We start from the raw sequence: 56,929 nt of genomic DNA on the forward strand, positions 1-56,929 counted from the left end.
GTGGGCGCTGTCGTCCAGGCGCTTGGCCCGGGCCGCAGTCTTGTCCAGTTCGGTGGCGAGGCGCGCCCGCTCATGCACCAGCCTCTGGGCATCGACATCGATGCGCTGCTGGCGCTGCAGGCGCTGGGCCATGTCGCGGTTTGCGGTTTCCAGCCGGGCCAGGGCGCGGTCGAACCGGGCGGTCGCGGAAGTCAGTCCGTCTTCATCCGCCGTGTCACTCATCGCCACTACCGCTTTCACGCTGCTTCGATTCCGCCGTTGGCCAGCCTGCCCCACCCGGCGCGCCTTTGCAACCATGTGACCGCGCAAAACCCCCGGAAAACCGGCGCGGGACCGAACGGCTTTTGGCCCTGCCGACATTGACAGGAAAACCGAACCTGTTATGCCTCAACCCGCCTTTGGGAGGAGGCCGAGCGGCGTTTCTCCCCTTGATTTCCAGCCTTCCTGAAAGAGCGGTCCGCCCATGACGAACACAGCCCAGCAGAACGAACTGGCCAATGCCATCCGGTCCTTGTCGATGGATGCCGTCGAGAAGGCCAATTCGGGCCATCCGGGCCTGCCCATGGGCTGCGCCGACATTGCGACGGTCCTGTTCACCAAGATCATGAAGTTCGATCCCGCCGACCACCAGTGGGCCGATCGCGACCGCTTCATCCTCTCGGCCGGTCACGGCTCGATGCTGCTCTATTCTTCGCTCTACCTTCTCGGCTACCAGGACATGACCATCGACCAGGTCAAGAACTTCCGCCAGCTGGGCAGCAAGACCGCCGGGCACCCCGAATTCGGCCATGCCACCGGCATCGAAACCACGACCGGCCCGCTCGGCCAGGGCCTTGCCAATTCGGTCGGCTTTGCCGTCGCCGAGGCCAAGCTCGCCGCCGAGTTCGGTGCGGACCTCGTCGATCACCACACCTATGTGCTGGCCGGTGACGGGTGCCTGATGGAAGGCATTTCCCAGGAGGCCATTTCGCTGGCCGGTCACCTCAAGCTCAACAAGCTGATCGTCATCTGGGACAACAACAACATCACCATCGACGGCAAGGTCTCCAATGCCGACTCGACCGACCAGATCGCCCGCTTCAAGGCGGTTGGCTGGAACACGATCGAGATCGACGGCCACGACCAGGCGGCCATCGAAAAGGCCCTCAACGACGCCAAGGCCTCGACCGACAAGCCGACCCTGATCGCCGCCAAGACCACGATCGGCTTCGGCGCGCCCAAGAAGGCCGGCACGGAAAAGGTGCATGGCGCCCCGCTCGGCGCCGAGGAACTGGCCGGCGCCAAGGCGGCGCTCGGCATCGACTATCCCGCTTTTGAAGTGCCCGCGCATATCGTGGAAGCCTGGCGCGCCGCCGGCACCCGCAGCCAGAACATTCGCGGCGAATGGGAAGCCCGGCTGGCCAAGTCCGACAAGCGCGACGAGTTCACCCGCCGCATGTCCGGCAAGCTGCCCTCCGACTTTGCCAGGGCCATGGGCGACTACAAGCAGAAGCTTGCCGAGGACAAGCCCAAGGTGGCAAGCCGCAAGGCTTCGCAGATGGCGCTCGAGATCATCAACAAGACCGTGCCGGAAACCCTGGCCGGCTCGGCCGACCTCACCCATTCCAACCTCACCAACACGCCAGAGACCGTGCCCTTCCAGGCCGACAATCGCCTGGGCCGCTACATGATGTACGGCATTCGGGAGCACGAAATGGGCGCGGCCATGAATGGCGTGGCGCTGCATGGCGGGCTCATTCCCTATGGCGGCACCTTCATGGTCTTTACCGACTATGCCCGCCCGGCCATCCGCCTCTCGGCTTTGATGGAACAGCGCGTCATCTATGTGATGACCCACGATTCCATCGGCCTGGGCGAAGACGGCCCGACCCATCAGCCGGTGGAGCACCTGACCGCCCTGCGCGCCATCCCGAACCTTTTGGTCTTCCGCCCGGCCGATGCCATGGAAACCGCCGAATGCTGGGAGCTGGCCATGGAAGCCCAGCACCCCTCGATCCTGGCTCTCAGCCGCCAGAACCTGCCGGCCCTGCGCACCGAATATTCCGCCGAGAACCGCAGCGCCAAGGGTGCCTACAGCCTTGTGGGCCCCGCCGATGCCGATGCCGTCATCTTCGCCACGGGCTCGGAAGTCGCCATTGCCGTGGAGGCCCAGAAGGAGCTGACCGAAAAGGGCATTTCCGCCCGCGTCGTCTCGGTGCCGTCCATGGAGCTTTTTGCCAAGCAGTCCGATGCCTACAAGGCCGAAATCCTGGGCAAGGCCAAGGCGCGCGTCGCCGTCGAAGCCGGTATCGAAATGAGCTGGAACAAGCTGCTCGGTGACAAGGGCCGGTTTGTCGGCATGTCCTCCTTCGGCGCTTCCGGCCCGATCGACGCGCTCTACACCCACTTTGGCATTACGCCGAAGGCCGTTGTTGAAGCCGTTACCGCCCAAGTGTAAGAGAGCCCCGCCCTCCCCCTCCTAAAAACCCTCCCAAGGAGCGTCTTTCCATGGCAGTCAAGGTCGCCATCAATGGCTTCGGCCGCATCGGTCGCAACATTCTGCGTGCCATCATCGAATCCGGCCGCACCGACATCGAGGTCGTGGCCATCAACGACCTCGGCCCGGTCGAGACCAATGCCCACCTGCTGCGCTTCGACAGCGTGCATGGCCGTTTCCCGCACAAGGTGACCGTCTCCGGCGACACCATCGATGTCGGCCGCGGCCCCATCAAGGTCACGGCGATCCGCAATCCTGAAGAGCTGCCGCATGGCGAGATGGGCGTCGATATCGCGCTCGAATGCACCGGCATCTTCACCTCCAAGGAAAAGGCCTCTGCCCACCTCAAGGCCGGCGCCAAGAAGGTGATCATTTCCGCGCCCGGCGATGGCGCCGACAAGACCGTGGTCTATGGCATCAACCACCAGTCCCTCACCAAGGACGACGTGGTGATCTCCAACGCCTCGTGCACGACCAATTGCCTGGCCCCGCTTGCCTATGTGCTCCACAAGGAGTTCGGCATCGAAAAGGGCATGATGACCACGATCCATTCCTATACCGGTGACCAGCCCACGCTGGACACCATGCACAAGGATATGTATCGCGCCCGCGCTGCAGCCCTCAGCCAGATCCCGACTTCGACCGGCGCCGCCAAGGCCATTGGCCTGGTGCTGCCCGAGCTCAAGGGCAAGCTCGACGGCGTCTCGATCCGCGTGCCGACCCCGAACGTCTCCTGCGTCGATTTCAAGTTCATCGCCAAGCGCGCAGTGACGGCCGAGGAAATCAATGCCGCGGTGAAGAAGTATGCCGATGGCGAACTCAAGGGCGTTCTCGGCTATACCGAGTTCCCCAATGTCTCGATCGACTTCAACCACGACCCTCATTCCTCCACCCTGGCGCTCGACCAGACCAAGGTGATGGACGGCAATTTCGTGTCGGTCCTCAGCTGGTACGACAATGAATGGGGCTTTTCCAACCGCATGGCCGACACGGCCGTGGCCCTGGGCAAGACGCTCTGAGGCCAGACGGGTGCAACGATCGGAGGGCGTCCTGCGGGGCGCCCTTTTTTTTTTGGGCGCGCCCAAATCGCCTCCCCGCTTGTGCGTCATTCCCGCGAAAGCGGGAACCTCTGTTTCAACGGCCCGGATCACGATAAACAGGGGTTCCCGCTTTCGCGGGAATGACCCGGTGGTGACCGCCAGTTATGGACAGGCCAATGCCCCTCAACCGATCCATTCGCTGGCGCGGCCTGGACCTCGACACCATCGAGCATGCCCACATCATTGCCACAACGCGCGACACCCGGATTCGCGGCGCCATTGTCGGGCCGGATTTCGGGCTCTTCTATCGGCTGAAACTCGACGAGAACGGCCATACGCGGACGGTGAGAATCGAGCGCGCCGACGGCAGGACACTCGAACTTTTCGCTGATGGCGCCGGCGGCTGGTCGGACGACCGGGCCGAACCCATCGCGGCGCTGAGGGGATGCATCGACGTCGATATCTGGCCGACGCCATTGACCAATTCCCTGCCTATCTGGCGCAGCGCCTGGACCGGGCAGCCCCTGCGCTTCGCCATGGCCTGGATCGATGCCACCGACATGAGCGTCAGCCGCGCCGAGCAGGTCTATACCAGGCTCGATGATACCCGCTTCCGCTTCCAGTCGGCCGATTTCGAACGCGACATCACGCTCGATGGAGACGGACTGGTGGTGGATTATCCGGGGCTGTTCACGCAGGCCTAGTCTCGCCCCGCCCGCGCCCCGGCAGGGCCGTTGCCGCCATGGCAACGGCGCCAGCCAGTGCGAGCAGGCCAAAGCCCTGTGGCGTGATCTGGCTGGCCCTGAGGTAGAACACAAAGATCGGCCAGCCCAGAGCCATGCCCGAAAGCGCACCGATCGCCAGGGCCGCAGCAACCGTGCGACTGCCCTGCACGCGCGGGCCGACAAAATGCCAGGCGATCGCCGAGACGATGGCGGGAGGCAGGCCGGCCAGCCAGCCGAATGCGGAAACGAGCAGCAGGCCCACCCCAAGGACATAGCCAAGGTCCGAAGCCGGAAGCGGCGTGCCGCTCATGCCGCTCATCGCCAGGGTGAGGGCGAGAATGGTCCAGGTTCCGACCAGCGGGCCGAACACCACGATGAGAAAACTGCGCGATACAGGTCGGGGTTCACTCATGCCAGCCCAATCTACATAACGACGCATCTCCCGGATCGGAGGACGCAGCCCGCCGGGATCAATGCGTTGTGGGGCGCAAAGGCGACAAGAACAAGTCCGTAAGTGGGGCCGCAGACAGAAGCGGGCCTTTGCGGACCCTAGATCATTTCACGACAAGACTGAAACGACGGAGCCTTTCCCTTCTCCCCTGAGGGGAGAAGAGCCTGCCCCGGACTTGATCCGGGGTGGCGCGAAGCGCCGGATGAGGGGTTCACACTCACGGTTTTGCCGAGAGGCCTTCACCCCTCACCCCTCCCTCTCCCCTGAGGGGAGAGGGGGCGAAGGGGGCGATGGTTCAGTTTGAGGGTGAAACGCTCCAGTGACGCCGCGGTCGGGCGGCCCAAGAGATTTTTTTCTCCCCCGCTTTCCCCTGTCGTGCCACTCTGCTACCCCAGCCCGCAGACATCTGACCCGGGAGCCAACCCATGAGCGCCAGCTTCAAGACCCTCGACGAACTCGATCTCAACGGCAAGCGCGTCCTGCTTCGGGCCGATCTCAACGTGCCGTTGGCCGATGGCAAGGTGACCGACGCGACCCGCATCGAGCGGCTGGTGCCCACGATCCGCGAGATCGTCAAGCACGACGCCAAGGTGGTGCTGTTGAGCCATTTCGGCCGTCCCAAGGGCAAGGTCGATGCGCAGTTTTCGCTGGAGCAGGTCTGCGAAGCCATTGCCAATGAAACCGGCCATCCGGTCGGCTTCGTCGCCACCGACTGGCTAGATGTCTCCGCCGCCCAAAAGGCCATCGACGACGCCCCGGCCGGCGCCGTTCTGGTCCTGGAAAATACCCGCTTCCACCCCGGCGAGGAAGAAAACGACATCGAGCTGGCCAAGCGCATGGCGAGCCTGGGCGATTGCTATGTCAACGACGCCTTTTCCGCGGCCCACCGCGCCCATGCCTCGACCGAAGCGCTGGCGCACCTGCTGCCGGCGGCTGCGGGCCTGGCCATGCAGGCCGAACTCGAAGCGCTGGAATCCGGGCTCGGCAAGCCCAAGAAGCCGGTGGTCGCCATCGTCGGCGGCGCGAAAGTCTCCTCCAAGATCGACCTGCTCGAAAATCTCGTGACCAAGGTGGATGGCCTCGTCATCGGCGGCGGCATGGCCAATACGTTTCTGTTTGCCCAGGGCCACGGCGTCGGCAAATCGCTGTGCGAAAAGGATCTCGCAGACACGGCGCGCCGCATCATGGACAAGGCCGAAAAGGCCAATTGCGCCATCATCCTGCCGATCGATGCGGTGGTCTCCTGGCACTTCAAGGCCCATTCGCCCACGCGCCTCTATGGCGTCGACGCCATCGACCCGGACGGCATGATCCTCGACATGGGTCCGATCTCGATCGATCGCGTCAACGCCGCCATCGATGACGCCCATACCCTGGTCTGGAACGGCCCGGTCGGCGCCTTCGAGATGGAGCCCTTCGACGCGGGCACGGTGGCCATTGCCAAGCATGTGGCCAAGCGCACCCATGACGGGCACCTGGTCTCGGTCGCCGGTGGCGGCGACACGGTCGGGGCGCTCGCCCATGCCGGGGTCAAGGATAAGCTGAGCTACGTCTCGACCGCGGGCGGCGCCTTCCTCGAATGGATGGAAGGCAAGCCCCTGCCGGGCGTCGTGGCGCTGAAGAAGTGACGTGAAGGCGGAGCTTCAAACGTAAGCCTGACGTCAGCCGAGCCTTCCCACCCGCCATTCTGCCCTCGGGCTCGACCCGAGGGCCGTAATTCCCGCGCAAAAGTCCCAGATTCCGGGCTTTCTCCCTGGCCCTCGGATCGGGCCCGAGGGCAGCGCTGGGGGCGTGGGCGCCGCCATTGCCAAGACCTCGTCCTTCGACAAGCTCAGGATGAGGTCTCGACTGGCTCAGGATAAGACCTTCGACAGGCAGCGCGATGTCTGCTGATGCCTGAGGCCTGACAGGCGTCAGAACTGTGCCGTCACCGGGTCGGACCCGAGGCGGCCGTCGGTAGCGTCGAGGCCGGTGATGACGGCCATATCTTCGGCGCTGAGAACGAAATCGAAGACGTCGAAATTTTCGACGATCCGGCTGGGCGTCACCGATTTGGGAATGACGATGAGGCCGCTGTCGAGATGCCAGCGAATGATGACCTGGGCCGGGCTCTTGCCGTGGCGGCGGGCAATGTCGGCGATGCGGGGATCGTCCAAAAGCTTGCCCTGACCCAGGGGGCTCCAGCTCTCGGTCTTGACGCCAAGGTTTTCGTGCTTGGCGCGCATCGTTTTCTGCTGAAAGCGGGGATGCAGCTGGATTTGGTTGAGCGCCGGGGTAACGCCGGTTTCGGCGATGATCTGTTCGAGATAGTCGCCCTCGAAATTCGACACGCCGATAGACTTTGCCTTGCCCTCTTCGCGCAGGCGGATCAGTGCCTTCCAGGTGTCGACAAACTTGCCGCGATAGGCCGACGGCCAGTGGATCAGGTAGAGATCGACATAGTCGGTGCCGAGCCGCCTGAGGCTCTCGTCCATGGCCTTCAGGGTCTCGTCAAACCCCTGGTCGTCATTCCAGACCTTGGTTGTGAGAAAAATGTCCTGCCGATCGATGCCGGAGGCGGCCATGCCCTCTCCAACACCCTCTTCGTTCTGGTAGATGGCCGCGGTGTCGATGTGGCGGTAGCCCGCCTTGAGGGCAGTCTGCACTGCGCTGACGGCAACATCATTGGGTGTTTGCCACACCCCCAGCCCGATCTGCGGAATCGTGCGCCCGTCATTGAAGGTCACGTGCGGTTGCGTGCTCATCTCGTCGTCCTGTCAGTTGTGGGAAGGGTGCCGAAGCACGGAAAGACGTGATCGGCACTTTACGATAGATAGGACGCGAAACCAACCCGGCCGGGGGCTTGCCGGAAATCTTCCATACAAGATCAGCCTTTGGTCTAATAACCCTAGGTCTAATCGCGGACGGCGTGACGAAAGTCTAATCTCGCGGCCAATCCCACGCCCACGAGGACTGCCATGACCAAGTCGCTGAACGCGATTGCCCAGAAGCTGATGACGCCCGGAATGGGCATTCTTGCCGCCGACGAATCCGAAGGCACGATCGGCAAGCGCTTCTCCAAGATCAACCTGCCCAACACGCTCGACCTGCGTCGCGACTATCGCGAGATGCTGTTCGGCGCCAGCGACGCCATGAAGAACTACATTTCCGGCGTCATTCTCACCGAAGAGACGCTCAAGCAGGAAGCCGCCGACGGCACCCCCTTCCGCGCCACGCTGGCAGACAGCGACGTCATTCCCGGCATCAAGGTCGACCGTGGTGCCTTCCCCATGCCCGGCGAGTCGGGTGAAAAGATCACCGAGGGCCTTGATGGCCTGCGCCAGCGTCTCGAGCAATATGCCCAGCTTGGTGCCGGTTTTGCCAAGTGGCGGGCGGTCATCACCATCAATGACATTGCCCCCACCCGCAATAATATCCGCGCCAATGCCCACGTTCTGGCGCGCTACGCCATGCTGTGCCAGGAAGCCGGCATCGTGCCGATCGTCGAGCCGGAAGTGGTCGGCGACGGGGAGCCGGGCAATCACTCCATGGAACGCTGTGCCCAGGTCACCGGCGATGTTCTCGAGAATGTGTTCAAGGAACTGCGCCTGGCCGGCGTCGACCTGGCCGGCATGCTGCTGAAGCCGAACATGATCCTGCCCGGCATCAATTCCCGCGATCGGCCCAGCGTCGATGACGTGGCGCGCCGCACGGTCGAGGTGCTGCGCGAGCATGTGCCGGCCGCCGTTCCGGGCATTGCCTTCCTGTCCGGCGGCCAGACCGACGAGGAAGCCACCGCGCACCTGTCGGCGATGAACCGGATTGCCGGCAAGCCCTGGCCGCTGACCTTCTCCTATGGCCGCGCCCTGCAGAACGCGGCGCTGCGGACCTGGGCCGGCCGGCGCGAGAACTTCACCACCGCCCGCCAGGCCTTTGCCCACCGCGCCCAGATGAATTCGCTGGCCGCCCTGGGCGAATGGTCCAACGATCGGGACCGGGCGGCCTGATCCACCCCGACGACTCCCAACGTCGGCCGGCGCGCATCCTTCATGCGGGATGCGCGCCGCTTTTGTCTTTGCGGGGCGCATGGCCGCACCGATTGCCACCCCGCCGGCCATGCCCTATTGGAGGCAGGTCCCTTTGTTGCCAAAATGCCGGCCTAGGGACGCGCGTTGCGTCATCTCCGGAAGCTAAATGGCACCCCAACTCTATCTCATTACTCCCGGCAATCCGGACCAGGCCGAGTTTCCGCGCCGCCTGATGGGCGTGCTCAGCGGACCTGAGGTAGCGGCCCTGCTGGTGCGCCGTGGCCAGATGGACGAAGCTGCCTATCGCGACTTTGCCGGACGTCTCGTGCAGATCGGACAGGCCGCCGGAGCCGCCGTGCTGGTCGAGGACGATACCAGCCTGGCCCAGGCCATCGGCGCCGACGGCGTGCATGTGACCGAGGGCGGCATCAAGGCGATCCGGGCTGCCATTGCCGCGCTCAAGCCCGACGGCATTGTCGGTGTCGGCAATGTCCGCAGCCGCCACGACGCCATGAGCTTTGGCGAACTCGATGTCGACTATGTGATGTTCGGCCCGCTCTCCGGCGAGAATGACGCGCAGGCTACGGACCTGGCACAATGGTGGGCGGAAACCTTTGAAGTCCCGGCGGTCCTGTCAGTTCCGCAGGCCGAGCCGGACCTGCTCGCGAGCGCCACCACCGAGTTCATCGGCCTTTCGGACTGCATCTGGGCGGCACAGGACCCGGCCGGGGCTCTGGCCGGCTTTGCCCGGCCCGAACTGGCGCAGACGCGATGAACCGGCCCGGGCTCATCCTGGCGCTGCTCGTCGCCATGAGCGCGCCTTTGGCAGCGCAGCAGGACAATGCCGATGCGGTCAGCACCGACGTATTCGGCCCGCGCGCGCCCGTGGACTATGCCTTTGGCGCCTTTCAGCGCGGCTATTTCCTCACCGCCCTCGAACTGGCCCTGCCGCGTGCGGAACAGGGTGATGCCGCCGCCCAGACGCTGATTGCCGAAATCTATTCCAAGGGCCTCGGCGTCGGGCAGAGCGCCGAGCGCGCCGCCAGCTGGTACCAGCTCGCCTCCAATAATGGCGACCGCCTCGCCACGTTCGAACTGGGCATGCTGTACCAGGACGGTGTCGGGGTGACCAAGGACCGCAAGAAGGCGGCCGACCTGTTCGTCGCCGCCGCCAATGCCGGCTACCCGCCCGCCAAGTACAACCTGGCGCTCCTGCATGTCGAAGGCATCTATGCCGAGCCAAGCCTGACCGAGGCGGCCGACCTGATGAAACAGGCGGCCGATGCCGAACTGGCCGAGGCCCAATACGACTATGGCTCGATGCTGCTGGAGGGCGCCGGGGTGTTTCCGGACGAGGCCGCTGGCGCACGCTATATCGGCCTTGCCGCCGAACAGGGCCTGGCGGCGGCGCAGGTTGACTATGCCACCCTGCTCTATCTCGGCCAGGGCATTGCGCGAAATGTCGAAGAGGCCGTGACCTGGTATGGCAAGGCCGCGCAACTGGGTAATCCGGTGGCGCAGAACCGCTATGCCAAACTGCTCGCGGTGGGCGAAGGCGTCGCAATCGACCTTGAAAGCGCCGCCATGTGGCGGTCGCTGTCGCGCCGCCAGGGCCTGACCGATGCGAGCCTGGACCGCCTGCTGGTCTCGCTGGCGCCCGAGGCACTGGCCCGCGCCGAAGAGCGCGCCCGCTACTGGCCATCCCTGCCGCCCGGCGCGACGCCGCCACCTTCGGCAGATGCGGTCGAGGCGGTCGATGGGCCGGACCTGCCCAATCCGCTCGACCCCGAAAATGCCCCGAGCCAGGTGGTCGACCCCAACCCGGCAGAAGACACGAGCGCGGCGCCAGAGGCCTCCGGCGCCGATACGCAGCCGGAAAGCGCCGAAGGCGAGACGGATGCTGACCAGCAAAGCCCTTGAACCCAAGCCGGTTCTGGGGCAATAAGCCCGCCACACTTGAAACCAGCGGCAGGACCTTGTTGTCCTCGGGCCGGCCGGGGCGGAAGCAACCGGTGCCGGGCTTGGCCGCATGAGCCTTGCGAGCAGTTCCTATGGCGCGTTCCGCCCTCCTCAATGTCATGGTCAACGCCGCCATCAAGGCCGGCAAATCACTGAGCCGCGACTTCAACGAGGTCGAGAACCTGCAGGTGTCGCGAAAGGGCCCGGCCGATTTCGTGTCAAAGGCCGACCTGCGGGCCGAGCAGATCGTCTTTGACGAGTTGCGCAAGGCCCGCCCGACCTATGCCTTCCTGATGGAAGAGGGTGGCGAGGTTGCCGGCTCGGATGGCCAGCATACCTGGATCGTCGACCCGCTCGACGGCACCACCAATTTTCTGCACTCCATCCCGCTTTTCGCCGTCGCCATCGCGCTGCAGCGGGGCGAGGAAATCGTTGCTTCGGTGATCTACAATCCGGCCATGGACGAGCTGTTCACCGCCGAAAAAGGTGGCGGCGCCTGGCTGGCCGACCGCAAGCGCCTGCGTGTCGCCGCACGGCGCCATCTCTCGGAAGCAGTGGTGTGCACCGGCATCAAGACCCAGGGCACCTCCAATGACGCCCTGCAATTGCGCCAGCTGGCGGCCATCAATCCCGCCGTGGCCGGCATCCGCCGCTCCGGCTCGGTCTGCCTCGACATGGCCTGGCTCGCTGCCGGGCGCTACGATGCGCTCTGGGAAGCCGGCCTCAAGCCCTGGGACGTCGCCCCCGGCCTGTTGATGGTCAAGGAAGCCGGTGGTCTCGTCTCCGACTATGCCGGCCAGCCCGGCTCGGTCTGGAACGGCCAGATCGTTGCCGGCAACGAAACGCTCCAGGGCGCCCTGCTCAAGAGCCTCAAGCCCGTTCAGTAATAATTTGACTATTTAAGTCATCAAAAATAGAAACCACCGAAATCCAATTGGTTTCGGGGTTTGTCCTTGTCCATTCGCACTGCACTTGCCGGACTTGTCCTGGCCGCACTCACGCTCTCCCCGGCTTTGGCACAGGACAGCTTTCCGCTGACCGTCGAGCACGCCATGGGAGAAGTCTCGCTCGACGGCGCGCCATCGCGCATCGTCGTGCTCAGCAATCGGGACGCCGACACCCTTCTCGCCCTGGGCATCCAGCCGGTGGGCATTCGCTCGATATATGATTTCGCCAAGGGCGTTGGGCCCTGGGCGGAAGACTTGCTGACCAGCGAGCCAACCGTTTGGATCGGTCGCGAGCTCGACTATGAGGCCATTGCGTCCGCCGATCCCGACCTGATCGTCTTCGCCAATTCCGGCGGTGTTCAGGAAGAATACGATCGGCTGAGCCTGATTGCCCCAACCCTCTACCTGCCCAAGGGCGCCGCTGGCTGGGGCGCCACCACGCAAGAGACGACATTGCTGATTGCCAAGGCCCTGGGCCGGGAGGCCGACGGTCACAAACTGCTGGCAGAGCTTGATGCCTATCTGGCAGCGCAAAAGGCGGCGCATCCTGAGTTCGCCGGAAAAACCGGAAACTATCTCGATATCTATAGCGGCGGCATTTCGAGCTATGCGGAGAGCCATATCGTCAATGGCGCTCTCTATGCCATCGGCCTTGAGCCGGTTCCGGGCACCGATTCGATCCCGTCCGGTCAGTCGTCCATCTCCGTTTCTGCGGAACTGGTGGGCGACTATGTCGGCGACGTTACCCTCATCTATCCCTTCGGCCGCACATTGGATGAACTGATTGCGGAGACGCCGACGCTGGGCCTCGTTCCTCAGGCGGAAACGGGCGGCCTGATGGTCCTCGACAACCTGGCCTTCTCGAATGCGTCGGTTCTGTCCATTCCCTATGCACTCGATCGCCTCATTCCCGTGTTCAGTACGGTTCTGGGCCAGTAAGAACGGCGGTAGCTGCACCGGCCCCGATCTCGCCACAGCGCGCCGTTAACCTTTTTAATTGTCACGCCTTTCGACCGCCTCTAGACTCGGGGCGGTTGATTTGCGGCGAGGGGCAAGGTTCGGCACGAGATGACGCAAGGTTACGATCCCTACCACCTTTCCAGCCCGGCGGTTTATCTCGTCAAGATTGTCATTTTCCTGGTTCTGGTGGCGCTGGTCGCAGCCATCCTGTTCTCGACGATCATCACGTTTTTCTGGGCCAATCCCTTCATCAATGCGCTGATCCTGTTCACGCTGGCGATCGGCATTTTCCTCAGTTTCCGGCAGATCATCCGCCTGTTTCCCGAGGTCAAATGGGTCAATTCGCTGCAGGACGGCAATGGCGCCACCAATACGCGCCCGCCGGTTCTATTGGCGCCTGTCGCCGGCATCCTGCGCGAGCGGATCGGGGAAGCGATCATCACGCCGGCCAATATGCGCTCCATCCTCGATTCGGTGGGCAATCGCCTCGACGAAGCCAAGGACACCTCGCGCTACCTGACGGGGCTCCTCGTCTTCCTGGGCCTGATGGGGACCTTTTACGGCCTGCTCGAAACCGTGAGTTCGGTGGGCAATGTCATCAATGCGCTCGACGTGACCGCCGGCGATACCGCAACGCTGTTCGGCAATCTCAAGGAGGGCCTCGTCGCGCCCCTGGGCGGCATGGGCACGGCGTTCTCGTCCTCGCTGTTTGGCCTTTCCGGCTCGCTGATCCTGGGTTTTCTCGACTTACAGACCAGCCAGGCACAGAACGCCTTCTACACCGATCTCGAGGACTGGATGACCTCGATGACCGAACTCGACCATCCGGTCACCGCCATGCAGGCCAATGCCGGCGGGCCCGACGTGCAGGCCCTGATCGAACGGCTCGGCGCCAATAACCAGAATGTCAATTCGAGCCAGAACGCCATCCGCGCCATGGCCGAACTGGCGCGCGGCATCGATGGACTGGTCAAGCATATCCGCACCGAACAGGACGATTTGCGGCGCTATATCGTCGAACAGGGCGAGACCAACAAGAAGCTGCGCGACCTGATCGAGGCCATGCTGAACGAAGCCGACAACGAGCGACGGGACTAGGCCATGGCCTTTGCCCGCAGCCGCCGCCGTCAGGAAGCCAACTACTGGCCCGGCTTCGTCGATGCCCTGTCGAGCCTCTTGCTCGTCATCATCTTCATGCTCAGCCTGTTCATGCTGACCCAGTTCTTCCTCGGCCAGGAAATCCAGGGCCGCGACACGGCGCTGGCCCGGCTCAACAGCCAGATCGCCGAACTCACCGAATTGCTGCAACTGGAACGGGCCAATTCCGACGACCTGACCTCGCAGCTGGCCACCCTGACCGCGACCCTGGCCGGGGCGCGCAGCGAGAACGAGCGGCTGACCGGACAGCTATCCGGAATTGGCGCAGGCATCGGCGACCGCGACTCGACCATTGCCGGTCTCGAATCGGACCTGCTCGAAACCCAGCAATTGTCCGATGAGGCCAATGCCCAGGTGGCGTTGCTCAACCAGCAACTGGCGGCCCTCAGGACCCAGATCGCGGCGCTCGAAGGCGCGCTCGAAGCCTCGGAAAGCCGTGATGCGGAATCGCGCACCCAGATCGCCGATCTGGGCCGCCGCCTCAACCTGGCGCTGGCCCAGCGCGTGCAGGACCTCTCCCGCTACCGCTCCGATTTCTTCGGCCGGCTGCGGGAAATTCTCGAAACCCGCGCCGATGTGCGGGTGGTGGGTGACCGCTTCGTGTTCCAGTCGGAAGTGCTGTTCGATCCGGGTCAGGCCGATATCGCCTCCGACGGCCTGCCTGAGCTCGATGCCCTGGCCGACGCCATCCTGCAGCTGGAAAACGAAATCCCGGACGACATCAACTGGGTGCTGCGCATCGACGGCCATACCGATAGCCGGCCGATCTCCAATGCCCGCTTCCCGTCCAACTGGGAATTGTCCGCCGCGCGCGCCATTTCGGTCGCCCAGTATCTGGTCTCGCGCGGGGTCGCACCGGCCCGGCTGGTGGCCGCTGGTTTCGGTGAGTTCGCTCCGCTGGACACTGGCACCACCGAGGAAGCCTACCGCCGCAACCGCCGCATCGAGTTCAAGCTGACCGAAGGCTAGCCGGGCGAGACGCTGGGCCCGGCGGCCTTAACCTTAATGTGATCAGCCCCAAATCCTGTTGCGCCGCGGCAACGCCACAAAAAAGCCAGGATTCCTGCCACATCCGCGCCCCAATAGGCAAAGATTAACCACGCTGGCACACCGGCTTTTAAGATTAAGCGCGGTAAATGCTGCGCTTAACATTGTCGCTTTTTCCGAGGAGCCTCCCGTGGTCCTTCCTGCCCCCATCACTACCGCTTTGCGCGCCGCCGCGATGCTGTTTCTCGTCGTTACCATCGCAGCCTGTTCGCGCAGCGCCGACAATGTCGGCATGACCGGCGTCGGCAATACCGGCCCCGGCGGCGGTGCCCCCGGCAGCCAGCAGGAATTCATCGTGACTGTGGGCGACCGCGTGTTCTTCACCACCGATTCGAGCTCGCTGACCAGCGAAGCCATGGCCACGCTCGACAAGCAGGCCCAGTGGCTCAATCAATATGCCAATTACCGCATCATGATCGAAGGCCATGCCGACGAGCGCGGCACCCGCGAATATAATATCGCGCTGGGCGCCCGCCGCGCCTCGGTCGTGGTCAACTATCTGGTGTCCCGCGGCGTCAACGCCCAGCGCATCCAGAGCCAGTCCTTCGGCAAGGAACGCCCGGTCGCGATCTGTAACGACATTTCGTGCTGGAGCCAGAACCGCCGCGCCGTCACAGTCGTGCAGTAAACCATGGCTCTCCGCTGACGCGGACAGCCCACAATCCAGTGAAAACTGGAGGCAAGAACGCCCGGAGCCAACTAAATGGCCCGGGCGTTTTCTTTTGACCAAATTTGGCCTTTATCAACGGGCCCATAGCACCCATCTTTGCCGCATCGATGCAACGGAGGCCGGCTTGACGCTCAAGAAACTGAAAATTTGGGGACGCGCGGCCCTTTGCGCCCTGGGTGTAGGGTTCAGCGCCCCGGCAGCGCAGGCCCAGACCGTGCTGCCGCCGGGCGAACTCAGCGGCCTGTCCTTCAACAATGATGGGGGGCGCATTCTGGTCGCCCAGTCGGACAATGCGCAGCTCATGGTGCGTATCCAGCAGCTCGAAGAACAGATCCGGACGCTCAACGGGCAGGTCGACGGCCTGACATTCCAGCTGACCCAGCTTCAGGAAATCCTCAACCGCCTGCAGGAAGACAGCGAATTCCGCTTTCAGGCGCTGGAAGGCGGTGCTGGGGGAAAAACTGATGCGGCAACCCAACCGGGCGGCGTGACGCAGCCCGAGGCGTTGCCGCAGAACCCCGGCGAGAATACAGGCACCGAAGCCCCCTTGACCGATATCCCCGAGCAGGGCGTGCAGCCCCTGCCCGGCGAGCAGGAATTCGACCCCACCTTCGACGATGGCTCGGCTGAATCCGCCGACCCCCTGGTCGGCACTGGCCAGACCGGCGGCATCGACCTGGCCACCGGCCAGCCGCTCGATCTCTCCTTTGACCCGGCCCTGGCGCAGACCGGCAATGCCGACGCAGATGCCCAGTTTCAGGCCGGCTATGATGCGCTGGTTCAGGGCGACTACGCCTTTGCGGACGAACAGCTGAGCCAGTTTGCCGATCTCTATCCGGATGATCCGCGCATTCCCGATGCCGCCAGCTGGCGTGGCGATGCTCTGATGGGCCAGGGCGCCTATGCCGAAGCCGCCGATGTTCTGGTGGACGCCTTCCAGAAATATCCCGACCATGAGCGGGCTCCCGAGCTCCTGCTCAAGCTTGGCATGTCCCTGTCCGGCGCCGGTGAAGCCGAAACTGCCTGCCGCACCTTTGCCGAGATAGACCGCCGCTTTGCTGTCCCGACGCCCGAATTCCAGACCCAACTGGCGGCAGAAAAGGCGCGCGCCCAATGCCCGGCGGGCTGACGCCGGATCTCGGCGATCCGGCGGCGCTTGAGGCCCTGTTCAGGCCGGCTGCATCTCACAAGGCAATCGGGCTGGCCGTCTCGGGCGGGCCGGATAGTCTTGCGCTGATGCTTCTGGCGCAGCGCTGGGCCGAAAGCCTCGGCGCCTCCGCGCCGCGGTTCATCGTCTATGCCGTCGATCACCAGTTGCGACCCGAGGCGGCCGACGAAGTGGCGATGGTCGCGCGCCATGCCGCGGAACTGGGCCTCAGCTTTCGGGGCCTGACCTGGACCGGCGATAAGCCCAGCTCCGGCCTCCAGGAAGCGGCACGACAGGCCCGCTACGGGCTCATTCGCGACGCCATGGCGGCCGAGGGCGTCGACCTGCTGCTCACTGCGCATCATCGCGCCGACCAGGCCGAGACGGTGCTCATGCGCCTGGCCCATGGCAGTGGCATGGAGGGGCTCAAGGGCATGTCGGCGCGGTCAATGGTTGATGGGCTCGACCTGTTCCGGCCGCTGCTCGACGTCGAGCCTGCCGCCCTTGCGCGCATTGTCGAGGCCGCCGGCTGGCAGGCTGCCCAGGACCCCTCGAACACCGACACCGACTATGAACGGGTGCGCTGGCGCAAGCTGCTGCCGGCCCTCGCAGCCGAAGGCCTCGACGCGGCAACCCTGTCGCGCTTTGCCCAACGCATGGGCGAGGCCGACCGGGCTTTGGCTGATCTCACCGATGCCGCCTTTGCCGAAATGGTGCAACTGGATGGCTTTGGCGCCGCCAGCCTGCCCGGCAAGGACCTGCTGGCCCTGAGCCCCGCCATCGGCCGGCGGCTCCTGGCGCGCATCGTCAACATCGTGGGCGGCCGCCAGAAACCCCATGCCCTGGGTCAGGTCGAACGGCTCTACGAGCAATTGGAAACCGAAGGGCTGGCGCGCGGCGTCACCCTGCTTGGAGCCATTGTCCGCAAGCGGGGCGATGCCCTCACCATTTCGCGTGAACCCGGCCGCGCCTTGCCACCGGATCGGGGCCTGGCGCCGGGTCAGCACCTGGTCTGGGACGAGCGGTTTCTCATTCGGAACGTGTCGTCGAGCGCCGGGCTGGTCGCCGGGGCGGCCGACTTCATGCCGCGCCACCGGATCGAGGAAGTGCTCGGATTCCGCGTCACCTCGCCATCGGAAGCCATCCGCACCGCGCCGCTGGTGCGGGACGCCGAAGGCGGCGTGCTGGCACTTGGCGGCTGGTCGTTTGACGAACGCATCACTGTTCAGCTGCTGATCGACTAGATTATTCTGGCGTTCAAATTGGTCGGTGGCTCCGGCGGCTGCCGGGTGGGAGACCTCATGGTGAGCTTGTCGAACCACGAGGTCGAGCACGTGGAGGATCTGATGGCACGACCTCGTCCTTCGACAAGCTCAGGATGAGGTCTACTTTTGGCCCTGCCGGCTAGGCGCGAGGTGCGGTAAAACACGCTGGACCACTTCACGATAGGACTGAAACGACGGAGCCTTCCCTTCCCCCTGAGGGGAGAAGGTGGCGCGAAGCGCCGGATGAGGGGTTCACACTCACGGTACTTGCCGAGAGGCTTTCACCCCTCACCCCATCCCTCTCCCCTGAGGGGAGAGGGGGCAATGGAGGCGATGGTTCAGTTTAACAGTGAACGCTCTAAATCTGATGCACCGCGCCCTGGGCAACCACCGGGCCGGTCGGCACGCCTTCGGGCGCCCCGCCCTTGGGTTCGAGCGTGATGGCAAGGACCGAGCCTTCGCCCCAGCCGGAGCGAACCTGTTCGCTCAGTTCCACCGTGGAGCGGGCATTGACCGGGATGACGCCCATGGAAATGGGTGCATCGCCCCCCTGGATGGCCCAGAGCTCGAGGTCGCGGTCGGGAACATCGGTTCCGGACAGGGCCGTCAGGCGCACCGCGCCGGTGCCGTCATAAAGAGCCAGGAACCGCACATCGCTGCCCTCAGCCTCAAGGGCCGCCACCAATTGCGTGGTGAGCGCCGTCACATCCGGCGCCGGCTGCACCAGATTGAACCCGATGGCGGCAATGGCAACCGCCATGGCCCCGGCGGTGATGCCGCGCCACAAGGCCAGGCTATCCCAGAAGGAGCGGCGCTCGACCTCGCCGAACAGGCGCGATTCGATGCTGGAAAGCACATGGCCCGGCGGCTGGGCCTCGGCGAACTCGCCATCGAGCGCGGCAAAGCGGCTGGACCAGAAGTCGCGCTCTGCCGCCAGTTTTGGGTCCGCGGCGATCAGCCGCTCGACCCGGTCATGCTCGGCCGGCGGAAGCAGGCCGAGGACATACTCGGCCACCATCACTGGCTGGCCGCCCTGTCCTGCAATGTCCTGTTTCTCGCTCATGCTGTCATGCACTCTCGTAGTTTGATCAGGCTGCGCCGCAGCCATGTTCGCATCGTATTGATCGGCACGGAATGGTGTTGTGCCAACTCTTCATAACTATAGCCATCAAGATAGGCCCCGCGCACCGCTTCGGCCCGGTCTGCCTCCAGGGTTGCCAGGCATTCCTCGATCCGCCGCCCGTCTTCGCTGGCCTGGGCCATGCGTTCGGGATCGGGCGCATCGTCCGCAATGTCCAAGGCCTCGTCGATATCCTTTGACACCGGGCGCCGGGCCCGCAGGATATCCAGACAATGGTTGCGGGCCACAGCCACCAGCCATGAAATCGGACTGGTATTGCCCCTGATATAGCGATCGGCACGTTGCCAGATCTTGACGTAAATCTCCTGAATGGCTTCTTCGGCTTCCGCCTTGTCCCTCAAGATACGCAGGGCAACCCCAAACAGTTTCGCGCTCGTCCGCTCATAGAGCGTGCGAAAGGCTTTCCGGTCGCGCAGTGCGCAGCGGGCGATCAGATCGGCGACTTCCGCCGACTGTGTCGTCATGGACATGGATTACCTGCCTCCCAGGCCCGGGACCGATCCGAACCATTTGAACCATAACGCGTTTGGGACGCAATTGGATCACTGCCATGTTTTTCGGCAAAGGCGATTTTATCTGCGGCGAAAATCGACTAGACCCTTTGCCTGACCCCAGTCCTTACCAGGGAGCCAGAACGCCATGTCCAACGACGCCCCCTCCACCGACCGTTTCAGCCACGATGCCGGCATCCTCGCCCAGGCGCTCCCCTATATGCAGCGCTACGAAGGCAAGACGGTGGTGGTGAAATATGGCGGCCACGCCATGGGCGACGCTGCACTCGGCCAGGCTTTCGCGCGCGATATCGCCTTGCTCAAGCAGTCCAAGGTCAACCCGATCGTGGTGCATGGCGGGGGCCCGCAGATCGCCTCCATGCTGAAAAACCTGGGGATCGAATCCAAGTTCGAGGGCGGCCTTCGCGTCACCGACCAGCGCACCATGGAAGTGGTCGAAATGGTCCTGGCCGGCTCGATCAACAAGGAAATCGTCGCGCTGATCAATGCCGAGGGCGAATGGGCCATTGGCCTCTGCGGCAAGGACGGCAACATGGTCTTCGCCAAGAAGGCGGAAAAGACCATCAAGGATCCCGGCTCCAATATCGAGCGCGTGCTCGATCTCGGTTTTGTCGGCGAGCCGGTCGAGGTGGATCGCACCTTGCTCGACCTGCTGGCCCGCTCCGAGCTCATCCCGGTGATTGCCCCGGTGGCGCCGGGCCGCGACGGCAATACCTACAATATCAACGCCGACACCTTTGCCGGCGCCATTGCCGGCTCGCTGGGCGCCAAGCGCCTCCTGTTCCTCACCGACGTGCCGGGCGTTCTGGGCAAGGACGGCAAGCTCATTCCCGAACTCACGGTGCGCGATGCCAAGGCCCTGATCGCCGACGGCACCATTTCGGGCGGCATGATCCCCAAGGTCGAAACCTGTCTCGAGGCGCTGGATAATGGCGTCGAGGGCGTCGTCATTCTCAATGGCAAGACCCCTCATGTCGTGCTGGTCGAGCTGTTCACCGAACACGGCGCCGGCACGCTGATCGTGCGCTGACCATGGCAGGCCGGGCAAAATTTTCGTCTCGCACGGCCGCTGACGCAATGAACGACGCGTGAAATGCCTACCCGGCAAGTCGGGTAGCGGCTATGTTCCCCCATCCTGACCGGGAGGCGGAATGGGTTCGGATTTTTTCATCTTCGCGGCGGTGGGCTTTCTCGCGCAGATCGTCGACGGCGCCCTGGGCATGGCCTATGGCGTGGTCAGTTCCACCATGTTGCTGAGTTTCGGCGTCCCGCCCGCGGCCGCGTCCGCCAGCGTCCATGCCGCCGAAATGTTCACCACGGCCGCTTCCGCCACCAGCCATGTCAGCCACCGCAACGTCAATTGGCGTCTGTTCTGGCGCCTGGCCCCGGCCGGCATCCTGGGGGGCATCCTGGGCACCTATGTATTGACGGCCATTGACGGCGCCGTCCTGCGCCCGTTCGTCACCATTTATCTCGGCCTGTTGGGCGTTTACATCCTCTACCGCGCCTTCCGCGTCCGTGCGGCCTATTCCGAACCCAAGACCGGCGTCGTGCTGCCCCTGGGCGTGGCAGGCGGGTTCGTGGATGCGGCGGGCGGTGGTGGCTGGGGCCCTATCGTGACGTCCAGCCTGATCGGCTCGGGCGGGGCGCCGCGCTATGTCGTGGGCACCGTCAACACGGTGGAATTTTTCGTCACGACAGCAGTATCGGTCGCCTTCATCACGGCCCTGGTCACCGGTCACTGGGAAGAGGCCGATGGCATTGGCCAGCATCTGTGGTCCGTTGCCGGTCTGGTCGTGGGCGGCTTGCTGGCGGCACCGCTTGCCGGCTTCGTGGTGCGCATCATTCCCGCCCGGAGGCTCATGATCCTGGTTGGCGGCCTGGTCATGGCCATGGCCATCTACCAGACCTGGCAATTGTTGAGCTAAGGCTTGCCGCTGTCCGGTGCCGGAAGGGCCTCAAGCCTCTTGCGCATGTCCTCCTGAATGTCGATCGACTGGCCCAACAGCCTCGAAAAGGTCTTGAGGTCGTCCTCGGACAGGCCGGACAGCATGGTATTGCCGGCTTGCTGCAGGGGCGTGTAGGCGGTCCGGATCAAGTCTTCGGCCGCCTTGGCAAGACCAACGAGCACCCGCCGCCGGTCCGCAGGATCGGGTCCGCGGCTGACAAAGCCTCGCGCTTCAAGCCGATCCACCAGAGCCGTAACCGCTGCCGGCGTCAGCTGCGTCGCGTGGGCGATGGCGCTGGCCGACTGCGGGCCACGCGCCAGAAAGCTCAGGCATAGCCTTTCCGATGCCGCCAATTTCCATCGCCGTCCCACCGCTTCATCGAACCGCTGCGCGGCTTCCTGCCAGCGCATGATGCGCTCGCCGACCTCGTTGACGAGCGCGGACGTCCGCAGCTTGACATTTAGTTCATCCATCTTATTATTCGATCATCTAATTATTAGGATATCTAAGTGTCGCAGATCATCAAATCATCATCAAGCCAATCCACGAAAATTGCCATTCTTGGCGGTGGTATCGGCGGCCTGAGCCTCGCGCTTGCCCTTCATGCCAGGGGTTTCCGGCCGACCGTGTTCGAGCAACGGCCCCAGGCCCGCAGCATTGCCGACGGGCTGTTTCTCACGCTGGCGCCGAATGGCGTCAACGCCCTCCGCGCACTCGGACTGTCCGACATTGTGGCGGCCGAGGGCATTGTCATGGCCGGCCTCGCCATCCACAACGAGCGGGGCCGACGCCTGATCGCTGTGGACTATTCCACGCACGCCACCCGCTTTGGCGCCCCATCGGTGACCATGCGGCGCGGCGCCTTGCAGGCGATCCTTCTCGATGCAGCCAATCGCGCGGGGCTTGACCTGCGGCAGGACATGGCCATCGACAGGGTTGCCGAAACCGGAAGCGGCGTTACCCTTCACGACGCTGCTGGCCGCGGTGAAGCCTTTGACCTGCTCGTTGCCGCCGACGGCATCTGGTCGCGCGCCCGCAGGGATATTTTCCCCGCCTTGCCGTCGCCGTCCTATACGGGCCTAGTCGGCACGGGTGGCTTCGTGGACATGCCCGATGCCCCCGATACCGGCGGCGTCATGAATATGTGTTTCGGGCACCGGGCCTTTTTCGGCTTCATGAAGGCGGCAGGCGGGCCGCTCTATTGGTTCGGCTCGCACGCCGCCAGCGAAGCCGAAGCCCGCACCCAGGCGACACCGGAGGCCGCAGCGGCACACCTGCGCACGCTCTACAGCCGCGATCCGCTCGGCATTCCGGACATAGTCGGCAGGGTCACCAGCCTTCCCAGCCAATACCCGATCTACGACATGCCTGAACTGTCCAGGTGGCACACCGACCGGGTGTGCCTATTGGGCGATGCAGCCCATGCGGTGGCACCCCATTCCGGGCAGGGCGCCTCGATGGCGATGGAAGATGCATTGGTTCTGGCAGCGGCTATCGAAAGCGAAGAACAGCCCCGGGCCGCCTTTGCGCGGTTTCAGGCGCTGCGGCAGCAGCGGGCCGGCAAGGCGATCAAGCTGGGCCGGTTCTCCGGCGAACAGAAGCGAGCGCAGGGCTGGCTCGCCCTGCGCTTCAGGGACCTGGTCCTCCCCATCGTCATGCCGATGGGCGTGCGAGCCCAGGAAAGCCTGTTCGCCTATCGTGCCGACCGCGATCCGCTGGCGCCGCCGGTCTGAGCAAATCAGGCTTCGGCGGGGACCGGAACGGGCGGATGGGCCGGTTGCTGTTTTCCAGGGCCCTTGAAGAAGAAGGCCAGGACCAGCACCAGTCCGAAGGAAATGACCTGATACCAGAGGGCCAGCGCCGCAGACTCCGCGAATGCGGATTGCGGGGTGGCGCCGGTGGCAAAGGCACCGCTCAGATGGGTGAAGAAGATTTCACCGATCAGCGCCACGCCCAGCGCCCCGCCGACCTGCTGGAATGCCTGCAAGGCACCCGACCCCGCCCCGGCGTCACGCGGCGGCACGCTGCGCAGCACCAGTTGGAAGAGCGAGGAAAAGCCGAGACCCAGCCCGATGCCGGCAATCAGCAGGGGCAACAGGAAAGACATGCCGTCAATGCTCTGCCCAACCCCGGCAATAATGAAGTGCAGCCAGCCAATGCCAAAAGTCAGCAGCCCGCCAGCGGCCGCAAGGCGCCCGCGCAGGTAACGCGCGCCGAACCGGCCGGCGATGAAGGAGGCAATGAGGACCCCGACGGAGAACGGCGTATTGGTCAGACCCGACTGCAACGGGCTGAATCCGAAGCCCGATTGCAGCAGCAGCGAAATGACCATGAACATGCCCGGAATGCCGGAGGCAAACACGGTGACCACAAAGGCTCCGAACATGAACTCCCGGCTGCGCAGGAGGTCATAGTTCAGCAATTGCGGCTCACCGGCACGGGCCCGCCGGCCCTGCCAGGCGAAGAACGCGATCAGCAGCGCGAGCCCGGCGCCGATCATGCCGAAGGCCCAGAGCGGCCAGCCATAGGCACGGCCCTCGACGATCGGAAACACCACGGCCACGATGCCGAGGCCGAACAGGCCGATGCCCACAAAGTCGTTCTTCAGTTCGGGATGGCCGGGCAGATTGGGAATGAGGAACCAGCCCGCGATCACCGCCGCGATGCCAATCGGCACATTGACGAGGAAGATCGGCTGCCAATCCAGCCCGAACAGATTGGCGTCGATGAGCAGGCCACCCAGAATGGGGCCGCAGACCGACGCCAGGCCGGCGGACAGGCCGAACAGCGAAAAGGCCTGTCCGCGCTCGTGCGGCGGAAAGGTCACCGTTGCGATGGCCAGCACCTGTGGCGTCATCATCGCACCTGCGAGCCCCTGCAGCACGCGCGCGCCGATCAGCATTTCGATGGACGACGACATGCCACACAGGGCCGAGGCCACGGTAAAGGCGCTGACCCCGAGCAGGAACATGCGCGTGCGTCCGACAATGTCGCCCAGCCGGCCGAAGGGCAGGAGCCCCAGGGCAAACGCCAGGACATAGGCCGCGACAACCCATTCGATCTGATTGTCGGTCGCACCCAGGCTATCCCGCATGGAAGGCAGCGCCACATTGACGATGGTCACATCGATCAGGTTCATGAAATTGGCGATCAGCAGGATGGCCAGCGACAGCCAGCGGCGCTGATCTGGAGACGCTTCGGAAGCGGTTGCGGACATGGTTCAGTTCCGTTCGGTAGCGGGCGTGGCAAAGGCCCGTTCGATTTCGTTCAGCACCGCGACTGCCGCGTCGCGGGGCGAATGTGAAAGGCGCAGTCCGGAAACCGCGCCGATGAAGACAAGGGCCGCGCCGGCCGGATCGATATCGGCCCTTAGCGTTCCGTCACTGATCCCCCGCTCGAAAATGGCCTCAAGGGCAGATCGCCAATGGCCGGTCATGGGCTCGATGATCGCGGCAACCGCCGGATCGCGCCGCGACCGTTCCACCAGTTCGGACATGATCTGCAGCCGGTCCGGGGCCTCGGCGAGCGTTTCGAGCACGTCCTCCATTTCGAGGCGCAATTGCGCAAGACCGGACAGGTCCGCGCGCGGCCGGCGCAGGCCCTGTTCGCGGAACTCGTCGCGCAGGCTCTCGGCAACCAGTCTCACCAGGGCCTCTTTGGTGGGCACATGGTAGTGCAGGGTCGCGATATTGATGCCGACACGGGCGGCGATGTCGCGTGTGCGCAGCCCCTCAAGGCCGCGCTCGACGATGATCGCCCGGGCCGCCCGCGCGATGGCGAGGCGGCGATCATCGCCGCTTTCCCGATTTCGGTTTTCGCTCTGCATGACGCTGGCATAGCGGCTCCCAATTGCTAAATCAATCAGTTGATTGAGACAGGTCAGCTATGCGTCGCCCGCATCGCGTCCGGAGCTGAGCCAACCAGCATACGTTGACAAGCTGCGTCAGCAGGCGGCATCACCCATGCCAGGAGCCCGACCATGACCGACTATGTGCGCAAGATACTGACCTCGTCCGTTTATGAAGTTGCCGAGCAGACCCCGCTGGAGCGGATGGAACTGCTGTCCGAGCGGCTGAGGCGCGATATTCTGGTCAAGCGGGAGGACCTGCAGCCGGTTTTCTCCTTCAAGATCCGCGGCGCGCATAACCGCATCGCCCATCTCACCCCCGATGAACGCCGGCGCGGCGTGATCTGCGCCTCGGCCGGCAACCACGCGCAGGGCGTAGCGCTGTCGGCCACGCGGGCCGCCATCCGGGCCGTCATCGTCATGCCCACGACGACGCCGGTGATCAAGGTCAATGCAGTGCGGCGGCTGGGCGGGGAAGTGGTGCTGTTCGGCGACGGCTTCGACGCCGCCCGCGCCCATGCCGCAACGCTGGCCGAACGGCATGGCTATGTCTTCGTGCATCCATTTGACGATCCCGACGTCATTGCCGGACAGGGTACGGTGGGCCTCGAACTCATGCGCCAGCATCCGGGCCCGATCGGCGCCATCTATGTGCCGGTCGGTGGTGGCGGGCTGGCCGCCGGCATTGCCAGTTTCGTCAAATTCCTGCGCCCCGAGATCAAGGTCATCGGCGTCGAGCCTGAAGAAGCGGCGAGCATGAAGGCGGCCATTGCCGCCGGAAAGCCGGTGCCGCTCGACCAGGTGGGCCTGTTTGCCGACGGCGTGGCCGTTCGGCAGGTGGGCGAGGAAACCTTCCGCCTGTGCCGGGACCTGCTCGACGATATCGTGACGGTCAGCGCCGACGAAATCTGCGCTGCGATCAAGGATATCTTCGATGACCACCGCGCCATTACCGAACCCGCGGGCGCCCTGGCGCTGGCCGGTCTGCGCCGGCACGTGGAACTGGGCCAGGCGGTCGAGGGGCCGCTGATCGCCATCAATTCCGGCGCCAATGTCAATTTTGACCGGCTGCGCTACGTTGCCGAGCGCGCCGAGATCGGCGAACGGGCGGAGGCCCTGTTGGGGGTCACCATCCCTGAAATCCCGGGCAGCTACCGCGCCTTCATCCGCCTCATCGGCAGCCGGGCGATCACCGAGTTCAACTATCGCTACGCCTCCGGCGCCAATGCCAATATCTTCGTGGGGGTCAAGCTGACGCGCGGCGACGCCGAAAAGGCCGAGATCATCGACCTTTTGACCGCACACGGCCTGACCGTCACCGACATGACTGACAATGAGGTGGCAAAACTGCACGCCCGGCACATGGTCGGCGGCCGCGCCAAGGGCCTCACCGATGAACGAGTGTTTCGCTTCCAGTTTCCCGAGCGGCCGGGAGCGCTCCTCAAATTCCTCGAAGGCCTCAACGACGCCTGGAACATCTCCCTGTTCCACTATCGCAATCACGGCGCCGACTATGGCCGCGTGCTGGTCGGCGTGCAGGTGCCGGCCGACACCGACAAGGACTTCATTGACCATATTGACGCGATTGGCTTTCCCTATTGGGACGAAACGGAAAATCCGGCCTACAGACAATTCCTGCATGCGCCGTGACCATCCCCCGAAACGGGGTTGGACATCTCAGTGAAATATGGCCCATGTACTGCCAATTGTCGCATTTCTGCCGCTTAGCCATTGAAACAGTGCCCGCAAGGGGCGATCTGCTCATCCACAGGGCCATTACCGGGGTGCACCGGCACCGGGCCTTTTCATTCTCAAGAGGGACAAACTCACCATGTTGAAGACCAAGACGACCAGCCTGATGCTTGCCACCGGGCTTGCGGGCTTCGCCTTCGTTCAGCCGGCCCTGGCACTGGATGCCGAGGCTTTCGTCAAGCGGATCGAAACCGTTTATGCCACCATGGGCTACACCCTGGACTTCGGCGCGGCCACCGCCAGCGGCGACACCGTCACGGTCGACGGCGTCACCGTTTCGCTTGAAGGCACCCCGGAATCATTCAGCTTCGACACCGAACTCACCTTCTCGGGCGTCACCGAATTCGAAGACGGCAGCTACACCGCCGACAGCCTGACCGTGCCGGATGTCGATACCGAATTTGCCACCGACCCGGTCGGCCACGTGACCTTTACCGACATCCTGGTCAGCGACATCTGGCTGCCGCCGGAAGGCGACGTCACCATCGTGGACGCGCTGCAGGCCTTTGCCAGCATCACCACCGGCCCGCTGTCGGTGACCCGCGACGGCGAAGAGGTGATCGCGATCGAATCCATGTCGCTGGTCTCCGACTTCACCTATGACGCCAATGATGCGCTCGAGCAGGCCAATTCCGATCTCCAGATCTCCGGCATCTGGGCCGATCTCAGCACGGTTAGCGAGGAAGAGCCCGAAGCCGGTGCCGTCATCGAGGCCCTTGGCCTGACCGAAATCAACGGTAGCATTTCTCAGATTTCGTCCTGGAATGTCGCGACCGGCGATATCGTCATGGATGAGTTCCTGTTCGACTTTGCCGATATCGGCGCGCTCGACATCACCATGGACCTGGGCGGGTTCACCCCCGCAGTCATGGACAAGATCTACGATCTGTCCGCAGCCAGCGCCGAAGCCACCAGCGAAGAGGCCCAGGCCCAGCAGATGATGGTGGGCATGGAACTGCTGCAGGCCCTGAGCCTCACCAGCGTGTCGGTCCGCTATGACGATGCCTCGCTCGCCGGCAAGCTGCTCGACATGTTCGCTGCCCAGTCCGGCGTGGAACGCGCCGAGTTCGTCGAAATGCTCAAGGGCATGGTGCCGGACATGGTCAACGAGGCCGGTATCCCGCCCCTGACTGATCTTGTCGTGCCGGCGGTCAACGCCTTCCTCGACGACCCGCAGAACTTTGAAGTGGCGGTGCGTCCCTCGAGCCCGACCAGCCTTCTGGTGCTGAGCGCCGCCGCCGCCAATCCGGCCGGCCTCATTTCCGCGCTCGGCCTCACCGTGACGGCAAACCAGCCGGCCGAATAAACCGAACTGGACGGGGGCCGCCACCGGCCCTCGTCCGCCGCTTCTGATCACCGTCTTGCGAGATGAAGCCTTCATCATTATTTGCCATGATGAAGCCATGACCTCTCCAGCCGCATTCAGCCACATCACCGACTGGGTCTTTGACCTCGACAACACGCTCTATGCGCGTGAGTGCAACCTGTTCGCCCAGATCGACACCCGCATCACCCACTATGTCATGGGCGTGACCCAGCTCGAATTCGCCGCAGCCAGGCTCCTCCAGAAGGACTATTACCGCGATTTCGGCACCACGCTGAACGGGCTGATGCAACGCCATGCCATCGACCCGGACCATTTCCTCAACACCGTCCACGCCATCGACTATTCTCCCGTCGCGCCGCATCCGGAGCTGGTCGAGGCGATCCGTGCCCTGCCCGGCCGCAAGTTCATCCTGACCAATGGCGACACCGGCCATGCCCGCTCGGTTCTCGACCGGCTGGGTGGAGGCGACCTCTTCGACGACGTGCACGACATTCGCGCCATGACCTATGTGCCCAAGCCGCACGAGGCCGCCTATGACGGTTTCCTGTCGCGGCACGGCATCGACCCGATGCGGGCGATCATGTTCGATGATCTGGAAAAGAACCTGCTTGTGCCCCACAACAAGGGCATGGCCACGGTGCAGGTCGTGGCCGGTGACGATTTCACCCACGATCAGGTCGATGCATGGGAGCTCAGCCGGACCACCGGAAATCACGTGCATCACGTGACCGCCGACCTTGCCGGGTTCCTGCGGGCAATCAACTGAACCACCTGAATTTTCCAGCTGCCGTCCCCTTCCCGGCATCACCGCGGCGCACTACATTGCCGGCATGACCGACCTGCCCGGGCGGCGCCCGCCGCCCCTTCCCGAAGAAAATCCCAGCCTCAGGCAACGCCTCGAAAACCTGGCCCATCTCGGCCGGCTCGTCGCGCAGATCTGGCGCACCAGCCCCGCCCTGATGCTGGCCAGCATCGGCCTGCGCCTGATCGCCGCCCTGCAGCCCATCGCCGTGCTCTATGTCGGCAAACTGATCGTCGACGAAGTGGTCCGGTTGAGCGGTCTGGGTGTCGAGAGCCACGACCTGGCGACGTGGTGGAATGATGGGCTGCTCAATACGGTCGCCGTGCTGCTCGTCATCGAACTGGCCCTGGTGCTGGTCAACGACATCATCGGCCGCGCCACCAGCCTCGTCGACTCGACCCTGTCGGAGCTGCATTCCAACCAGGTCAGCATGGAATTGATGGCCCATGCCGCCCGTCTCGATCTCTGGCATTTCGAGAGCGCCGAATATCAGGACCGGCTCGAGCGGGCCCGCCGCCAGGCCGCCGGCCGCAATGCCCTTCTGAGCCAGATGTTCGGCCAGGGGCAGGACATCATCACCGTCATAACCCTGGCCGCCGGCCTCTTCGTCTATGCGCCCTGGCTGATCCTGCTGCTGCCGCTGAGCTTCATCCCGGCCATCTGGGGCGAAACCCGGTTCAACACCCTGGCCTATATGGTCAGCCGCTGGCGCACGCCGGAACGCCGCGAGATCGAATATCTTCGCCATATCGGCGCCAGCGCCGAGACGGCCAAGGAGGTCAAGCTCTTCGGCCTCGGCTCCTACCTGATCGAGCGTTTCCGCGTGCTGGCCGCACAGATTTTCATCGAGAACCGCCGGGTGGCAACGCTGAGGGCGTTCTGGGGCACGATTTTCGCCGCCATTGCCAGCCTCGCCTACTACGCTGCCTATGCATTCATCGTCTGGCGCACCATTGCCGGCGAGTTCACCCTGGGCGACCTGGCCTTTCTCTCAGGCTCGTTCCTGAGGCTCAATGGCCTCTTCCAGAAAATCCTGCTCGGCTTCACCCAGATTGCCGGACAGTCGATGTATCTGGACGACCTCTTCTCGTTTTTCGAGATCGAGCCCACGATCCTGGCGCCAGAACAGCCCAAGCCATTCCCGGTGCCCATCGCCCACCAGATCGCTTTCGAAAAAGTGGGCTTCCGCTATCCGGAAAGCGACCATTGGGTCGTGCGCAACCTGTCCTTCACCCTGCCCGCTGGAGAAACGCTGGCGCTGGTGGGCGAGAATGGCGCCGGCAAGACCACGATCGCCAAGCTTCTGACCCGGCTCTACGATCCCACCGAAGGGCGCATCACCATCGATGGCATTGACCTGCGCGACATGGCGCCGGCTGATATCCACGCGCATGTGGGCGTCATCTTCCAGGATTTCATCCGCTACAGCTTCACGGCCCGCGACAATATCGGCGTCGGCCGGATCGAGGCGCGCGCGGACCAGTCGCGCATCGACCAGGCCGCCGAGCAGAGCCTTGCGGACGGGGTCATCGCCAAATTACCCAAGGGCTACGACCAGCAATTGGGGCGCCTGTTCAAGCAAGGCCGGGACCTTTCGGGCGGCGAATGGCAGAAGGTCGCCATTGCCCGCGCCTATATGCGCGACGCTGAACTGATCATTCTGGACGAGCCGACAGCAGCGCTGGACGCCAAGGCGGAGGCCGAAGTGTTCGCCCGGTTCAAGGGTTTGGCGCAGGGCAAGAGCGCCGTCATCATCTCGCATCGCTTTTCCACGGTGCGCATGGCCGACCGCATCCTGGTGCTCGACAATGGCGCCATTCTCGAACAGGGCAGCCACGCCGAGCTGGTGGCCATGGGCGGCCGCTATGCCGAGCTATTCGAGCTGCAGGCCGCCGGCTATCGCTGAGCATCGACTGGCCAAGCCGTCCGAACCGCCTTACCAAAGGCGAGCAGCAAGCCTGAGGAACGCGCGTGCCTCTACCCGAAGACAATTACATCACCGTCATCGCCGAGACCTATCGCCTGTTGGGTGATCCCACCCGGCTCAAGGTGGTGCTGACCTGCCTTGAAGGGCCAATTGCCGTGGGCGACATCGCCCGGGTCACCGGGGCCAGCCCGTCCCTGGTCAGCCATCACCTGCGCCTGCTGCGCGCGGCCCGGCTGGTCCGCGGCACCAGGCGCAACAAGCAGGTTCTCTACCAGGCAGCAGACGATCACATCGCGCGGATGCTCACCGACATGCTGGCCCACGCCATGGAAGATCACGAAGCCGGGGACGACGACGAGAGCTGACTGGGCGGGTGGATCGGACCTAGAACGCTTCACCCTAAACTGAACCATGGCCTTCATCGCCCCCTCTCCCCTCAGGGGAGAGGGATGGGGTGAGGGGTGAAAGCCTCTCGGCAAAAACGCGAGTGTGAACCCCTCATCCGGCGCTTCGCGCCACCCCGGATCAAGTCCGGGGCAGGCTCTTCTCCCCTCAGGGGAGAAGGGAAAGGCTCCGTCGTCTCAGCCCTATCGTGAAGTGGTCGAAGCGACAATTCCTGTTGACATGTACATATGAACGATTATTCATATGTACATTCAAACCAAGGATTGCCGATGCCTGCCGCCAGTCACAATGGGGACCATTCCGAGCCGCATGCCCATTCAACGCATGACCACGACCATGCAGACCACGGGCACAGCCACGCGGGGCATGACCACGACCATGCGGGGCATGACCATAACCATGACCACGCTGGGCATGACCACAACCATGACCATGCCGGGCACAGTCATGCGCCCAAGGTCAGCGCCGGCAATGAGAGGGCCGTGCTTCTGGGCCTGGTGCTGACCTCGGCCTTCATGGTCGCCGAAGTGGTGGGCGGCGTATTGTCGGGCTCGCTGGCGCTCATCGCCGATGCCGGCCACATGCTCACCGACAGCGTGGCGCTGCTGCTCGCCTGGCTGGGCTTCCGTATCGGCAGCCGACCCGCCGATGCCCGTCGCAGCTTTGGCTATTCGCGCCTCGAAGTACTGGCGGGTCTCGTCAACGCCATGAGCCTGTTTGCCCTGGTCGGCTGGATCGCCTGGGAAGCCGTGCAGCGATTCTTCAATCCCCATGAGGTTCTGGCCGGCCCGATGCTGGCGGTGGCCGTCATCGGCCTTGTCGTCAATCTTGTGGTGTTCCGCATCCTTTCCGGCGCGGATTCGGACCATGTGAACATCAAGGGCGCCATGCTGCACGTGCTGGGCGACCTCCTGGGTTCGGTTGCCGCGATCCTCGCTGCCATAGTCATCTGGCTGACCGGCTGGATGCCGATTGATCCGATCCTGTCGGTTCTGGTGAGCCTGCTCATCCTGCGCAGCGCCTGGGCGCTGCTGACGCGCACCTTCAACATCCTGATGGAAGGCGCGCCGGACGGGTTCGACGCAACGCAACTCGAACAGGAACTGACCAAAAAAATCGAAGGCCTCGACGGCGTGGGGCATCTTCATGTCTGGTCCCTGTCTTCGGGCCAGGTCATGGCGACGCTCGAAATCCGCATTGCCTCCGGCGCCGATCCTCGGGCGGTCACGCAAGCGGTGCGGGAGCTGTTGCGCCAAGACCATGCCATCACCCACGCAACCATTGAGGTCGACTGGACCGGAACGGGATCAGTCTGCCATCAGCAGGCCGCCCTGCCTCAATAGGTGGCGCGGCCGCCGGACAGATCGAACACGCTGGCCGTGGTGAAGCTGTTTTCCTTGCTGACCAGCCAGGCCACCATGCTCGCCACCTCCTCGACCTCGACAAAGCGGCCGCGCGGGATGCGCGAGAGCATGTAGGCGATGAACTCTTCCGACAGAGTATCGAGAATGCCGGTCTTGGCGGTGGCGGGGGTGATCGTATTGACGGCGATGTCGAACGTGGCCAGTTCCTTGCCCAGCGACTTGGTCATGCCGATGACCCCGGCCTTGGCGGCCGAATAGGCCGAAGCGGTGGGGTTGCCTTCCTTGCCGGCAATGGACGCAATATTGACGATGCGGCCGTAGTTCCGGGCCTTCATGGCGGGCACCACCGTCCGGTTGACGTAGAATGTACCGGTGAGGTTGATCTCGATCACCCGCCGCCACTCGTCCGGATCGTAGGCATCGAGCGTGGCATTGGTTCCGGCGATACCGGCCGAGTGCACGAGGATCGAGACCGCACCCACCGCCGCTTCGGTCGCGCGGTGCGCGACGCCGAGCCCGTCGAGATCGGTCACATCCACCGCTTCTATGGCGACGCCATCCCCCAACAGGGCGGCTGCGCGCTCGAGCACGTCACGATTATGATCCCAGAGGCTGACCTTCGCCCCCGAAGCCAGAAGCCGCCGGGCAATGGCCAGGCCCAGCCCCTGAGCGCCACCGGTTATGACGGCCACCTGGCCGGACAGATCAATGGCGTTCATCTCACCCCTCCCCGTGTTCCGCCCGGCGCGCCGCGGCCAGGCCGGCCGTCCGGCCGGTGGCAAGGCATGCCGTCAACAGGTAGCCGCCGGTCGGCGCCTCCCAGTCGAGCATTTCTCCGGCAACGAAGATATCGGGATGTGCGGTCAACGCAAATTGCGCGCCCAGGCTCGACCAGGCGACGCCTCCGGCACTCGAAATAGCCTCGGCGATGGGACGGGCCGAAACGACCGGCAGCGGCAGAGCCTTGAGCGCGGCGGCCAGGTCCTCGGGCGACATGGCCGCCGCATCAGGCGCCAGTTCACGAACGAGACCAGCCCGCGCGCCATCGAGCCCGCAGGCCTTGCGCAGCCGGTTGGAGAAACTGACCTTTCGATCCTGCCGGGCAAGGTCACCGGCAATGCGCTCGCGGCTCCGCGACGGCAGGAGATCGAGCGTCAGCACCGCCGCCCCGTCGCGCTCCAGCGCATCGCGCAGGGCGGCGGCATGATGATAGATCAGGCTTCCCTCGACGCCCCAGCCGGTCACGACGAACTCGCCCGACAGGGGACCGATAGCGCTGGTCGCCACCACCGGCTTGATCGGCTGGCCAGCAAAACGCTCGGCAAAGATCGGGCTCCAGCGGACCTCGAACCCACAATTGGCCGGGCGGAACGGCGCGACGGACACCCCCCAGGACCGGAGCAGTTCGACCCAGGCCGCATCCGAGCCCAGCCGCGGCCAGCTTGCACCACCAAGAGCCAGAACGACAGAATCATACGGCACGCGCACCGCGCCGTCCGGCCCCTCAAAGATCAGCTTGCCCGCTTCGAGACCCGTCCAGCGATGGCGCGGACGAAACCTGACGCCGGTCTCGGCAAGCCGCGCCAGCCAGTTGCGCAGGAGCGGCGAGGCTTTCATTGCCACCGGAAAAACCCGGCCGGACGAGCCGGTGAATGTCTCGATTCCAAGGCCCGCGCACCAGTCTGTCACCGCCCGATTATCGAACTGCTCCAGGGCCGAGGCCAGTTGCGGCGCCGCCGCGCCGAAGCGGCCGACAAAGCGGTCCATATCTTCGGAATGGGTGATGTTGAGGCCGGACTTGCCGGCCATGAGAAACTTTCGCCCCATGGTCGGCATGGCGTCGAATACAGTAACCGCAGCCCCTGCCCCGGCTGCCGCCTCTGCGGCCATCAGTCCCGCCGGACCGCCCCCGATGACAATGACCCGCTTCACGCCACATACCCGCCTGTTCCAGGTCCGTCATGGAACATTGGCCGCACCATGGCAATGGCAGAGTGCTCAGCCGTCCAGCATCTCGAGAAGCGCCCGGACAGCATGGGCATATCCCCTGGGACCAAGCCCGGCCATGACCGCATCGGCCCGCATCGACACATACGAGCGGTGATAGATCGGCTCGCGCTTGTGGATGTTGGAGATATGCAGCTCGATGACCGGAGCTTCGACCATCTTCAGCGCATCGAGCAGGGCCAGCGAGGTAAAGGTAAAGGCCGCCGGGTTGATGATGATGCCCGAGGCCTCGTCGATGGCCTCATGCACCCAGTTGATGAGTGTTTCTTCACCATTGGTCTGGCGGAAGACCAGGGGATGATCGCCCGCGGCCTGCCGGCACAGGGATTCCACCTCGGCCAGCGTGGTGGTGCCGTAAATCTGGGGTTCGCGCTTTCCCAGGCGATTGAGATTGGGACCGTTGAGGACGTAGATCGGTTTCACAATCCGCCTCCCTGATAGCCGAGCAGCTTTGGCAGCCAGAGCACCGTTTCAGGCACGAAGGTGAACAGGATAAGTGCGCCCATCAGCGTCCAGAAGAAGGGCATGACGTCCCCGATAATGGCCTTCATAGGCGAGCCGGCGATCCGGGTCATGATGAAGAGCAGCAGCCCATATGGCGGCGTGATCAGGCCCAGCATGATGTTGACCACCGCAACCACGCCGAAATGCACCATGTCGATTCCCAGCGCCTGCGCGGTCGGGATCAGCACCGGCACGATGACCAGGAGGATGGTCGTGCCTTCCAGCACGCAGCCAAGCACCAGGAGAATGATGTTGACCACGATCAGGAACACAACCGGGCTCATGTCCCAGGAGACGAGGATGGCGCTGATGGTGCGCGGGATATTCTCGATGGTCACGACATAGTTGAACACCAGAGCGCCCGCGATCAGCATGCCGATGGACGCGGTTGTCTTGGCGCTGGTCAGCACCGACCGGTAGAGATCGGGGAATTTCACCGCCCGATAGACCACGGCGGAGACGAGCAGCGCATAGGCTGCGGCAACGGCCGCCGCCTCGGTGGGCGTGGTGATGCCGCCATAGATGCCATACATCAGCACCACCGGCATCATCAGCACCGGCAGCGCTTCCCAGGTCATGCGCGGCAATTGCCGCACTGGCACGGGGGGCTCGACCGGAAAATTCTTGAGCCGGGCCGTGATGGCGATCTGCACCATGATGAAGCCGGACATGAGCAGGCCGGGGATGACACCCCCCAGGAACAGATAGCCGATCGAGGTATCGGCCACGAGCGCATAGAGCACCATGGGGATCGATGGCGGGATGATCGGGCCGATCACCGCGGTCACCGCCGTCAGGGCAGCCGCATAGGACGGCGTATATTTGCCGTTCTGCGTCATCATGTGCTGCATCATCTTGCCCGAACCGGCGGCGTCGGCGACGGCCGAGCCGCTCATGCCGGCGAACACGATGGATTGCAGCACATTGACCTGGGCCAGCCCGCCCCGGAAACGGCCGACCAGCGCGTCACACCATTTGAGCAGCCGGTCGGACAAGGTGCCCGAATTCATGATCTCGGCCGCCAGGATGAACAGGGGCACGGCGAGCATGATGTAATTGGAATACATGCCGTTGAGGAACTGCTCGGCGACGATGCCGGGATCCTGTCCGCGCATGAACAGGTACAGCACCGAACCGCTGATCATGGCGAGGCCCATGGGCAGGCCGAGAAAGGCCAGCATGGTGATGAGGCCGAGGGCCAGCCCGAAAGCCAGGGAAATTGTGGTCATACGCCCGAACCCGCCTTGGTGTGATCAAAGGCATCGGTGCCGCCGCCCCATACCGCCTGCCAGGCGAGGTAGAGCTGGCGCACGATCATGGCGACCGCAAAGATACCGTAGATGGAATAGAGATAGTCGAAGCGGATTTTCAGATAGGCGGTCCGTTCCACCTTCATGAACAGGATGTAGTCGATGACAGCCGGCAGCGAGAGGGTGAACAGCAGGACCAGGGTCAGGCTCGTCACCAGCACCATCACCCGACGGGCGTTCGAGCCGACCGCTCCATAGATGATGTCAAAGCGGATTTCCTCGCTGTCGCGCACCACGAAAGCCGTACCGAACAGTACCATCCACAGCCACAGCATGACGCTGATCTCATGCGTCCAGCCGATCGGCAGATTGAGCAGGTAGCGAAAGACGATCTGCAGGATGAAGACCACGAACATGCCGGCCAGCATGGCTGCGAGCACGTTCTCGGCGCGGGCATGAAGCCACCGCCCGATGTGAACCAGTTGGTCTGGCATGACGGAGACTCCGTGATGTCGGCCGGGTCGACCGAAAATGCCGAACGAAGAAGGCGACGCCCGTTCAGGCGCCACCCCCGCTTGTCAGTCTCAGAGACCGTTGATGGTTTCGATCGCGCCTTCCGGCCAGTCCTTGGCCAGATCGGAAGCCATGTACTGCTCCTGGGCATAGGTGCGGAACGCATCCTGGTCCGGTTCGTACACGTTGAGGCCGGCAGTCTTGAAGCGTTCGACCAGCTCGGCCTCGCGCTTGAGATGCTCTTCCTGGCTGAAGTCGATCGCCACAGTCGCGGCCGCCTGGAAGGCTTCCTGCTGCTCTGGGCTCATGGCGTCCCAGGCCGTATTGCTGATGACCAGGAGGTCAAAGCCGACCAGGTGCGAGGTCAGAACGATCTGGTCCATCACTTCGTAGAACTTCATGTTCTCGACATTGGGGAGCGGATTGTCCTGTCCGTCGATCGCCCCGGTCTGCAGGCCCGTATAGACTTCTGCATAGGCCATTGGCGTCGGATTGGCACCCAGGGACGTGCCGAGGAACTGCCAGGCATCGCCGCCCGGCATACGCAGCTTCACGCCGGCCATGTCTGCCGGAGTCTGGATCTGTTTGTCGCCACGCAGGCCGACCTGGCGGGCACCGAAATAGGTCGGGCCCAGGATGTGGATGCCCAATTGGTCGGACGCCATCTGCTTGAATTCTTCGCCCAGTTCACTGTCGAAGAACGTGCGCAGATGGGCGGCATCGCGGAACAGGTAGGCCGAGGTCAGAAGCGACCAGGCCGGAATCTGGTTGGAGATATCCTGCGGGGCGATATTGCCCATTTCGAGGTTGCCGCGCTGCAGCGCCACCAGCTCGGTGCCCTGCTTGAACAGGTTACCGCCCAGATAGGGCTCGATGGTCACATCCTCGGCAACCTGCGACGACAGCAGGTTCATCATCTCGGCGCGGATATCCTGCTCGGAGAATACCGCCGAGAAGCGCAGCACAGGCTTGTCCTGCGCCATGGCCGGGAATGCGGCCGCCAGCAGCAGGCCACCCACCATGAGTGCACGACGCGAAAGCGAAAGTGTCATTGAAGTCCTCCCTTGAGGGCCGGAACGGATGTCCAGCCTGATCAGTCAGTCGCCCATGACCTCCCGTCATCGGCCTGATGTCACTTTGTACGAAATAGTTCGTTCATGTCAACGGGCATCAGTGTCGATCGATCGGAACGCTTCCCTTTTAGCACATGAAACTATATATGTCAGATGAAATTGATTTTATCTGATGTGATTGATGACCCTGACAGACCCCGCTACCCATCAGACCCTTGGCGAACTCACCTATCTGCGCCTGCGCGCCGATATCATCTCCTGCCGCCTGCTGCCGGGGCAGAAGCTGCGGCTGGAGGCCCTGCGCGAGCACTATGATGTCGGGGTCAGCACGCTGCGCGAAATTCTCAGCCGCCTGGCCAGCGATTCTCTTGTGGTTGCCGAGGGGCAGAAGGGGTTCGCCGTCGCCCCGGCCACGGCCAAGGATCTGCATGAGGTCGCCGACCTGCGCCTGTTGCTCGAAACCCACGCGCTGCGCCTGTCACTGGCCAATGGCGACCTCGACTGGGAAGGCCGTGTCGTGGCCGCTCACCACAAGCTGGCAGCCACCGAGAAACGGCTGCTGGCCGGGCAGGAGAAGCATACGGTCAATTGGGTGCGATACGACTTCGCTTTCCACAACGCCCTGATCTCGGCCTGCAATTCACACGCCCTGCTGGACCTGCATGCAGCCACATTCGACCGGTTCATGCGCTATCACATGCTGGCAGTCAGCTTTCGCGGCGCCGGCGTGGTGGACGACCACCGGGCCCTGTTCGATCTGGCCATGGCCCGTGATGTCGAGGGCGCGCTGGCCATGCTGGCCACTCATGTCGGGCGGGGCGTGACCCACGTTCTGGGCACCGGAAAGCTGGACACTCACGCATAGGCCGCAAAGGTGCGGCCCATTTCCGCGCTGTCCGGCTCGATGCCGGTGAACAGCCGGAAGGCGCGGACCGCCTGGTAGATGGCCATGCCACCACCCGCCAGAGTGCGGCAGCCCTTGGCCGCGGCCCGGCGCAGTAGATCCGTCTCCCGCGGGAAGTAGATGACGTCGGCCACCCATTGGCGCCGGTTGAGAAGGTCCGGATCAAGCGGCAGGCCGGGCAGTTTCTCCATGCCCACGGGCGTGGCATTGACCACACCGGCCGCCATACCGATGACCTGTCCCAGGTGCGCCGGAACCAGGGCCTGCGTGCGGACCTTGCTGGTCTCGGCGATCCGTTCGGCAAGCTGGCGCGCCCGCCCGAGGTCGGAATCAACGATATCCACAGACATGGCGCCAAGCTGGGCCAGAGCGTGCGCGACGGCCGCTCCGGCGCCGCCGGCGCCGATCTGCACCACATGATCGAGGGCCACCGGCCCCAGCCCCTTGCGCACGCTTTGGGCAAATCCCCAGCAATCGGTGTTGTGCCCCATGCGCCCGCCATCATGGAGGACAACGGTATTTACAGCGCCAATTGCAGCGGCCTCCGGCTCGAGCCCGTCGAGCAGGGGGATGACCGCCTGCTTGAACGGATAGGTCACGTTGAGGCCTCGAAACCCGCGATCGCGCGCCGCTTCCACTACCGCTCCCAGATCGGCGTCGTCGAGACCAAGCCTGTCGAAGTCGATGAGGTCATAGCGGTAGTCGAGCCCCTGCCGCCGCCCTTCGACCTCATGCATGACAGGGGTCAGGGATGAACCGATGCCGCGGCCGATCAGCCCGATGCGCACGGCCGGGCCGCCAGAAGCCGGAACGGATGGGCGCGCGGCATCGATCAAGCTGAACGCCGAACCGACGCGATCGAGTTGAATGGACACCTCACCTACTCCCGGGACGGCGGATATCCGCCCTTGTTTTCGCCTGCGTCTCGCCGGTACAACAGCGTCAGGCGATTTGCACCACAATGTACGAACTGGTTAGTTTAGTCAATTGTGGCCCTGGATGGAGAGGCTCGGCCCCGATGGCGGATGACGGCGCGAAAATGACCAAGCGGGCGGCCAGGCCGTCCTCGCGTCAGCAGGACCCCGAGGGCACAAGGCAGAACATCATCGAAGTCGCCTCCCAGGAATTCGCGCTCAATGGCCTGTCCGGGGCCCGTATTGACGAGATCGCCGCCAAGACGCGCTCGTCCAAGCGGATGATCTACTACTATTTCGGCGACAAGGACGGGCTTTATCTCAGCGCCCTCGAAAGCGCCTATCGGCAGGTGCGCGAGGGCGAAGCCAAGCTCGACATTGCTGGCCTCTCACCCGTGGAAGGGCTGCGACGCCTGGTTGAGTTCACCTTCGACCATCATCACCAGCATGAAGATTTCATCCGTATGGTGATGATCGAGAACATCCATCACGGCCAGTATCTGGAGCGGTCCAGCCTGGTACGCGACCTCAACGTCACGGCCATCGCCCATATCGGTGACCTCTACGAGCGCGGCCTGGCGGATGGGTCGTTCCGCCCCGGTCTCGACCCGTTGGAAATCCACTGGCAGATCAGCGCTCTCTGCTTTTTCAACGTGTCCAATCGCGCCACGTTCTCAAAACTCTTCGCGCGGGATTTTGGCGCCCCGGACATGCTGGACAGGCTGCGCCAGAACACCATCGACATGGTTTTGCGCTATGTCGCCCGGCCCGAGGCCTATCCCGACCGTTGAAACGCCTGCCAACATCGCTGGCATACGGCCTGACCGCCCCGCCGGCGCGTCCACCGCCCACCATCCCCGCTCCACAACGCCATCCGGCGCCGGCTCGCGCCGCGAGCACGCCACACCGGCCCGTCGCCGCTTCTGCCTGAACATCCCGCGCACCATCCTCGTCCCTTGGGACATGCGCCCGGTTCGCAATTGACCCCCGCGCCCTTCCTGCCTACTTTGTACGAACTAGTTCGTTCAAGGATTGCCGGCATGAAGACCTCGATTGCGACTGTGTCCATCAGCGGAGACCTGCGGGAAAAGCTCGAGGCCATCGCGGCGGCCGGGTTTGATGGGGTGGAGATATTCGAGAACGACTTTCTCGCCTTCGACCGCAGCCCTGCCGAAGTCCGCGCCATGGCGGCCGACCTTGGGCTCGAGATTACCCTATTCCAGCCATTTCGCGACTTTGAGGGATTGCCCGAGCCGCAGCGCGGCAAGGCGTTCGACCGGGCAGAGCGCAAGTTCGACCTGATGGAAGCCCTGGGCGCGCCCCTTGTTCTGGTCTGTTCGAGCGTCGCCCCGGCCGCCCTGGGCGGCATCGACCGCGCGGCCGCTGACTTTCGCGAACTGGGCGAACGCGCGGCCCGACGCGGTCTCAAGGTCGGCTACGAGGCCCTTGCCTGGGGGCGTCATGTCAATGACCACCGCGACGCCTGGGAAATCGTCAGGCGGGCCGATCACCCCAATGTCGGATTGATTCTCGACAGCTTTCACTCTCTGTCCCGCCGCATCGACCCTGACACGATCCGCTCCATTCCCGGTGACAAGATTTTCATCGTGCAACTGGCGGATGCGCCGGCGCTCGATATGGACCTGCTGTACTGGAGCCGCCACTTCCGCAACATGCCTGGCGAGGGTGACCTTCCGGTGGTCGATTTTGCCCGCGCCGTTGCGGCGACCGGCTATTCCGGCCCGCTGTCGCTGGAAATCTTCAACGATCAGTTCCGCGCCGGCTCGCCCCGCACCATAGCCGCCGACGGCCACCGCTCGCTGGTGTTTCTCATGGATCAGGTGCGCGAGGCTGAACCCGCCGTGGCGCCACCCCTGCCCGCGCTCCCGCCCCGGGTGCCGGTCACCGGCGTCTCCTTTGTCGAGTTCACCGCCGACGAAGAGGAGGCCGAGGCCCTGCGCACCGTTCTGCGCCAGCTCGGCTTTACCCGCACCGGCCGCCACGTCAGCAAGAGCGTGGAGCGCTTCAGCCAGGGGGCCATCAATATCGTGGTCAATACCGAGCGCGAGGGCCTGGCCCATGCCGCCTATCTCACGCACGGGACCTCGGCCTATGCCATGGGCCTGGAGGTGGAAAACGCCAGCGCCACGCTGGCGCGCGCCCGCGCCCTGGGCGCCCAGCCCTTTGCGCAGCGGGTCGGCCCGGGTGAACTCACCATTCCGGCGGTTCGCGGCGTCGGCGGGGGCGTTGTCTATTTTCTCGATGACAAGTCCGACCTGGCCCGGGTCTGGGACATCGAGTTCAATCCAGAGCCGAACCCGGGCATGTCCGGCGCAGGCCTGGTCGGGTTCGACCACGTCGCGCAGACCATGAACTACGAGGAGATGCTGACCTGGATCCTGTTCTACCGGTCGATTTTCGTCGTGGACAAGGGCCCCATGGTCGATGTCGTCGATCCATCCGGCCTGGTGCGCAGCCAGGTCATCGAAAGCCCGTCCGGGTCGCTGCGCCTGACACTCAATGGCGCCGAGAGCCGCCGCACCCTTGCCGGGCGTTTCATTGCCGAAACCTTCGGCTCGAGCGTCCAGCATATCGCGCTCAAGACGGACGACATATTCCACACCGCCGCAGTCCTGCGCCGCAATGGCCTGTCAACGCTGGAGATTTCCCAGAACTACTATAGCGACCTCGACGCCAGGCTGGGGCTGGACCCGGACCTGCTCGAGCGCCTGCGCAGCGCCAACCTGCTCTATGACCGCGACGACAAGGGCGAGTACTTTCAGCTCTATTCGTCCAGCTTCGGCGAAGGCTTCTTCTTCGAAGTCGTCCAGCGCACCGGCGGCTATGCCGGATATGGCGCCGTCAACGCCCCCTTCCGCATCGCTGCCCAGAAGCGTTCTGTCCCCAACGACGCCGGGGCCTGAACAGGTTGGCAAGCCACAGGATTGATCCCGGCGTGGATCGGCCGGATTGCCCTGTCAGAAAAATGAAAGGTGATGCATTTGGTAGCGGAGGACAGGTTGCGGCAGGACCCACACACCCTCCGATACTCTGAGAACTGGCTACAAATCCTTGACAAATAAGAGAAAACGGATCCTATCGATGTGGAGCGTTGCGACTAATCCCGATGCTAGTGGCCGCGGGTTCCCTAGCGCAGCCCCCAATGGCCAGTTCCAATACCACTGATAGATCGAAATAGGTCCTCCCTCAGTCCATCCCAGTTTTGAGAGTCGGAGGAGTGATTCTCAATTTCACGACGAATGCCAGCGCGTTGACCACGTGATAGTGGCTTGCCATCTAGTCTCTCGATTTCAGCGTATAATTGGGTATAAATTGCTTCCCCACCCAAAATAGTCAGGGCTTCCACTATCTGGCTTCGTCTCTTACCCATATCCCCCCGCAGTCTTTCCACATCCTAACTTCACGGACGCTTCCTTACCTCAGTCGCTCCAAGTTAGCCGGCATTTTCATGGCTGCCCACCCCTCCCCCGAACAGTGCGGTTCTGTTCCTTGTCATGGTAGCGGGTCCTTTGGGGGCGACAATCAATAAGTCAACAAAACAACTCGCCAGCAGCTCTGTAGCCGCAATAAACGCGATGTTTCCTGTGAAACTATACAGTTAAATCAAATACTTAACATGTAGACTGGTAGCGGAGGAGGGATTTGAACCCCCGACACATGGATTATGATTCCACTGCTCTAACCAACTGAGCTACTCCGCCCCAAGGGGCCACCAGCGCTGTTTCGCCGGTGCGCGCCTTACTAAGGTTGCGAGCCTTACCCTGTCAAGCGCCAGCCGAAGGCGCAGAGGCATTTTCCCGCTGCCCATTTTTCTTGCCAAAGCCGGCGGCGCGGCGTCATCTCCGGCGTGAACCGTGTGGACCTTTGCCAAGTGGATAGTTTTGATCGCCTGCCCGAGAGCGGCACCATTGCTCTCATCGCCACCTTTACCGCACGCGCCGGCCATGCAGAGGCGGTGGACGGCCTGCTGGCCGAATTCGCGGCCAAGGTTCGCGCGGAACCCGGCAATATCGCCTTCGACTGCTATCGCGACGCCGCTGACCCGAAAAAATTCATCGTCCACGAGATCTATCGCGACAAGGCCGCCTTCGCCGCCCATATCGGCGCCGCCTCCGGGGCGAGCTTCAACGCGGCATTGCAGCACCTGATCGTCGAGCCGAACTCGGTTCTCACCTTTCTCTCGCCGCTGACGAGCGCCTGAGCCACTGTTCAAAAATCCGCACCAATCCGTTGCGACTGACGCCCTTTCATGCGCAACACGCGGCCCATACATTTCTCGTCGAACCCGGCGCATGGGCGCCGCATGAGGAGACATGACCATGACACTCGAACTGGGCGGTATCCATCACCTGACGGCCGTAACCGCAGACGCCCCGCGGAACCTCAAATTCTATACCCAGACCCTGGGCATGCGGCTGATCAAGAAGACGGTGAACCAGGACGATACTTCGGCCTATCACCTGTTCTACGGCGACGGCGTTGCCTCGCCGGGCGCCGACCTGACCTTCTTCGATTTCAACACGATGCGCGAACAGCGCGGCAACCATACTGTGGGCCGCACCGGATTGCGCGTCGACAGTGAAGAGACGCTGAAATGGTGGAAGGAGCATCTGCAAGCCAACCAGGTGTCAACATCCGGCATCAAGGATCGCTTCGGGCACCTGTCCCTGGATTTCGAGGATTTCGAAGGCCAGCGTTTCCGCCTCGTGGTCGACGCCAACAATACCGTCATCCCCTGGGAAAAATCCCCGGTACCGGCTGACAAGCAGATCATCGGTCTGGGGCCCATCACCCTGTCCGTGCCCAAGCTCGAACCCACCGATGCCATGCTGACGCGTGTCATGAACATGCGCCAGGTCCGCCACTATCCGGCCCGCGAGCGCGGCGGGGAAACCTTCGTTTATGAAATGGGTCCGGGCGGCCCGGCCGCGGAACTGCATGTTTCAGTCGATCCGAGCCTGCCCAATGCCAGGCCCGGTGCCGGCGGCGTTCATCACGTCGCCTTCCGTACGCCGGATCAGGACAGCCTGCGCCAGTGGATCGAGCGGATAAACGGCTTCGGCATCCGCTCCTCGGGCGAGGTCGAGCGCTTCTACTTCACCTCGCTCTATTTCCGTGAGCCCAACGGCATCCTGTTCGAGATCGCCACCGACGTTCCTGGCTTTGCCGCCGACGAGCCGATGGAAAGCCTCGGCGAAACCCTGGCCCTGCCGCCCTTCCTCGAAGGCCGCAGGGCCCAGATCGAGGCGGGCCTCAAGCCGCTGGTCTAAAAAAACCGCCGGGTGGACATGTCCACCCGGCGCTTCTGTTCAGGGCCCCCATCGGCATTGCCGAGCCGGTGAGGGATGCCGGCTGGTCCTCAGCGCTCCGATCCAACGTCCGGCTTCAAGAGCGCCGCCATATCCACCAGCCGGATGAACTCGGCGCGATAGCCACCCTCGTCAGCGCCACGCCCGGCCTGCGCCAGGGACTTGATCTGGCTCCAGTTCATGCCCGAGCCATAGGCGCTCGACTTGAGCTTCTGCCCGAAGGCAGCGACGGCGGCGGCGAACTGCGCATCGGCCCCGGCGGCTTCGATCGTCTCGTAGGAGACATCGGCAGTGACCGGCACCTCGATGAGCTGGCTCACATCGCTGTCCGGCAGCTTGTAGCGCATCTTGAGGAAGGCGAGTTCGGAGCTGTCCTCAACCGCGCCGACCGTGCCATAGCGCAGCGGATCGACCTGTTCTCCACCCGAACCCACCGGCGTGATTTCATAAAGCGCGGTCACCGTTGTGCCGGCCCCGACATCGCCGGCATCGACCGCGTCATTGTTGAAATCCTCGCGGTTGAGCGCGCGGGTTTCGTAGCCGATGAGGCGGTATTCGGCGACCTGGGCGGGGTTGAACTCCACCTGCACCTTCACATCCTTGGCAATGGTGTGCAGCGTGCCGCCGATTTCCTCGACCAGCACTTTCTTGGCCTCGGCAAAGCTCGAAATATAGCTGGCATTGCCATTCCCGTTCTGCGCCAGGGCCTGCATGGTGGCGTCATCGAGATTGCCGCGCCCGAAACCGAGCACGGAAAGGCTGATGCCGCTTGCCCGCTTGTCGGCGATGAAGTCCTCGAGCGCCGCCGGATTGTCGATACCGACATTGAAGTCGCCATCGGTGGCCAGGATCACGCGATTGGTGCCATCGGCAATCTTGGCCTGTTCGGCCAGCCGGTAGGCAAGTTCGATCCCCTGCGCCCCGGCCGTGCTGCCACCGGCCCAAAGCTGGTCGAGTGCAGCCATGATCGACGCCTTGTTGTCGGCGCTGGTCGGCTCCAGCGCCACCCCGGCCGAGCCGGCATAGGTGACGATCGATACCGTATCATTGGCCGAAAGCTGGTCGAGCAGCAGGCCGAAGGCGCGCTTGAGCAGCGGCAGCTTGTCCGGCGCGTCCATCGATCCCGAAGTGTCGATGAGAAACACCAGATTGCTCTTGGTGTCGGCCAGGACCGGCTCAAATCCCTTGATGCCGATCTGCAGGATCTGCGTCTTGTCGTTCCAGGGCGTCGGAAACAGTTTCACGTCGGGCGCAAAGGGCGTCTCGGCGTCTGCGGCAGCCGGATAATCATAGGGGAAATAGTTGATCAGTTCCTCGATCCGGACCGCATCGCGCTCGGGCACATAGCCGTCTTCGAGCAGCCGCCGCACATAGGAATAGCTGGCCGTGTCGACATCGAGCGAAAAGGTCGAGACCGGCTCCTCGGCAGCGACCTTGAGCCGCTGCTCCTCAAAGCTGGTAAAACTGTCGCCGCTGGGTTCGCTCGTCTGGCTGGGCGGTGCATAGGTCATGTGGTCGGCCACCGCGCCACCGAGGGGTACGACCGACATGGTCTGCTGGCTGGGCGCCGCGCCGGTCTGCATCTGCCGGTTGACGGCCGAGGGCGCCGGCGCGGGCGCGGGCGCCACTTCCATCGTCGGTGCGGGCATGGGCTCCGCCATCACCATATCGGCGGCCGCTTCACCTTCGGCATCGACGACTGCCGGGGCAGCGGCCGGCTCGGCCTTGGCCCGTTCCTGTGGCGCTGCAACGACGACATCCTCGACCACGTCCTCTTCGACCACCGGCACGGTTGGCTGTGGCTCGGATCGCGTCCGGCTCGCCAGTTCGCTCGGGGTCAGAGCGGTGGAATTATAGAGCTGATAGCCAAGAGGCAGCAGCAGGAGGGCGATTGCGGCTGTACCGATGCCGACGGGAATGCGCTGGTCCATGATCGAAATCCTCTTCCAGGATGTGATGATGGACTTAAGACGCGAGCCCGCGCCGTTTCCTTTGGTGGCTGACGGATTTTTTTTGCGATTTTCTTCGGCGAAGGCCGTGCGGGCGGCTTCCAGGGCACGCTCACGCGCCTCCCGGCGCGGTGGTGGCGGGCTCGCCTTCAGGCTTTCGAATGGATCGCGGTCTTCGGGAAAGCTCATAGCAGCCCCCTCAATGTCTTGCGGGCTTCGTGCACATGAAAGGAAACCGTCGCCTCCTTGATCCCCATGATCGCGGCGGCTTCGGCATGGCTGAGATCCTCGGCATAGACCAGCAGCACGGCATCGCGCTGCTTGTCCGGCAGGGCGCGCACCGCATCCCAGACCTGGCTGGTGGTCACGGCCATTTCCTGTTCGGCCTCCTGATCAGCCGGCGCGACCTCCGCATAGGCGCTGGTCTGCCGGCCCCGTCTCTGCCCGGCCCGCAGGTGGTCGCGTGCCGCATTGATGGTGATGCGATAGACCCAGGAGGAAAAGGCGCTGCGCCCGTCAAACCGGCCGATGGCCTGACCGACCTTGACGCAAACCTCCTGGGCGATGTCCTCAGCGTCGCTGCGATTGCCGCACCAGCGCCACGCCGTTCTGTAGATGCGGTCGTAGTGATCCTCGATCAGCTCGGAAAAGGCCTCGGGATCGCCGTTGCGGGCGCGCACCACCAGGGCCTCGGTCAAGGCCTGGGGGTCTGGCGGGGGTGCGGCGGTCAGTCCCATGAGTTGTGCATGCACGCTTTGTCTCTTCGGGCTATTCTAGAGGCTAAGACGATGCGCCCGGGAAAATCCTTTGGTGTCATCCAGAGTTTTTTCGCCTCTTTCGAAAGCAGGTGCCATGACCAACGAAAAACCCGGCCCCTTCGGCCTCAATCGCACCCGCATCTTTCTGCTCGCCCTCGGCGCCCTGGTGCTGGTCATCACCGTCTCGATGATGATGGGGGGCCTTGGCTCCTACAATGCCCTCAAGGAAGCCGCCAATGCGGCCAAGGAGCCAACGGCCGAACAGCTGAGCGGGGATTGATGGCGGCGCGGCCCTCCCCTCTCCCCTTGTGGGAGAGGGTGGATCGCGCGCAGCGCGAGACGGGTGAGGGGTTACTTCCCGCAAACGCCGTAACGCCTTGCTGATCCCGTACCCCTCATCCGCCCTTCGGGCACCTTCTCCCACAAGGGGAGAAGGAAGGTCGAGCCGGTGAGGGGGATGGTGCCAATTGCGCTGAGGGGCGGGTCATGGCAGACCCTCCACGCCCGTCGCGGCCTCCCGCTCATCCGGCATTGCGCGCCACCTTCTCCCGAGGGGGAGAAGAAATAGCGCCTAGGCCACCAGCGCCTGCGGCACCGCTTCGGCGATGAAGCCGCCGCCCAGCACCTCGCTGGTCGCCCCGTCATCGGCGTAGAACACGCAGGCCTGGCCCGGCGACACGCCATATTCGCCGCTGACCAGCGTCACATAGACGGCGCCATCGCGCATCTGGATCACCGCCGGCTGCGGGCCGCGGGTCGAGCGCACCTTGACCTCGACCGGAGCGCCATTGCCGGCGCTGGCCTCGGCCAGCGGAACCGCACCGAGCCAATTGACGTCGCGCAGGCGCACCGTATGGGTCTTGAGCGCCTCGCGCGGACCGACGATGACGCGGCCCGTGCGGTGATCGAGCTTGATCACATAAAGCGGTTCGCCCGCCGCGACGCCCAGGCCCTTGCGCTGGCCGATGGTGTAATGAACGATACCCTCGTGCATGCCGAGCACGCGCCCGTCGAGATGCACGATTTCCCCCGGGGACAGGGCCTCGGGGTGCATCTTGGCGATGATATCGGCATATTTGCCCTGCGGCACGAAGCAGATGTCCTGGCTGTCGTGCTTGTCGGCGATTTCGAGATCGAACTCGCGCGCCAGGTCGCGAACATCCTTCTTGCTCATGCCGCCTAGCGGAAAGCGCAGGAAATCGAGCTGTTCGGCCGTGGTCGCAAACAGGAAATAACTCTGGTCGCGGTCGCCATCGACCGGCCGGAACAATTGCCGCCGCCCATCGTCCCCCAGTCGCGTCTGCACATAGTGGCCCGTGGCCAGCACATCGGCGCCCAGATCCCGGGCCACTGCCATCAGGTCGACGAACTTGACCGACTGGTTGCAGGCGATGCAGGGCACGGGCGTCTCGCCCTGCTGATAGGCATTGGCAAAGGGCTCGATGACCGACGCCTTGAAGCGCTCTTCGTAGTCGAGAACATAGTGGGGAATGCCCAGTTTGGCCGCCACGCGCCGCGCGTCGTGAATATCCTGGCCAGCGCAGCAGGCACCCTTGCGGTGCGTCGCCTCGCCGTGATCATAGAGCTGCAGGGTAATGCCCACCACTTCATAGCCCTGGCGGGCCAGAAGTCCGGCGACGACTGAAGAGTCCACGCCCCCGGACATGGCGACGACGACGCGCGTGTCCTCCGGGCGCTTGGCGATATCAAGCGAATTCAACATCTTTTCTCGGTTCCGGTTGGGGTCAAGGGCCAGCGGAATGCGTGGGCGGCGTCATACGCCCAAGGGGGGCATCTGTCCATCATCACCCGGCAGCTTTTGCCGGGGCTGGGCAGACTTGGCCGGGCCAGCCGCACACCCAATCCGCCCACAAGGGCGCCAAGCGCTTGATAAACAATCCCGTTTTCAAGCCGCAAAAACTGGCAAGGGTCTTGCATTGCCCTATCCGGAATTGTCTTTGCATCGAGGCCAAAGTGGCATCTCACCTGACCGTCAGCAGTTTCGCCTCCGGCGCCGCCCCCACCACGCGGTCCCTGTCCGGCCAGTCTGGCGCGGACCAGTCCGGCGGGCTGATGGGTCTGTTTGGGGCACTTTTGTCCGGCATTGCCGGGACGGAAACCGGCGCGGCCACCGCTGCCGCCAACAGCAGCCAAAGCCGCTTGGACTTCAATCTTGGCGATCTGGTCAAATTCGGCCTCGAAACCGGCGCGACCGGCGAAGATGGCGGCGACAGTCATGGTCTCGACCTGGCCCTCGCCCTGGCAGCACCCGCCCAGGCCCAGGTGACGCCCCAGCCGGTCGTCGACTTCATCGAGGCGCTCACCGCCCTCAAGATCAATCTCGATTCCGGCGAACCCATCGATCCGGGCCTGTTGGGTGACGTCGAGGAGAAACTGGGCGCGCTGAGCGCGGCACTGGGCCTCGACCTGGCGGCACTCGCCATTCCCGATGATTTCCAGGCCCTGCTTGAAAAGGTCGGCAATACCCATTCCGGCCTGACCGGAACCCTGAGCCAGTTGCTCGGCCCGCTGGCACAATCCTTCGATCAGGCCCTCGCTGGTGACAGCGATGACGCCAGCACCCATGCCAAGGTGACGGCCAGCACCGACGCCGAGCTTCTCGCCCGCCTCAATAGCCTGGGCGACCGGATCGGCGCCCTGTTGTCGAGCCTCGGCAAGGGTGAGGTCTCGGCCGACAAGCTCGCTGCGCTGGGCCTCACGCCCGGCCAGCCCGCCGTAGCCGAGATCGAGCAGGCCATTGCCCGCTTCTCCGCCGGTATTCTGGCTGACGCCGAAACGGTGCCGCATGAGCCCGAACTGGCCACGCCGACCCTGAAGGTCACCGAAACGGTGATCTCCGGGCGCAGCGACGGCGAACCGGCCAAGACCACGCCGGGCACCAATTCGGCAGGCGTCGACACCAGCCGCGCCGTTGCCAGCACGGACCAGAAGTCGAGCGATGTCGACACCTCGGCCCGCGATGGCAAGAGCGACAGTGACGGGGGCAATTCCAGCGAGCAGAAACCCTCCCGGAGCCCGGACACACCGGCCCTGCACGAGCGGGCGAAGGACAATGGGCCGCGCACACAGCCGGTTGCCGCCGCTCCGGCCGCTGCACCCACCGAAGTCAGCGAAGCCGCAACCGCACAGAACCACGGCACGCGGCTGGATGCCGTCGCCGCGCCTCGCGTCATTCAGGCCGGCTACCAGACCAGCCAGCAACAGCTCAACCTGCCCCAGATTGCCTTCGAACTCGCCCGCCAGGCCGGCGACGGCAATACCCGTTTCCAGATCCGTCTCGATCCGCCCGAATTGGGCAAGATCGATGTGCGCCTCGACATCGACACCTCCGGCAAGGTCAATGCCCGCCTGACGGTGGAAAAATCGGAAACGCTGGACCTCATGCAGCGCGACCAGCGCGCACTGGAACAGGCCCTGCGACAGGCAGGCCTCGATACCGGCAAGACCAATCTCGAATTTTCGCTGAAGCAGAACCCGTTTTCCGGCCAGGGCGCCGGTCAGGACCAGGCCGGGCACAAGGATGGCCCGGACAGTTCCAGCACCGACGGCCAGGCTGAAACGGCGGCCGAAGATGCGCTGCCTCTTGTCAATCTCTACCGCGGCACCCTGCAGGCCAGCGGCGTCAATATTATCGCGTAAGGAGTTAGGACCATGGCCGTCGACGGCGTTTCAGGATCGACCAGCAGTGTGATGTCAGGCTCGCGCAGCACCATTGCGCAGAACTTCGACACCTTCCTCAACATCCTCACCACCCAGCTCAAGAACCAGAATCCGCTGGATCCGCTGGACACCAACCAGTTCACCCAGCAACTGGTCCAGTTCACCGGCGTGGAACAGCAGCTCAAGACCAATGACTTCCTCGAGGCCCTGCTGACCAATACGCAGCAGGCTTTCCGGGCCGATGCCGTCTCCTATATCGGCAAGCAGGTGACCGCCTCGGGCAAGACCGCCGAACTCAAGGATGGCGGCGCCTACTGGGCCTACAATGCCGACGCCAATGTCGCCAATGCCACGGTCACCATCAAGAACGCCGCCGGCAGCGTGGTCTATACCGAAACCGGTTCGCTCAATGCCGGTCCGGGCAGTTTCCTGTGGGACGGCATGGGTACCGACGGCAACAAGCAGGCCGACGGTGTCTATACGATCGAGATCAAGGGCACGAACCTGGCCGGCAACACCGTTCAGGTGTCCACATCGTCGATCGGCGTCGTCAGTGCCGTCGATTTCTCGGGCTCCGAGCCCATGCTGACCGTGGGCAAGAACAAGATCGCGCTGTCCGACGTGACCGATGTGCGCCTCGTGACCGAGACCACGACCGACACCGGCGCCTGATTTCCGGCCACATCGCCACCCAGACCCCGTTCGGCAACGAGCGGGGTTCTGGCTTGTCCCGCGCTGCCCACAATTGATTGATAATCCAGCCGTTTCTTAACCGGTTGTAAGTTTCCCCTTAGGGGTATCTTAAGGCCAATGGCCTACTCTCTTCTCATATGGTCAGGTTTGAGTAGAGAGTAAAATGACCGTACAGATGCGTCCCCGCGTGAAGTACGTTATCGGCCCGGACGGAAGTCCGCTGACGATAGCAGATCTGCCTCCGGCCAATACGCGCCGTTGGGTGATCCGCCGAAAAGCAGAAGTTGTCGCCGCCGTTCGCGGTGGCCTGTTGAGCCTGGAAGAGGCCTGCGAGCGCTATACGCTCAGCGTGGACGAATTCCTCAACTGGCAGGCCGCGATCGACAAGCATGGACTTGCCGGTCTCAGGACAACCTGGATCCAGCACTACCGCGAAGGGTAGGAATTGGCGGGCCGCGCCGGGCAGCTTGCTCCGATGGCGTAGTCTGCGATTCCGTTCCCCCGAGCCCGGGTCGGACAGACCTGCCGGAACACACACATTCGAACCCGCCCGCGCAAGCTGGCGGGTTTGTTTCGTTCTGACATCACCTCAGGACCACGCCCAGAACCTCGATCAAGGCAACGCCAACCGCCCACGTTCACATTTCCTTAACCGGCACCGGCAGTTTCTGCCCAAATTTGCAAGCTGCAACAGCTGGTTAATACATTGTTTACCATCCACTAGGTAATTTTTGCCCATCGGTCGATGGGGGCTCCGACGACCGCGGCACAGTAGCTTTGAGTGGCGGCGTGGAAAGTCTGACGAACCTAATCAACCGGATCGGCCTGCCGCGTATCGCGGCCATGGCCCTGGTCGCCCTGCTGATGCTGGGCTTTTTCGGCTTTCTGATGATGCGGGCGCAGACGCCGAACCTGGCTCCGCTCTATTCCGGCCTCAGCCTCGAAGACTCCTCCGCCATCGTCAGCGAGCTGCAGACCCTCAACATTCCCTATGACCTGCGCGGCGAAGGCGACACGATACTGGTGCCGCGCGACCAGATCACCTCCACCCGCATGACCCTGGCCGGCGAAGGCCTGCCGACGCGCGGCCAGGTGGGCTATGAAATCTTCGACCAGCAATCGACCCTCGGCGCCACCAGCTTCGTCCAGAACATCAACAATGTCCGGGCGCTTGAAGGCGAATTGGCCCGCACCATCGCCTCGCTGACCCGCATCAAGGGCGCCCGCGTCCATCTGGTTCTGCCCGAGCGCGAACTGTTCCGCCGCGAGCGCCAGGACCCCTCGGCTTCCATCGTGCTGTCGGTGCGGGGCGAATTGTCCAACGGGGAAATCCGCGCCATCCAGCACATGGTCGCTTCGGCCATCGAGGGGCTGACGCCGAGCCGGGTGTCCATTGTCGACGACCAGGGCAATCTGCTCGCCTCCGGCAGTGCCGAAGACGCCGCCGGCGCCATGACCGGGCAAAACGACGAGCGCACCCTGGGTTTCGAAAATCGCCTCCGTACCCGCGTCGAGGACATGCTGGCCAATGTCGTCGGCCCGGGCCGCGCCCGCGTCGAGGTTGCCGCCGAGCTCGATTTCAACCGCTCCACCACCACCCAGGAAATGTTCGACCCCGACGGGCAGGTGGTGCGCTCGACCCAGACCCGCGAATCCGAAAATCTCAGCGGCGGCGCCAATGGTCAGGTGACCGTGGCCAATGAACTGCCGGGTGCAAGCCAGAACAATGGCACGGCCGGCGCCACCGAGCAGGGCACCTCGACCGAGGAAGTGGTCAATTACGAAATCTCCAAGACCACCCAGACCAATGTGACCGAGGCCGGCTCGGTCAAGCGCCTCTCGGTCGCCGTGGTGGTCGATGGCACCTATGCCGATGACGGCAATGGCGGCAGCAGCTATGCGCCGCGCACTGCCGACGAAATCGCCCAGATCCTGACCCTGGTCCGCTCGGCCGTCGGCTATTCCGCCGATCGCGGTGACAGTGTCGAAGTGGTCAACATGCAGTTCGCCGCCCGCCCCGACCTGGCCCCGCCCGGCACCGATCAGACGGCTGGCCTTCTGGACTTCACCCGCGACGACCTGATGAACGGCGCCGAAATGGCCGTCACCCTGCTGATCGCGCTGGCACTGGTCTTCTTCGTCATGCGGCCGTTGATCAAGAAGGTCCTGACCCCCGAATCCCGCCCGCTGGCCCTGCCGGTCGCTGCCGAACTCGGCCATCACGGTGTCATGGGCGCCGATGGCCGTATCGTGGGCGGCGAGGAAGAGCTGCCCCCGCCCCCGCCAAGGGACAAGACGCCGGCCTGGGTCACCAACGCCAAGTCCATGGGCGAAACCCAGCTCCAGACCCTCAAGACCGTGGGCAACCTCGTCGAGGAAAACCCCAAGCAGGCCGCGCTGATCGTGCGCGACTGGCTCTCTAGCGCGGCGTAGATCTGATGGCCCTGGTTTCCCAATCGCTCGACGATACCCGCTCCGACAGCCCCATGCCCACGACCATGGGCGCCCAGCTCCAGGTTGGCGGTGAAAACCGCCTGCTCAAGGGCGACGAAAAGGCTGCCGCGCTGCTGCTCGCCCTGGGCCCGGATTACGGCAAGCCCATTTTCGACGAACTCGATGAGCTCGAGGTCAAGCAGCTTTCGCGCGCCATGGTGCGGCTGGGCCCGATCACCCAGGAAATGCTCGACGACCTGATGATCGAGTTCGTCACCACGATCTCCTCGAACGGCTCGCTCTCGGGCAATACCGATTCCACCGAACGCCTCCTCCTCAGCTTCCTGCCGCAGGACAAGGTCGATGCGATCATGGAGGAAATCCGTGGCCCGGCCGGCCGCAACATGTGGGAAAAGCTCTCCAACGTGCAGGCCGACGTGTTGGCGGCCTATCTCAAGAACGAATATCCCCAGACCATTGCCGTGGTGCTGTCCAAGATCGCCACGGAACACGCCTCCAAGGTGCTGGCTGTGCTGCCCGAAGAACTGGCCACCGATGTCGTCCAGCGCATGTTGGGGCTCGATCCGGTGCAGAAGGAAATTCTCGAAAAGATCGAGATGACCCTTAGGACCGAGTTCATGTCGACGCTCAATCACACCAAGCGGCGCGACAGCCATGAGCAGATGGCCGAAATCTTCAACGCCTTCGATCGCCAGACCGAAGCACGCTTCATCACCAATCTCGAAGAAGCCAATCGCGACGACGCCGAGCGCATCAAGCAGCTCATGTTCACCTTCGAGGACCTCGGGCGGCTGGAAATGTCGGCCATCCAGACCCTGCTGTCCAAGCTCGACAAGCGCGACCTTGCCCTGGCGCTCAAGGGTGCCAGCGACGCGCTCAAGGAGTCCTTCTTCTCCAACATGTCGAGCCGCGCCGCCAAACTGCTGCAGGACGATATGAGCGGCATGGGCCCGGTCCGCGTCAAGGATGTGGACGAAGCCCAGACCCGCATGGTCGCAACCGCCAAGGACCTGGCCGCCAAGGGTGAGATCATCATCCTCAAGACCAAGTCCGACGACCAGATGATTGCGTGACGCCATGGCCAGCCCCGCACGCTTCACCTTCGATCTGGACCTGACCAGCCGCTCCGGGCGCCGCGCCGCGCCGCCGGTGCCATCCATTCCCGAGGATGTCGTCGCCCAGTTGGTCGCCAATGCCCGCGAAGAGGCTTTTGCCGAAGGCCGCGCCGCTGGTGCCCGCGATGCTGAAGCCATGGCTGCCCAGACCATCGCCGCTGCCGCGGCGACGCTGGCCACCCAGACCGCACAGATGACGCGGGCCTTTGACGAGGCCCTCGGCGAACAGCATGACGAGGCCGTTGGCCTGGCCATGACCATCGGCCGCAAGCTGGCGCTGCACCTGGTGGCCCGGTTCCCGATCACCGAGCTCAAGGCGCTCATTTCCGAATGCCTGCCCAGCCTTAGCGGCGTGCCGCATCTGGTGATCCGCTGCCACCCCGATCTGGCCGATGCCATCCGCGATGCAGCCGAGGCGCAGATGACCAGTTCCGGGTTTGCCGGCCGGCTGATCGTCATGGGTGATCCCGATATCCGCATCGGCGACGGGCGCCTGGAATGGGCCGATGGCGGCCTGGTCCGCGACATCGCGGCCACCGGCGGCGAAATCGACCGGCAAATTGCGACCTATCTGGCGGCCAAGACCCGCCGAAACGGCTAAGGAGACTTCTGTCATGGCCGATCCGAATGACGATACCGCCGCCGACGCGTTCAGCCTCGACGAAATGCAGGCCCAGGCTCACGAAGCCGGCCAGCAGGCCTTTATCGAGCGCAGCGCCGCCGACCTCGAAGCCGTATTCGACGTGCCCGTCCGCGTATCTGTGGTCCTCGGCCGCACCAAGATGCCGGTCTCCAACCTGCTCAAGCTCGATACCGGAACGGTGATCGAGCTGGATCGCCAGGTTGGCGAGGCTGTCGAAATCTTCATCAATGATCGTCTGGTCGCCCGTGGTGAGATCGTGCTGG

The 56,929-nt window shown here is 63.9% G+C and carries 55 protein-coding genes and 1 tRNA gene (2 of these 56 cut by a window edge); 36 read left to right on the top strand and 20 right to left on the bottom strand.

What is annotated here, in order from left to right:
* Positions 1-222: the 5' portion of a DUF4164 family protein gene (locus KIT02_RS09080; protein WP_297577085.1), read on the bottom strand. It extends 69 nt beyond the left edge of the window; 222 of the gene's 291 nt are visible here — the first part of the coding sequence; its start codon is at positions 220-222; the stop codon falls past the left edge of the window.
* Between the two features lie 241 nt (positions 223-463).
* Between KIT02_RS09080 and tkt the strand changes: the two genes are divergently transcribed.
* The 3 genes from tkt to KIT02_RS09095 all read left to right on the top strand — a co-directional run bounded on the left by tkt (position 464) and on the right by KIT02_RS09095 (position 4,220).
* Positions 464-2,437, top strand: a complete 1,974-nt coding sequence (gene tkt, locus KIT02_RS09085) for a transketolase (RefSeq protein WP_297577086.1) — start codon at positions 464-466, stop codon at positions 2,435-2,437.
* A 50-nt stretch (positions 2,438-2,487) separates the two neighbouring features.
* On the top strand, positions 2,488-3,495 hold the full coding sequence (gene gap, locus KIT02_RS09090; protein WP_297577088.1) for a type I glyceraldehyde-3-phosphate dehydrogenase: 1,008 nt from the start codon (positions 2,488-2,490) through the stop codon (positions 3,493-3,495).
* Positions 3,496-3,692: 197 nt separating this feature from the next.
* Positions 3,693-4,220, top strand: coding sequence for a putative glycolipid-binding domain-containing protein (locus KIT02_RS09095; RefSeq protein ID WP_297577090.1), 528 nt, complete (start codon positions 3,693-3,695; stop codon positions 4,218-4,220).
* Here KIT02_RS09095 and KIT02_RS09100 read toward each other — a convergent pair.
* The gene (locus KIT02_RS09100; RefSeq protein WP_297577092.1) at positions 4,207-4,653 is read right to left on the bottom strand and encodes a hypothetical protein; all 447 of its coding nucleotides are present in this window, start codon (positions 4,651-4,653) and stop codon (positions 4,207-4,209) included. The two genes, KIT02_RS09095 and KIT02_RS09100, sit on opposite strands and share 14 nt — an antisense overlap.
* 464 nt (positions 4,654-5,117) lie before the next feature.
* On the opposite strand from KIT02_RS09100, the gene KIT02_RS09105 reads away from it, so the two are divergent.
* The gene (locus tag KIT02_RS09105) at positions 5,118-6,320 is read left to right on the top strand and encodes a phosphoglycerate kinase (protein ID WP_297577095.1); all 1,203 of its coding nucleotides are present in this window, start codon (positions 5,118-5,120) and stop codon (positions 6,318-6,320) included.
* Positions 6,321-6,605: 285 nt separating this feature from the next.
* Here KIT02_RS09105 and KIT02_RS09110 read toward each other — a convergent pair whose 3' ends face one another.
* Positions 6,606-7,436 carry an aldo/keto reductase gene (locus KIT02_RS09110; RefSeq protein ID WP_297577096.1) on the bottom strand — a complete coding sequence of 277 codons (831 nt, stop codon included), beginning with the start codon at positions 7,434-7,436 and terminating at the stop codon, positions 6,606-6,608.
* Positions 7,437-7,649: 213 nt separating this feature from the next.
* On the opposite strand from KIT02_RS09110, the gene KIT02_RS09115 reads away from it, so the two are divergent.
* The 10 genes from KIT02_RS09115 to tilS all read left to right on the top strand — a co-directional run bounded on the left by KIT02_RS09115 (position 7,650) and on the right by tilS (position 17,831).
* Positions 7,650-8,678, top strand: a complete 1,029-nt coding sequence (locus tag KIT02_RS09115) for a class I fructose-bisphosphate aldolase (RefSeq protein ID WP_297577098.1) — start codon at positions 7,650-7,652, stop codon at positions 8,676-8,678.
* 187 nt (positions 8,679-8,865) lie between these two features.
* Positions 8,866-9,474, top strand: coding sequence for a thiamine phosphate synthase (locus KIT02_RS09120; protein ID WP_297577100.1), 609 nt, complete (start codon positions 8,866-8,868; stop codon positions 9,472-9,474).
* A complete protein-coding gene (locus tag KIT02_RS09125; RefSeq protein WP_297577102.1) occupies positions 9,471-10,619 on the top strand; it encodes a tetratricopeptide repeat protein in 1,149 nt (382 codons plus the stop codon). Before KIT02_RS09120 ends, KIT02_RS09125 begins: the two co-directional genes overlap by 4 nt.
* A 131-nt stretch (positions 10,620-10,750) precedes the next feature.
* Complete coding sequence (locus tag KIT02_RS09130; protein ID WP_297577104.1) at positions 10,751-11,545, top strand: inositol monophosphatase family protein; 795 nt, start codon at positions 10,751-10,753, stop codon at positions 11,543-11,545.
* Between the two features lie 66 nt (positions 11,546-11,611).
* Positions 11,612-12,544: an ABC transporter substrate-binding protein gene (locus KIT02_RS09135; protein WP_297577106.1), complete on the top strand. Its 933-nt coding sequence runs from the start codon at positions 11,612-11,614 to the stop codon at positions 12,542-12,544.
* A 129-nt stretch (positions 12,545-12,673) separates the two neighbouring features.
* Complete coding sequence (locus tag KIT02_RS09140; protein WP_297577108.1) at positions 12,674-13,663, top strand: flagellar motor protein MotA; 990 nt, start codon at positions 12,674-12,676, stop codon at positions 13,661-13,663.
* Positions 13,664-13,666: 3 nt separating this feature from the next.
* On the top strand, positions 13,667-14,692 hold the full coding sequence (locus KIT02_RS09145; RefSeq protein ID WP_297577110.1) for a peptidoglycan -binding protein: 1,026 nt from the start codon (positions 13,667-13,669) through the stop codon (positions 14,690-14,692).
* Positions 14,693-14,945: 253 nt separating this feature from the next.
* Positions 14,946-15,398: a peptidoglycan-associated lipoprotein Pal gene (pal, locus tag KIT02_RS09150; RefSeq protein WP_297585186.1), complete on the top strand. Its 453-nt coding sequence runs from the start codon at positions 14,946-14,948 to the stop codon at positions 15,396-15,398.
* 166 nt (positions 15,399-15,564) lie between these two features.
* Complete coding sequence (locus KIT02_RS09155) at positions 15,565-16,569, top strand: tetratricopeptide repeat protein (RefSeq protein ID WP_297577112.1); 1,005 nt, start codon at positions 15,565-15,567, stop codon at positions 16,567-16,569.
* Entirely contained in the window at positions 16,554-17,831 is a 1,278-nt protein-coding gene (tilS, locus tag KIT02_RS09160; RefSeq protein ID WP_297577114.1) for a tRNA lysidine(34) synthetase TilS, read from the top strand. The genes KIT02_RS09155 and tilS overlap by 16 nt, the downstream gene beginning before the upstream one ends.
* A 379-nt stretch (positions 17,832-18,210) precedes the next feature.
* On the opposite strand, the gene KIT02_RS09165 is transcribed toward tilS, so the two are convergent.
* Complete coding sequence (locus KIT02_RS09165) at positions 18,211-18,915, bottom strand: anti-sigma factor (RefSeq protein WP_297577116.1); 705 nt, start codon at positions 18,913-18,915, stop codon at positions 18,211-18,213.
* The gene (locus KIT02_RS09170; protein ID WP_297585188.1) at positions 18,912-19,457 is read right to left on the bottom strand and encodes a sigma-70 family RNA polymerase sigma factor; all 546 of its coding nucleotides are present in this window, start codon (positions 19,455-19,457) and stop codon (positions 18,912-18,914) included. The genes KIT02_RS09165 and KIT02_RS09170 overlap by 4 nt, the downstream gene beginning before the upstream one ends.
* A gap of 175 nt (positions 19,458-19,632) precedes the next feature.
* On the opposite strand from KIT02_RS09170, the gene argB reads away from it, so the two are divergent.
* A complete protein-coding gene (gene argB, locus KIT02_RS09175; protein WP_297577118.1) occupies positions 19,633-20,535 on the top strand; it encodes an acetylglutamate kinase in 903 nt (300 codons plus the stop codon).
* Positions 20,536-20,656: 121 nt separating this feature from the next.
* A complete protein-coding gene (locus tag KIT02_RS09180) occupies positions 20,657-21,433 on the top strand; it encodes a sulfite exporter TauE/SafE family protein (protein ID WP_297577120.1) in 777 nt (258 codons plus the stop codon).
* Here KIT02_RS09180 and KIT02_RS09185 read toward each other — a convergent pair.
* Positions 21,430-21,927 (bottom strand): MarR family transcriptional regulator, encoded by a 498-nt coding sequence (locus tag KIT02_RS09185; RefSeq protein WP_297577122.1) that lies wholly within the window; start codon positions 21,925-21,927, stop codon positions 21,430-21,432. The genes KIT02_RS09180 and KIT02_RS09185 overlap by 4 nt on opposite strands.
* Positions 21,928-21,963: 36 nt before the next feature.
* On the opposite strand from KIT02_RS09185, the gene KIT02_RS09190 reads away from it, so the two are divergent.
* Entirely contained in the window at positions 21,964-23,187 is a 1,224-nt protein-coding gene (locus tag KIT02_RS09190; protein ID WP_297577125.1) for an NAD(P)/FAD-dependent oxidoreductase, read from the top strand.
* A 5-nt stretch (positions 23,188-23,192) separates the two neighbouring features.
* Here the strand turns inward: KIT02_RS09190 and KIT02_RS09195 are convergent, their stop codons facing one another.
* On the bottom strand, positions 23,193-24,671 hold the full coding sequence (locus tag KIT02_RS09195; RefSeq protein ID WP_297577127.1) for a DHA2 family efflux MFS transporter permease subunit: 1,479 nt from the start codon (positions 24,669-24,671) through the stop codon (positions 23,193-23,195).
* Between the two features lie 3 nt (positions 24,672-24,674).
* Entirely contained in the window at positions 24,675-25,280 is a 606-nt protein-coding gene (locus KIT02_RS09200) for a TetR/AcrR family transcriptional regulator (RefSeq protein WP_297577130.1), read from the bottom strand.
* 153 nt (positions 25,281-25,433) lie between these two features.
* Between KIT02_RS09200 and ilvA the strand changes: the two genes are divergently transcribed.
* From ilvA to KIT02_RS09225, 5 genes are all read left to right on the top strand, one after another.
* Positions 25,434-26,951 (top strand): threonine ammonia-lyase, biosynthetic, encoded by a 1,518-nt coding sequence (gene ilvA, locus KIT02_RS09205; protein WP_297577132.1) that lies wholly within the window; start codon positions 25,434-25,436, stop codon positions 26,949-26,951.
* Positions 26,952-27,132: 181 nt separating this feature from the next.
* Positions 27,133-28,359, top strand: coding sequence for a hypothetical protein (locus KIT02_RS09210; RefSeq protein ID WP_297577133.1), 1,227 nt, complete (start codon positions 27,133-27,135; stop codon positions 28,357-28,359).
* Between the two features lie 97 nt (positions 28,360-28,456).
* Positions 28,457-29,146: a pyrimidine 5'-nucleotidase gene (locus KIT02_RS09215; protein WP_297577135.1), complete on the top strand. Its 690-nt coding sequence runs from the start codon at positions 28,457-28,459 to the stop codon at positions 29,144-29,146.
* A 64-nt stretch (positions 29,147-29,210) separates the two neighbouring features.
* Complete coding sequence (locus tag KIT02_RS09220; protein WP_297577136.1) at positions 29,211-31,088, top strand: ABC transporter ATP-binding protein; 1,878 nt, start codon at positions 29,211-29,213, stop codon at positions 31,086-31,088.
* Positions 31,089-31,153: 65 nt separating this feature from the next.
* Complete coding sequence (locus KIT02_RS09225; RefSeq protein WP_297577138.1) at positions 31,154-31,474, top strand: metalloregulator ArsR/SmtB family transcription factor; 321 nt, start codon at positions 31,154-31,156, stop codon at positions 31,472-31,474.
* 357 nt (positions 31,475-31,831) lie between these two features.
* On the opposite strand, the gene KIT02_RS09230 is transcribed toward KIT02_RS09225, so the two are convergent.
* Complete coding sequence (locus tag KIT02_RS09230; protein WP_297577141.1) at positions 31,832-31,963, bottom strand: hypothetical protein; 132 nt, start codon at positions 31,961-31,963, stop codon at positions 31,832-31,834.
* Between the two features lie 33 nt (positions 31,964-31,996).
* On the opposite strand from KIT02_RS09230, the gene KIT02_RS09235 reads away from it, so the two are divergent.
* Complete coding sequence (locus KIT02_RS09235; protein ID WP_297577143.1) at positions 31,997-32,857, top strand: cation diffusion facilitator family transporter; 861 nt, start codon at positions 31,997-31,999, stop codon at positions 32,855-32,857.
* Here KIT02_RS09235 and KIT02_RS09240 read toward each other — a convergent pair.
* From KIT02_RS09240 to dctP, 6 genes are all read right to left on the bottom strand, one after another.
* Positions 32,851-33,597 (bottom strand): SDR family NAD(P)-dependent oxidoreductase, encoded by a 747-nt coding sequence (locus KIT02_RS09240; RefSeq protein WP_297577145.1) that lies wholly within the window; start codon positions 33,595-33,597, stop codon positions 32,851-32,853. The genes KIT02_RS09235 and KIT02_RS09240 overlap by 7 nt on opposite strands.
* Before the next feature lies 1 nt (position 33,598).
* On the bottom strand, positions 33,599-34,810 hold the full coding sequence (locus KIT02_RS09245; protein WP_297577146.1) for a TIGR03862 family flavoprotein: 1,212 nt from the start codon (positions 34,808-34,810) through the stop codon (positions 33,599-33,601).
* A 66-nt stretch (positions 34,811-34,876) separates the two neighbouring features.
* Positions 34,877-35,311 (bottom strand): type II 3-dehydroquinate dehydratase, encoded by a 435-nt coding sequence (locus tag KIT02_RS09250; protein ID WP_297585191.1) that lies wholly within the window; start codon positions 35,309-35,311, stop codon positions 34,877-34,879.
* Complete coding sequence (locus tag KIT02_RS09255; protein ID WP_297577148.1) at positions 35,305-36,618, bottom strand: TRAP transporter large permease; 1,314 nt, start codon at positions 36,616-36,618, stop codon at positions 35,305-35,307. The genes KIT02_RS09250 and KIT02_RS09255 overlap by 7 nt, the downstream gene beginning before the upstream one ends.
* Positions 36,615-37,133 carry a TRAP transporter small permease subunit gene (locus KIT02_RS09260; RefSeq protein WP_297577150.1) on the bottom strand — a complete coding sequence of 173 codons (519 nt, stop codon included), beginning with the start codon at positions 37,131-37,133 and terminating at the stop codon, positions 36,615-36,617. Before KIT02_RS09260 ends, KIT02_RS09255 begins: the two co-directional genes overlap by 4 nt.
* Before the next feature lie 90 nt (positions 37,134-37,223).
* Complete coding sequence (dctP, locus tag KIT02_RS09265; RefSeq protein ID WP_297577152.1) at positions 37,224-38,204, bottom strand: TRAP transporter substrate-binding protein DctP; 981 nt, start codon at positions 38,202-38,204, stop codon at positions 37,224-37,226.
* Between the two features lie 202 nt (positions 38,205-38,406).
* Between dctP and KIT02_RS09270 the strand changes: the two genes are divergently transcribed.
* Complete coding sequence (locus KIT02_RS09270) at positions 38,407-39,090, top strand: GntR family transcriptional regulator (protein ID WP_297577154.1); 684 nt, start codon at positions 38,407-38,409, stop codon at positions 39,088-39,090.
* Here the strand turns inward: KIT02_RS09270 and KIT02_RS09275 are convergent.
* Complete coding sequence (locus KIT02_RS09275) at positions 39,081-39,962, bottom strand: shikimate dehydrogenase (RefSeq protein ID WP_297585193.1); 882 nt, start codon at positions 39,960-39,962, stop codon at positions 39,081-39,083. The genes KIT02_RS09270 and KIT02_RS09275 overlap by 10 nt on opposite strands.
* A 206-nt stretch (positions 39,963-40,168) precedes the next feature.
* Here KIT02_RS09275 and KIT02_RS09280 point away from each other — a divergent pair, with 206 nt between their 5' ends.
* Both KIT02_RS09280 and KIT02_RS09285 read left to right on the top strand, forming a co-directional pair.
* Complete coding sequence (locus KIT02_RS09280) at positions 40,169-40,834, top strand: TetR/AcrR family transcriptional regulator (RefSeq protein ID WP_297577156.1); 666 nt, start codon at positions 40,169-40,171, stop codon at positions 40,832-40,834.
* Between the two features lie 249 nt (positions 40,835-41,083).
* Entirely contained in the window at positions 41,084-42,967 is a 1,884-nt protein-coding gene (locus KIT02_RS09285; protein ID WP_297577159.1) for a sugar phosphate isomerase/epimerase and 4-hydroxyphenylpyruvate domain-containing protein, read from the top strand.
* Between the two features lie 721 nt (positions 42,968-43,688).
* On the opposite strand, the gene KIT02_RS09290 is transcribed toward KIT02_RS09285, so the two are convergent.
* A tRNA-Met gene (locus KIT02_RS09290) sits at positions 43,689-43,765 on the bottom strand.
* 170 nt (positions 43,766-43,935) lie between these two features.
* On the opposite strand from KIT02_RS09290, the gene KIT02_RS09295 reads away from it, so the two are divergent.
* Both KIT02_RS09295 and KIT02_RS09300 read left to right on the top strand, forming a co-directional pair.
* Complete coding sequence (locus tag KIT02_RS09295; RefSeq protein ID WP_297577161.1) at positions 43,936-44,265, top strand: putative quinol monooxygenase; 330 nt, start codon at positions 43,936-43,938, stop codon at positions 44,263-44,265.
* 118 nt (positions 44,266-44,383) lie between these two features.
* Complete coding sequence (locus tag KIT02_RS09300; RefSeq protein WP_297577163.1) at positions 44,384-45,334, top strand: ring-cleaving dioxygenase; 951 nt, start codon at positions 44,384-44,386, stop codon at positions 45,332-45,334.
* A gap of 89 nt (positions 45,335-45,423) precedes the next feature.
* Here the strand turns inward: KIT02_RS09300 and KIT02_RS09305 are convergent, their stop codons facing one another.
* Entirely contained in the window at positions 45,424-47,304 is a 1,881-nt protein-coding gene (locus KIT02_RS09305; RefSeq protein ID WP_297577165.1) for a VWA domain-containing protein, read from the bottom strand.
* 203 nt (positions 47,305-47,507) lie between these two features.
* Entirely contained in the window at positions 47,508-48,059 is a 552-nt protein-coding gene (locus KIT02_RS09310) for an RNA polymerase sigma factor (protein WP_297585196.1), read from the bottom strand.
* Positions 48,060-48,174: 115 nt separating this feature from the next.
* Here KIT02_RS09310 and KIT02_RS09315 point away from each other — a divergent pair, with 115 nt between their 5' ends.
* Complete coding sequence (locus KIT02_RS09315) at positions 48,175-48,360, top strand: hypothetical protein (protein ID WP_297577167.1); 186 nt, start codon at positions 48,175-48,177, stop codon at positions 48,358-48,360.
* A gap of 291 nt (positions 48,361-48,651) precedes the next feature.
* Here the strand turns inward: KIT02_RS09315 and mnmA are convergent, their stop codons facing one another.
* The gene (mnmA, locus tag KIT02_RS09320) at positions 48,652-49,803 is read right to left on the bottom strand and encodes a tRNA 2-thiouridine(34) synthase MnmA (protein ID WP_297577169.1); all 1,152 of its coding nucleotides are present in this window, start codon (positions 49,801-49,803) and stop codon (positions 48,652-48,654) included.
* 251 nt (positions 49,804-50,054) lie between these two features.
* On the opposite strand from mnmA, the gene KIT02_RS09325 reads away from it, so the two are divergent.
* The 7 genes from KIT02_RS09325 to fliN form a co-directional block, all read left to right on the top strand.
* Positions 50,055-51,740 (top strand): flagellar hook-length control protein FliK, encoded by a 1,686-nt coding sequence (locus KIT02_RS09325; RefSeq protein WP_297577171.1) that lies wholly within the window; start codon positions 50,055-50,057, stop codon positions 51,738-51,740.
* Between the two features lie 12 nt (positions 51,741-51,752).
* Positions 51,753-52,433 carry a flagellar hook assembly protein FlgD gene (locus KIT02_RS09330; RefSeq protein ID WP_297577173.1) on the top strand — a complete coding sequence of 227 codons (681 nt, stop codon included), beginning with the start codon at positions 51,753-51,755 and terminating at the stop codon, positions 52,431-52,433.
* A gap of 184 nt (positions 52,434-52,617) precedes the next feature.
* Positions 52,618-52,896, top strand: a complete 279-nt coding sequence (locus KIT02_RS09335) for a DUF1153 domain-containing protein (RefSeq protein ID WP_035085775.1) — start codon at positions 52,618-52,620, stop codon at positions 52,894-52,896.
* Between the two features lie 347 nt (positions 52,897-53,243).
* On the top strand, positions 53,244-54,887 hold the full coding sequence (gene fliF / locus KIT02_RS09340; RefSeq protein WP_366520537.1) for a flagellar basal-body MS-ring/collar protein FliF: 1,644 nt from the start codon (positions 53,244-53,246) through the stop codon (positions 54,885-54,887).
* A 65-nt stretch (positions 54,888-54,952) separates the two neighbouring features.
* On the top strand, positions 54,953-55,981 hold the full coding sequence (gene fliG, locus KIT02_RS09345; protein WP_297585201.1) for a flagellar motor switch protein FliG: 1,029 nt from the start codon (positions 54,953-54,955) through the stop codon (positions 55,979-55,981).
* A gap of 4 nt (positions 55,982-55,985) precedes the next feature.
* A complete protein-coding gene (locus KIT02_RS09350) occupies positions 55,986-56,624 on the top strand; it encodes a FliH/SctL family protein (RefSeq protein WP_297577178.1) in 639 nt (212 codons plus the stop codon).
* Between the two features lie 64 nt (positions 56,625-56,688).
* Positions 56,689-56,929: the 5' portion of a flagellar motor switch protein FliN gene (gene fliN, locus KIT02_RS09355; RefSeq protein ID WP_297585204.1), read on the top strand. It continues 50 nt past the right edge of the window; the window shows 241 of its 291 coding nt (coding positions 1-241); its start codon is at positions 56,689-56,691; the stop codon falls past the right edge of the window.

Origin of the sequence: Devosia sp. (genome assembly GCF_025809055.1) — a bacterium.
Lineage (GTDB): Bacteria > Pseudomonadota > Alphaproteobacteria > Rhizobiales > Devosiaceae > Devosia.

What these genes read in the sequence shown, in the direction of transcription:
- KIT02_RS09300 (WP_297577163.1), top strand. Translation starts at nt 44,384, where the DNA reads ATGACACTCGAACTGGGCGGTATCCATCACCTGACGGCCGTAACCGCA.
- KIT02_RS09280 (WP_297577156.1), top strand. Translation starts at nt 40,169, where the DNA reads ATGACCAAGCGGGCGGCCAGGCCGTCCTCGCGTCAGCAGGACCCCGAG.
- KIT02_RS09185 (WP_297577122.1), bottom strand. Translation starts at nt 21,927, where the DNA reads ATGGATGAACTAAATGTCAAGCTGCGGACGTCCGCGCTCGTCAACGAG.
- argB (WP_297577118.1), top strand. Translation starts at nt 19,633, where the DNA reads ATGTCCAACGACGCCCCCTCCACCGACCGTTTCAGCCACGATGCCGGC.
- KIT02_RS09220 (WP_297577136.1), top strand. Translation starts at nt 29,211, where the DNA reads ATGACCGACCTGCCCGGGCGGCGCCCGCCGCCCCTTCCCGAAGAAAAT.
- gap (WP_297577088.1), top strand. Translation starts at nt 2,488, where the DNA reads ATGGCAGTCAAGGTCGCCATCAATGGCTTCGGCCGCATCGGTCGCAAC.
- KIT02_RS09240 (WP_297577145.1), bottom strand. Translation starts at nt 33,597, where the DNA reads ATGAACGCCATTGATCTGTCCGGCCAGGTGGCCGTCATAACCGGTGGC.
- KIT02_RS09110 (WP_297577096.1), bottom strand. Translation starts at nt 7,436, where the DNA reads ATGAGCACGCAACCGCACGTGACCTTCAATGACGGGCGCACGATTCCG.
- KIT02_RS09095 (WP_297577090.1), top strand. Translation starts at nt 3,693, where the DNA reads ATGCCCCTCAACCGATCCATTCGCTGGCGCGGCCTGGACCTCGACACC.
- KIT02_RS09165 (WP_297577116.1), bottom strand. Translation starts at nt 18,915, where the DNA reads ATGAGCGAGAAACAGGACATTGCAGGACAGGGCGGCCAGCCAGTGATG.
- KIT02_RS09130 (WP_297577104.1), top strand. Translation starts at nt 10,751, where the DNA reads ATGGCGCGTTCCGCCCTCCTCAATGTCATGGTCAACGCCGCCATCAAG.
- KIT02_RS09270 (WP_297577154.1), top strand. Translation starts at nt 38,407, where the DNA reads ATGACCCTGACAGACCCCGCTACCCATCAGACCCTTGGCGAACTCACC.
- KIT02_RS09115 (WP_297577098.1), top strand. Translation starts at nt 7,650, where the DNA reads ATGACCAAGTCGCTGAACGCGATTGCCCAGAAGCTGATGACGCCCGGA.
- ilvA (WP_297577132.1), top strand. Translation starts at nt 25,434, where the DNA reads ATGACCGACTATGTGCGCAAGATACTGACCTCGTCCGTTTATGAAGTT.
- KIT02_RS09310 (WP_297585196.1), bottom strand. Translation starts at nt 48,059, where the DNA reads ATGGGACTGACCGCCGCACCCCCGCCAGACCCCCAGGCCTTGACCGAG.
- KIT02_RS09215 (WP_297577135.1), top strand. Translation starts at nt 28,457, where the DNA reads ATGACCTCTCCAGCCGCATTCAGCCACATCACCGACTGGGTCTTTGAC.
- KIT02_RS09140 (WP_297577108.1), top strand. Translation starts at nt 12,674, where the DNA reads ATGACGCAAGGTTACGATCCCTACCACCTTTCCAGCCCGGCGGTTTAT.
- KIT02_RS09100 (WP_297577092.1), bottom strand. Translation starts at nt 4,653, where the DNA reads ATGAGTGAACCCCGACCTGTATCGCGCAGTTTTCTCATCGTGGTGTTC.
- KIT02_RS09335 (WP_035085775.1), top strand. Translation starts at nt 52,618, where the DNA reads ATGACCGTACAGATGCGTCCCCGCGTGAAGTACGTTATCGGCCCGGAC.
- KIT02_RS09170 (WP_297585188.1), bottom strand. Translation starts at nt 19,457, where the DNA reads ATGACGACACAGTCGGCGGAAGTCGCCGATCTGATCGCCCGCTGCGCA.
- KIT02_RS09145 (WP_297577110.1), top strand. Translation starts at nt 13,667, where the DNA reads ATGGCCTTTGCCCGCAGCCGCCGCCGTCAGGAAGCCAACTACTGGCCC.
- KIT02_RS09315 (WP_297577167.1), top strand. Translation starts at nt 48,175, where the DNA reads ATGACCAACGAAAAACCCGGCCCCTTCGGCCTCAATCGCACCCGCATC.
- mnmA (WP_297577169.1), bottom strand. Translation starts at nt 49,803, where the DNA reads ATGTTGAATTCGCTTGATATCGCCAAGCGCCCGGAGGACACGCGCGTC.
- fliG (WP_297585201.1), top strand. Translation starts at nt 54,953, where the DNA reads ATGGGCGCCCAGCTCCAGGTTGGCGGTGAAAACCGCCTGCTCAAGGGC.
- KIT02_RS09200 (WP_297577130.1), bottom strand. Translation starts at nt 25,280, where the DNA reads ATGCAGAGCGAAAACCGAAATCGGGAAAGCGGCGATGATCGCCGCCTC.
- KIT02_RS09255 (WP_297577148.1), bottom strand. Translation starts at nt 36,618, where the DNA reads ATGACCACAATTTCCCTGGCTTTCGGGCTGGCCCTCGGCCTCATCACC.
- KIT02_RS09285 (WP_297577159.1), top strand. Translation starts at nt 41,084, where the DNA reads ATGAAGACCTCGATTGCGACTGTGTCCATCAGCGGAGACCTGCGGGAA.
- tilS (WP_297577114.1), top strand. Translation starts at nt 16,554, where the DNA reads ATGCCCGGCGGGCTGACGCCGGATCTCGGCGATCCGGCGGCGCTTGAG.
- KIT02_RS09260 (WP_297577150.1), bottom strand. Translation starts at nt 37,133, where the DNA reads ATGCCAGACCAACTGGTTCACATCGGGCGGTGGCTTCATGCCCGCGCC.
- dctP (WP_297577152.1), bottom strand. Translation starts at nt 38,204, where the DNA reads ATGACACTTTCGCTTTCGCGTCGTGCACTCATGGTGGGTGGCCTGCTG.
- KIT02_RS09330 (WP_297577173.1), top strand. Translation starts at nt 51,753, where the DNA reads ATGGCCGTCGACGGCGTTTCAGGATCGACCAGCAGTGTGATGTCAGGC.
- KIT02_RS09180 (WP_297577120.1), top strand. Translation starts at nt 20,657, where the DNA reads ATGGGTTCGGATTTTTTCATCTTCGCGGCGGTGGGCTTTCTCGCGCAG.
- KIT02_RS09305 (WP_297577165.1), bottom strand. Translation starts at nt 47,304, where the DNA reads ATGGACCAGCGCATTCCCGTCGGCATCGGTACAGCCGCAATCGCCCTC.
- KIT02_RS09350 (WP_297577178.1), top strand. Translation starts at nt 55,986, where the DNA reads ATGGCCAGCCCCGCACGCTTCACCTTCGATCTGGACCTGACCAGCCGC.
- pal (WP_297585186.1), top strand. Translation starts at nt 14,946, where the DNA reads ATGCTGTTTCTCGTCGTTACCATCGCAGCCTGTTCGCGCAGCGCCGAC.
- KIT02_RS09230 (WP_297577141.1), bottom strand. Translation starts at nt 31,963, where the DNA reads ATGACTGTGCCCGGCATGGTCATGGTTGTGGTCATGCCCAGCGTGGTC.
- tkt (WP_297577086.1), top strand. Translation starts at nt 464, where the DNA reads ATGACGAACACAGCCCAGCAGAACGAACTGGCCAATGCCATCCGGTCC.
- KIT02_RS09105 (WP_297577095.1), top strand. Translation starts at nt 5,118, where the DNA reads ATGAGCGCCAGCTTCAAGACCCTCGACGAACTCGATCTCAACGGCAAG.
- KIT02_RS09210 (WP_297577133.1), top strand. Translation starts at nt 27,133, where the DNA reads ATGTTGAAGACCAAGACGACCAGCCTGATGCTTGCCACCGGGCTTGCG.
- KIT02_RS09120 (WP_297577100.1), top strand. Translation starts at nt 8,866, where the DNA reads ATGGCACCCCAACTCTATCTCATTACTCCCGGCAATCCGGACCAGGCC.
- KIT02_RS09195 (WP_297577127.1), bottom strand. Translation starts at nt 24,671, where the DNA reads ATGTCCGCAACCGCTTCCGAAGCGTCTCCAGATCAGCGCCGCTGGCTG.
- KIT02_RS09125 (WP_297577102.1), top strand. Translation starts at nt 9,471, where the DNA reads ATGAACCGGCCCGGGCTCATCCTGGCGCTGCTCGTCGCCATGAGCGCG.